Origin of the sequence: Pontibacter deserti (assembly GCF_023630255.1) — a bacterium.
GTDB classification, from domain to species: domain Bacteria; phylum Bacteroidota; class Bacteroidia; order Cytophagales; family Hymenobacteraceae; genus Pontibacter; species Pontibacter deserti.
Map to the genome: position 1 here is coordinate 2,421,755 of NZ_JALPRS010000001.1, position 57,671 is coordinate 2,479,425.

At 43.5% G+C, this 57,671-nt stretch carries 50 protein-coding genes, 1 tRNA gene and 1 pseudogene (2 of these 52 running past the window's edge); 15 read left to right on the forward strand and 37 right to left on the reverse strand.

Translation table 11 applies throughout. The features are described 5' to 3' along the window. The 6 genes from porD to MJ612_RS10670 form a co-directional block, all read right to left on the reverse strand. Positions 1-241, reverse strand: partial view of a type IX secretion system protein PorD gene (porD, locus tag MJ612_RS10650; RefSeq protein ID WP_187033457.1) — the 5' end (the start) only. 665 nt of this gene lie to the left of the window's left edge; 241 of the gene's 906 nt are visible here — the first part of the coding sequence; it begins with the start codon at positions 239-241; the stop codon falls past the left edge of the window. Beyond that, positions 234-896 (reverse strand): bifunctional phosphopantothenoylcysteine decarboxylase/phosphopantothenate--cysteine ligase CoaBC, encoded by a 663-nt coding sequence (coaBC, locus tag MJ612_RS18410; RefSeq protein ID WP_317233045.1) that lies wholly within the window; start codon positions 894-896, stop codon positions 234-236. The genes porD and coaBC overlap by 8 nt, the downstream gene beginning before the upstream one ends. Next, positions 877-1,437, reverse strand: a complete 561-nt coding sequence (locus tag MJ612_RS18415) for a flavoprotein (RefSeq protein ID WP_317233046.1) — start codon at positions 1,435-1,437, stop codon at positions 877-879. The genes coaBC and MJ612_RS18415 overlap by 20 nt, the downstream gene beginning before the upstream one ends. Before the next feature lie 9 nt (positions 1,438-1,446). Continuing rightward, positions 1,447-1,776 (reverse strand): DNA-directed RNA polymerase subunit omega, encoded by a 330-nt coding sequence (locus tag MJ612_RS10660; protein WP_187033458.1) that lies wholly within the window; start codon positions 1,774-1,776, stop codon positions 1,447-1,449. 10 nt (positions 1,777-1,786) lie between these two features. Next, positions 1,787-2,617, reverse strand: coding sequence for an outer membrane protein assembly factor BamD (locus MJ612_RS10665; protein WP_187033459.1), 831 nt, complete (start codon positions 2,615-2,617; stop codon positions 1,787-1,789). A 79-nt stretch (positions 2,618-2,696) separates the two neighbouring features. Beyond that, a complete protein-coding gene (locus tag MJ612_RS10670) occupies positions 2,697-4,442 on the reverse strand; it encodes an OstA-like protein (RefSeq protein WP_187033460.1) in 1,746 nt (581 codons plus the stop codon). Between the two features lie 157 nt (positions 4,443-4,599). Between MJ612_RS10670 and tilS the strand changes: the two genes are divergently transcribed. Together tilS and mdh are read left to right on the forward strand one after the other, a co-directional pair. After that, positions 4,600-5,928, forward strand: coding sequence for a tRNA lysidine(34) synthetase TilS (gene tilS, locus MJ612_RS10675; RefSeq protein ID WP_187033461.1), 1,329 nt, complete (start codon positions 4,600-4,602; stop codon positions 5,926-5,928). Between the two features lie 163 nt (positions 5,929-6,091). Beyond that, positions 6,092-7,033, forward strand: coding sequence for a malate dehydrogenase (mdh, locus tag MJ612_RS10680; protein ID WP_187033462.1), 942 nt, complete (start codon positions 6,092-6,094; stop codon positions 7,031-7,033). Positions 7,034-7,151: 118 nt separating this feature from the next. Here the strand turns inward: mdh and MJ612_RS10685 are convergent, their stop codons facing one another. From MJ612_RS10685 to mutL, 4 genes are all read right to left on the reverse strand, one after another. After that, entirely contained in the window at positions 7,152-7,550 is a 399-nt protein-coding gene (locus MJ612_RS10685) for a hypothetical protein (RefSeq protein WP_187033463.1), read from the reverse strand. 32 nt (positions 7,551-7,582) lie between these two features. Then, positions 7,583-8,485, reverse strand: coding sequence for a rhomboid family protein (locus MJ612_RS10690; protein WP_187033464.1), 903 nt, complete (start codon positions 8,483-8,485; stop codon positions 7,583-7,585). A 97-nt stretch (positions 8,486-8,582) separates the two neighbouring features. Continuing rightward, positions 8,583-9,341: a rhomboid family intramembrane serine protease gene (locus tag MJ612_RS10695; RefSeq protein ID WP_250419120.1), complete on the reverse strand. Its 759-nt coding sequence runs from the start codon at positions 9,339-9,341 to the stop codon at positions 8,583-8,585. A 129-nt stretch (positions 9,342-9,470) separates the two neighbouring features. Next, the gene (mutL, locus tag MJ612_RS10700) at positions 9,471-11,303 is read right to left on the reverse strand and encodes a DNA mismatch repair endonuclease MutL (RefSeq protein WP_187033466.1); all 1,833 of its coding nucleotides are present in this window, start codon (positions 11,301-11,303) and stop codon (positions 9,471-9,473) included. A gap of 412 nt (positions 11,304-11,715) precedes the next feature. On the opposite strand from mutL, the gene MJ612_RS10705 reads away from it, so the two are divergent. Together MJ612_RS10705 and bshA are read left to right on the forward strand one after the other, a co-directional pair. Continuing rightward, on the forward strand, positions 11,716-14,667 hold the full coding sequence (locus tag MJ612_RS10705) for a glycoside hydrolase family 3 N-terminal domain-containing protein (RefSeq protein WP_250419121.1): 2,952 nt from the start codon (positions 11,716-11,718) through the stop codon (positions 14,665-14,667). A 74-nt stretch (positions 14,668-14,741) separates the two neighbouring features. Then, a complete protein-coding gene (gene bshA, locus MJ612_RS10710; protein ID WP_187033467.1) occupies positions 14,742-15,884 on the forward strand; it encodes an N-acetyl-alpha-D-glucosaminyl L-malate synthase BshA in 1,143 nt (380 codons plus the stop codon). Between the two features lie 86 nt (positions 15,885-15,970). Here the strand turns inward: bshA and MJ612_RS10715 are convergent, their stop codons facing one another. Beyond that, complete coding sequence (locus MJ612_RS10715; protein WP_187033468.1) at positions 15,971-16,492, reverse strand: DUF7935 family protein; 522 nt, start codon at positions 16,490-16,492, stop codon at positions 15,971-15,973. Positions 16,493-16,647: 155 nt separating this feature from the next. On the opposite strand from MJ612_RS10715, the gene MJ612_RS10720 reads away from it, so the two are divergent. After that, positions 16,648-16,995, forward strand: coding sequence for a HesB/IscA family protein (locus MJ612_RS10720; protein WP_187033469.1), 348 nt, complete (start codon positions 16,648-16,650; stop codon positions 16,993-16,995). Between the two features lie 76 nt (positions 16,996-17,071). On the opposite strand, the pseudogene MJ612_RS10725 reads toward MJ612_RS10720, so the two are convergent. Then, positions 17,072-18,002, reverse strand: a pseudogene (locus tag MJ612_RS10725) (ChaN family lipoprotein). A gap of 50 nt (positions 18,003-18,052) precedes the next feature. Here MJ612_RS10725 and MJ612_RS10730 point away from each other — a divergent pair. Beyond that, a complete protein-coding gene (locus MJ612_RS10730; protein ID WP_187033470.1) occupies positions 18,053-18,499 on the forward strand; it encodes a DMT family transporter in 447 nt (148 codons plus the stop codon). 59 nt (positions 18,500-18,558) lie between these two features. Here MJ612_RS10730 and MJ612_RS10735 read toward each other — a convergent pair whose 3' ends face one another. From MJ612_RS10735 to MJ612_RS10780, 10 genes are all read right to left on the reverse strand, one after another. After that, the gene (locus MJ612_RS10735; protein ID WP_317233049.1) at positions 18,559-19,956 is read right to left on the reverse strand and encodes an ABC transporter permease; all 1,398 of its coding nucleotides are present in this window, start codon (positions 19,954-19,956) and stop codon (positions 18,559-18,561) included. After that, positions 19,913-20,824, reverse strand: a complete 912-nt coding sequence (locus MJ612_RS10740) for an ABC transporter ATP-binding protein (RefSeq protein ID WP_187033472.1) — start codon at positions 20,822-20,824, stop codon at positions 19,913-19,915. The genes MJ612_RS10735 and MJ612_RS10740 overlap by 44 nt, the downstream gene beginning before the upstream one ends. Positions 20,825-21,019: 195 nt before the next feature. Further along, positions 21,020-22,168, reverse strand: coding sequence for a molecular chaperone DnaJ (dnaJ, locus tag MJ612_RS10745; RefSeq protein ID WP_187033473.1), 1,149 nt, complete (start codon positions 22,166-22,168; stop codon positions 21,020-21,022). A 4-nt stretch (positions 22,169-22,172) separates the two neighbouring features. Continuing rightward, positions 22,173-22,742 (reverse strand): nucleotide exchange factor GrpE, encoded by a 570-nt coding sequence (locus MJ612_RS10750; RefSeq protein WP_187033474.1) that lies wholly within the window; start codon positions 22,740-22,742, stop codon positions 22,173-22,175. 240 nt (positions 22,743-22,982) lie between these two features. Further along, positions 22,983-23,975, reverse strand: coding sequence for a GTPase ObgE (gene obgE, locus MJ612_RS10755; protein WP_187033475.1), 993 nt, complete (start codon positions 23,973-23,975; stop codon positions 22,983-22,985). Positions 23,976-24,010: 35 nt separating this feature from the next. Then, complete coding sequence (locus MJ612_RS10760) at positions 24,011-24,607, reverse strand: adenylate kinase (RefSeq protein ID WP_187033476.1); 597 nt, start codon at positions 24,605-24,607, stop codon at positions 24,011-24,013. A gap of 114 nt (positions 24,608-24,721) precedes the next feature. After that, positions 24,722-25,264 (reverse strand): hypoxanthine phosphoribosyltransferase, encoded by a 543-nt coding sequence (gene hpt, locus MJ612_RS10765; protein WP_187033477.1) that lies wholly within the window; start codon positions 25,262-25,264, stop codon positions 24,722-24,724. A gap of 96 nt (positions 25,265-25,360) precedes the next feature. Further along, complete coding sequence (locus tag MJ612_RS10770; RefSeq protein WP_187033478.1) at positions 25,361-27,607, reverse strand: sodium-translocating pyrophosphatase; 2,247 nt, start codon at positions 27,605-27,607, stop codon at positions 25,361-25,363. 242 nt (positions 27,608-27,849) lie between these two features. Continuing rightward, entirely contained in the window at positions 27,850-28,224 is a 375-nt protein-coding gene (locus MJ612_RS10775; RefSeq protein ID WP_187033479.1) for a hypothetical protein, read from the reverse strand. A gap of 37 nt (positions 28,225-28,261) precedes the next feature. After that, entirely contained in the window at positions 28,262-29,176 is a 915-nt protein-coding gene (locus tag MJ612_RS10780; protein WP_187033480.1) for a M20/M25/M40 family metallo-hydrolase, read from the reverse strand. 109 nt (positions 29,177-29,285) lie between these two features. Here MJ612_RS10780 and MJ612_RS10785 point away from each other — a divergent pair, with 109 nt between their 5' ends. After that, positions 29,286-30,536: a tetratricopeptide repeat protein gene (locus MJ612_RS10785; RefSeq protein WP_187033481.1), complete on the forward strand. Its 1,251-nt coding sequence runs from the start codon at positions 29,286-29,288 to the stop codon at positions 30,534-30,536. Here the strand turns inward: MJ612_RS10785 and MJ612_RS10790 are convergent. The 3 genes from MJ612_RS10790 to MJ612_RS10800 are packed head-to-tail and all read right to left on the reverse strand — an operon-like array spanning position 30,529 to position 33,871. Next, positions 30,529-31,593, reverse strand: coding sequence for a glycosyltransferase family 4 protein (locus MJ612_RS10790; protein WP_187033482.1), 1,065 nt, complete (start codon positions 31,591-31,593; stop codon positions 30,529-30,531). The genes MJ612_RS10785 and MJ612_RS10790 overlap by 8 nt on opposite strands. Beyond that, a complete protein-coding gene (locus tag MJ612_RS10795; protein ID WP_187033483.1) occupies positions 31,590-32,804 on the reverse strand; it encodes a glycosyltransferase in 1,215 nt (404 codons plus the stop codon). Before MJ612_RS10795 ends, MJ612_RS10790 begins: the two co-directional genes overlap by 4 nt. Beyond that, complete coding sequence (locus MJ612_RS10800) at positions 32,801-33,871, reverse strand: glycosyltransferase (RefSeq protein ID WP_187033484.1); 1,071 nt, start codon at positions 33,869-33,871, stop codon at positions 32,801-32,803. The genes MJ612_RS10795 and MJ612_RS10800 overlap by 4 nt, the downstream gene beginning before the upstream one ends. Before the next feature lie 46 nt (positions 33,872-33,917). Here MJ612_RS10800 and MJ612_RS10805 point away from each other — a divergent pair, with 46 nt between their 5' ends. Then, a complete protein-coding gene (locus MJ612_RS10805) occupies positions 33,918-35,150 on the forward strand; it encodes a polysialyltransferase family glycosyltransferase (protein ID WP_187033485.1) in 1,233 nt (410 codons plus the stop codon). A 56-nt stretch (positions 35,151-35,206) separates the two neighbouring features. Here the strand turns inward: MJ612_RS10805 and MJ612_RS10810 are convergent, their stop codons facing one another. The 3 genes from MJ612_RS10810 to asnB all read right to left on the reverse strand — a co-directional run bounded on the left by MJ612_RS10810 (position 35,207) and on the right by asnB (position 39,523). Further along, positions 35,207-36,175: a UDP-glucuronic acid decarboxylase family protein gene (locus tag MJ612_RS10810; RefSeq protein ID WP_187033486.1), complete on the reverse strand. Its 969-nt coding sequence runs from the start codon at positions 36,173-36,175 to the stop codon at positions 35,207-35,209. Between the two features lie 2 nt (positions 36,176-36,177). After that, a complete protein-coding gene (locus tag MJ612_RS10815) occupies positions 36,178-37,524 on the reverse strand; it encodes a UDP-glucose dehydrogenase family protein (protein WP_187033487.1) in 1,347 nt (448 codons plus the stop codon). Positions 37,525-37,609: 85 nt separating this feature from the next. Beyond that, positions 37,610-39,523 (reverse strand): asparagine synthase (glutamine-hydrolyzing), encoded by a 1,914-nt coding sequence (gene asnB, locus MJ612_RS10820; protein WP_187033488.1) that lies wholly within the window; start codon positions 39,521-39,523, stop codon positions 37,610-37,612. A gap of 144 nt (positions 39,524-39,667) precedes the next feature. On the opposite strand from asnB, the gene MJ612_RS10825 reads away from it, so the two are divergent. Next, on the forward strand, positions 39,668-40,558 hold the full coding sequence (locus MJ612_RS10825; protein ID WP_187033489.1) for an alpha/beta fold hydrolase: 891 nt from the start codon (positions 39,668-39,670) through the stop codon (positions 40,556-40,558). 24 nt (positions 40,559-40,582) lie between these two features. Continuing rightward, positions 40,583-40,828: a hypothetical protein gene (locus tag MJ612_RS10830; protein ID WP_187033490.1), complete on the forward strand. Its 246-nt coding sequence runs from the start codon at positions 40,583-40,585 to the stop codon at positions 40,826-40,828. 726 nt (positions 40,829-41,554) lie between these two features. Here the strand turns inward: MJ612_RS10830 and MJ612_RS10835 are convergent. After that, a complete protein-coding gene (locus MJ612_RS10835) occupies positions 41,555-42,961 on the reverse strand; it encodes an FAD-binding oxidoreductase (protein ID WP_187033491.1) in 1,407 nt (468 codons plus the stop codon). Between the two features lie 74 nt (positions 42,962-43,035). On the opposite strand from MJ612_RS10835, the gene MJ612_RS10840 reads away from it, so the two are divergent. Next, entirely contained in the window at positions 43,036-43,662 is a 627-nt protein-coding gene (locus tag MJ612_RS10840) for a C40 family peptidase (RefSeq protein ID WP_250419122.1), read from the forward strand. Between the two features lie 157 nt (positions 43,663-43,819). Then, entirely contained in the window at positions 43,820-46,942 is a 3,123-nt protein-coding gene (locus MJ612_RS10845; protein ID WP_187033492.1) for a TonB-dependent receptor, read from the forward strand. A 70-nt stretch (positions 46,943-47,012) separates the two neighbouring features. On the opposite strand, the gene MJ612_RS10850 is transcribed toward MJ612_RS10845, so the two are convergent. Both MJ612_RS10850 and MJ612_RS10855 read right to left on the reverse strand, forming a co-directional pair. Beyond that, positions 47,013-48,191, reverse strand: coding sequence for a hypothetical protein (locus MJ612_RS10850; RefSeq protein WP_187033493.1), 1,179 nt, complete (start codon positions 48,189-48,191; stop codon positions 47,013-47,015). Between the two features lie 11 nt (positions 48,192-48,202). Then, positions 48,203-50,770 (reverse strand): TonB-dependent receptor, encoded by a 2,568-nt coding sequence (locus tag MJ612_RS10855; protein WP_187033494.1) that lies wholly within the window; start codon positions 50,768-50,770, stop codon positions 48,203-48,205. A 337-nt stretch (positions 50,771-51,107) separates the two neighbouring features. Here MJ612_RS10855 and MJ612_RS10860 point away from each other — a divergent pair. The 3 genes from MJ612_RS10860 to MJ612_RS10870 all read left to right on the forward strand — a co-directional run bounded on the left by MJ612_RS10860 (position 51,108) and on the right by MJ612_RS10870 (position 51,742). Then, positions 51,108-51,184, forward strand: a tRNA-Ala gene (locus tag MJ612_RS10860). 35 nt (positions 51,185-51,219) lie between these two features. Next, positions 51,220-51,471: a GIY-YIG nuclease family protein gene (locus MJ612_RS10865; RefSeq protein ID WP_187033495.1), complete on the forward strand. Its 252-nt coding sequence runs from the start codon at positions 51,220-51,222 to the stop codon at positions 51,469-51,471. A gap of 10 nt (positions 51,472-51,481) precedes the next feature. Beyond that, the gene (locus MJ612_RS10870; protein ID WP_187033496.1) at positions 51,482-51,742 is read left to right on the forward strand and encodes a hypothetical protein; all 261 of its coding nucleotides are present in this window, start codon (positions 51,482-51,484) and stop codon (positions 51,740-51,742) included. 55 nt (positions 51,743-51,797) lie between these two features. Here the strand turns inward: MJ612_RS10870 and cysK are convergent, their stop codons facing one another. The 6 genes from cysK to MJ612_RS10900 all read right to left on the reverse strand — a co-directional run. Beyond that, on the reverse strand, positions 51,798-52,715 hold the full coding sequence (gene cysK / locus MJ612_RS10875; RefSeq protein WP_187033497.1) for a cysteine synthase A: 918 nt from the start codon (positions 52,713-52,715) through the stop codon (positions 51,798-51,800). 13 nt (positions 52,716-52,728) lie between these two features. After that, on the reverse strand, positions 52,729-53,562 hold the full coding sequence (gene epsC, locus MJ612_RS10880; protein WP_187033498.1) for a serine O-acetyltransferase EpsC: 834 nt from the start codon (positions 53,560-53,562) through the stop codon (positions 52,729-52,731). A gap of 108 nt (positions 53,563-53,670) precedes the next feature. Continuing rightward, the gene (locus tag MJ612_RS10885; RefSeq protein WP_187033499.1) at positions 53,671-54,747 is read right to left on the reverse strand and encodes a hypothetical protein; all 1,077 of its coding nucleotides are present in this window, start codon (positions 54,745-54,747) and stop codon (positions 53,671-53,673) included. 295 nt (positions 54,748-55,042) lie between these two features. After that, positions 55,043-55,753, reverse strand: a complete 711-nt coding sequence (locus tag MJ612_RS10890; RefSeq protein ID WP_187033500.1) for a hypothetical protein — start codon at positions 55,751-55,753, stop codon at positions 55,043-55,045. Positions 55,754-56,165: 412 nt separating this feature from the next. Beyond that, positions 56,166-57,218 carry a hypothetical protein gene (locus MJ612_RS10895; protein ID WP_187033501.1) on the reverse strand — a complete coding sequence of 351 codons (1,053 nt, stop codon included), beginning with the start codon at positions 57,216-57,218 and terminating at the stop codon, positions 56,166-56,168. 367 nt (positions 57,219-57,585) lie between these two features. After that, positions 57,586-57,671: the end of a hypothetical protein gene (locus tag MJ612_RS10900; protein WP_187033502.1), read on the reverse strand. 976 nt of this gene lie beyond the right edge of the window; only the last 86 of its 1,062 coding nucleotides appear in the window; its start codon lies off the right edge, out of view; it ends in the stop codon at positions 57,586-57,588.

Sequence of the window (57,671 nt, forward strand, 5' to 3'; positions counted from 1 at the left end):
GCATCTCTGTCAGGTTTATAAGCAGGCGGCATTTAATACGCTCTTCTGCACCATAAGACTGGTTGCTCCAGCGCTGTGTGTTCATCAGCTCTTCTATGCGGGTCTGCATTTCAGTAAACAGCTGTCGGTCCGTAGACTGTATCTGGTCACTGTTTACTACCACGTCACATAGCAATTCCTGAGCTTTCGCTCCAAGCGCAGCTATACTTAGCATTACCAGCAAAAGAAGTTTCTTAGCCATGTAGTCGGTCCCAAACCAGGTTTACAATATCCTGTGCCACCTCAGTCTTCTGTTTCAGTTCAAAAGCAGTTGTTTTATCAGGCTCTATAATAGTTATCTTATTGGTGTCATGCTTAAAACCAGCGCCTTCATCCCGCAGCGAGTTCAGCACGATCATATCCAGGTTCTTTTTCTTTAGCTTTTCGGCAGCGTTAGCACTTTCGTTATCTGTTTCCAGGGCAAAGCCGACTGAAAGCTGCCCCGGCTTTTTCTGTTTACCTAAAGCTGCCGCTATATCAACGTTCTTAACAAGTTCTATTGTGAGTTCGTTGCCCGCTTTCTTAATTTTTTTATCGGCTACTACCTTTGGTTTATAATCGGCAACGGCTGCTGCATACACAAGTATATCAGCTTCATCAGCACGTTCCATCACAGCAGCATACATTTCGTCGGCGGTAGTTACAGGTATAACTGTTATACTTTGACTTTCCGCTTTTTGAGTAGTAGGACCTGAAACCAGGTATACTTTTGCTCCGCGGGCAGCAAAGCAGGCAGCCAGTGCAAATCCCATTTTACCTGTAGAGTGGTTGCCTATAAAACGAACCGGATCTATAGGTTCGTAGGTTGGGCCTGCTGTTAGCAATACGGTTTTGCCTTTAAACGATCTTTCCTTCACGGGCAAAAAAGTTCTGAAGTACCTCTACTATTTCTTCCGGCTCAGCAAGCCTGCCCTGCCCTACCAGCCCACTTGCCAGTTCACCATAACCTGCTTCTATAATGTGGTTGCCATAGCTGCGCAGCTTCGCAAAGTTTGTCTGAACAGATGGGTGCTGGTACATATCCAGGTCCATGGCCGGTGCAACAAACACAGGACAGCGTGCTGATAAGTAAGTTGCAGAAAGCAGGTTATCGCAAAAGCCGTTGGCAAACTTGGCCACTGTGTTGGCACTGGCCGGGGCAACTACCAAGGCATCGGCCCACAAGCCAAGCTCCACGTGGTTGTTCCAAAGGCCGCTTTCATCTTTTACAAAACTGGTAAGTACAGGCCGTTTAGAGAGCGTAGCCAGTGTGAGCGGGGTTATAAACTCAGAAGCAGAAGTGGTCAGGATTACCTGTACTTCTGCTTCTGCTTTTACGAGTTGGCGAACCAGCAGAGCAGCTTTATAAGCAGCTATACTTCCGCAAACTCCCAATATTATCTTTTTATGCCGGAGCATGTGCTGCAATTACAGCGTTTCTTCAGTTGTTCCCTCTTCTTCAGGGTTACGCAGGTATACTTTTCCTTCCAGGAACTCCTCAATAGCTAGGCTGGTTGGCTTTGGCATACGCTCGTAGTATTTAGAGATTTCGATCTGCTCACGGTTCTCGAACACTTCTTCCAGGTTGTCTACAGTTGTAGCAAACTCGGCTAATTTAGAGTTCAATTCCTCTTTCAGCTTCACAGATATCTGGTTAGCTCTTTTAGAGATAACTGCCACAGACATGTATACGTTGCCGGTCTGCTCTGCAAAATCGGCCATGTTGCGTGTTACAATTGATGATGGAACTGATGCCATATGTATATACTTAAGAATTTGCTTGATTTTTTTTCTCTGATTTAATTCGCTCCAGCTCTGCCAGTGCGTTGTCGTAGACCTGACCGGCAGTACGGGTAAATTCGCTTTCCGGATACTGATCTACAAAATTCTGGTAAAACTCTACTACTTCGTAGTAACGATCTTCCTGCTTATCGGCCACACTCTGCTTTGCATACTCATACTGCGACTCTATTTTTAAATAGGCAGCTTCTTCAGCAAACGGCGAAGACGGATATTCTCTCATAAAATTGGTAAGAGCAACAACTGCAGCTTTATAACGGTGTATTTTATAGTATAGCTTTGCGCTATCAAATGCTTTCTGGTCTAGTTTGCGGCTCAGGTTATCAAGAATCTGGTTTGCTTCTGCTACGTATTCGCTCTGCGGATAACGCTGTATAAACTCCTGTACCCCTTCCATGGCTGTAAGCGTGCTTGCCTGGTCCTGCTCATAGTTCGGCGACTCATTGTACAATGATTTCACCTGCATAAACATCGCCTTTTCAGCTTTCTCGCTACGTGGATACGTGGTATAGAAATTACGGAAATAGGTTTCGCTGAGCAGGTAATTACCCAGCTCATAGTTAGCACTTGCCTGGTAAAACAAGGCATCTTCAGCCTGTTCGGTACCTGTAAGCAGTGGTGTAACAGCATCTAATAGCTCGCCTGCACGGTAGTAATCACCTTTCTCGTAATACTTTACGGCAGCTTCATACTTTTTCTGTACATCGTTGCTTTTCAACAGCTTCTGATAATTACTACAGCTTGCAGCTGTCAGTAACAGGGCAAAAAGTACAACGATATGGGAAAATCTCTTTTTCATGAACAGGCAAAATTATACAATATCCATATGATTTACAACTATGAACCAAACCAACTTAAATAAACATAAATGTGCCTGGCTACTGATTTCGCATTAATCCTCCGCGCCGGTTGCTGGTTTGGTTTTTAGCAGGTGTGTCACGTTTCTTTTGCTGCGTTCCTGTCTGCTGTTTTGGTTTGGCTGCTTTTTTAGGAGTAGTTTTTTTAGGAGCCACAGCAGCACGCTTGGCAAATACCTGTGGTTTGCTAGGCCTTAATTCTTCCAGCCAGGTAAAACCTTCCAGTTGTTTGTCTGTAGGTTTAAGTTCGTGTGGCGGTATAAAATTCGCGTCCGGATTCACCAGAAACGAGATCTTGTTCAATTTATTTTCTGCGAACTGCAATACCATGTTACTACAGATGGCTTTGTTCATACCGGTCACGGTTGTATCACCTTCCAGGGCAAAGTATAAACTCTCGCCATTACCATTCACGTTTAGTCGCTTCAGATCGCCATTGGTAAAATATGCAATCATGTTCCGGCCTTTTACCTGGTTATAGTTGCTCAGCGTATCTTCTGAAGACATAAAGGCATTGCTGTACATGTACATGCGGTCGATGGTCTTGTTGCGCAGGTAAACATGTATGGTATCAGATACGAGCTGGTTCTTCTCACTCCAGAGCACAGGTTTCACGTTCATGTGCATTACGGAGTCGGTGCGGTTAAAGCTGAGCGAATCACATTTCCCCTGCAGGTCTGATTTAAATATCTTTACATTATTAAAAGCGAAGAGCATGCTTTTACCTGTTGCCCCTTGCGCTTCTTTCGAAATCAACGAATCTGCTGACAAGTACAGCGTATCATCCTTCATGATACTTTCCATAACAGGGCTGCCCGAAACTTTTGCTATACCACGGTCGCGCCAGTAGCGGCCCAACTGCCCGCGCACTGTTACATCATCTTTCAGCGATCTGAGCGACACATTCTTTCTGGCAACACCATAACCCGTGTTCTGGTCATAGTAAAGTTCATCGCCACCTAATCTATATTCCGGCGTCAGGATGTAGGCATTTTTCCCGAAGTTCGAGATTTTTGAAATTGTATTGTAAGTTCCCTGTTCAGCGTACAGATCACCTTTTTCTCCTTTAATTACCGTTGGCCCGGCAAAGTATACTACCTTACTTTGCGTATTGTAGCGCATGTTCTGGGCGGTAATATTATAATCGGCGGTGGTAACCTTAACATTCTGCTGAAAAGTAAATTCCTTGGTATTGGTATTGTAGGAGCCCTTCCGGCTTTCCAGCCTGTTTTCAGGGTCTACAATAGTTCCGCCTTCGGTATAGGTAGCTGTTTTGGTGTTCAAGTCATAATCCAAGCTGGGCGTGGTCAGATTCATGCGTGGATCCTGCATGGTTACATTCCCGCTCATTCTGGCTGTTCTTTTTATACCATCATAGGTCGCACGGTCGCCTGTTATAGTCAGCGTATCTCCCTGGTTAATCCGCACATTGCCAAATGCCTCCAGAATATCTTTGTTGTCGCCATATTGGTACACAGAATCAGCATAAAGAAAGGTATCGCGTTGTTTAAAGCGTACATTACCAAGCAGTTTATCTATCCGGCGGCCATTAAAAGTCCCGCCTTTCAAACTATCTGCACCAATAAGCTCTACCCTACCCGACTGCTGTTGCCTCGGCTGTTCCTGCTTAGGCCTGGTTTGCTGGGGTACAGGCTGCTGCTTTACCTGCGGCGGGCGACCAGGCTGCCTTCTCAGCTGTTGCTGTCCGAAAACCGCGAGGGAAATCAGGGTAAAGACAATAGAAAACAGTAATTTTGTATACTTCATTCTTTTAATAGATTCAAGACTTAAGACACAAGACATAAGATTACTTCAGAAAGAGGAATTAAACCCCAGTATACTTTGATATAGTCTTGTGTCCTGTGTCTGACATCCTGTGTCTCTTTATACTTCAAAATTAGGAAAAATTTACCAGCCGCTGCTTATGCTACAGAAAGTTTCAGGTTTTATACAATCTCATACGCTTTGCCAGCCAGAGAGTAAAATTTTAGCAGCCGTGAGCGGCGGCATCGATTCGGTGGTGCTTTGCGAAGTGCTGCATAAACTTAAGTATAACTTTGCTATAGCGCACTGTAATTTCGGGTTACGCGCTGAAGACGCAGAGGCAGATCAATTATTCACTAAAAAGCTGGCTAAAAAGTACGATGTGCCTTTTTATACAGAGAACTTTAACACCCGTGCCTTTGCCGAGCAGGAAAAACTTTCGATACAAATGGCTGCACGCACACTGCGTTACCAGTGGTTTGAGCAGGTTCGCCAGCAGGAAGGCTATGGTTATATAGCTACTGCCCACCATAGCAACGACACAACCGAAACCATATTGCTGCACCTGACCAAAGGCACAGGTATAGCCGGCCTGCACGGCATTCCGGCAAAAAACGGAAACATTATCCGACCTATGCTTTCGGTTTCCAAAGACGATATTTTTGAGTTCGTAACGGAGCACAGGCTGATCTGGCGTGAAGATGTGTCGAATGAGACAACCAAGTACCAGCGTAACAAGATACGCCATGAGGTTATACCTGTACTTAAGGAGATTAACCCAAACCTGGAGGAAACCATGCTACACACTGCTGAGCGGGTAAGCCACGCCGAAAGTATAGTTACCGCCTATATCGGGAACCTCCGCAATCAAAGTATTAAAGAAGCTGAAAATGCAACGTATATTTCGCTGAGGCCGCTGCAAAATGCCACGGGCTTACCGGTTGTGCTGCACGAGCTGTTACGTCCGTTCAATTTCAGTTATAGTGTGGTGCTGGAGTTAGTGGATGCACTGGAAGGGATATCAGGAAAGCAGTTTGACTCGCCAACGCACACTTTAGTTAAAGACCGCGACCAATTGGTAATCACCACCCGTAACCTGAGTAGTTTCGGAAGTATAGTTATAAACGAAGGCGATGAGCAGGTTGAGGCGGGGAATGTATACTTTCGTATAAAATACATTGATGCAGATAAGTATAAGCTAAACCCCAAACCACATGTAGCCGCGTTAGATGCTGAGCAGTTAAAATTTCCGCTAAAATTACGTACCTGGCAGGAAGGTGACTGGTTTGTACCGCTAGGCATGAACGGCAAGAAAAAGATCAGTGATTTCCTGATCGATAAAAAAGTACCGGCTAACCTTAAATCTCAAACCCTAGTATTAGTATCCGACCAGTCGATAGCCTGGATCGTGAACCAGCGCCTCGATAACAGGTTTAAGGTAACAGACAAAACACAAAAAGTGGTGGAGATATCTTTAGAGAGACGCTAGATAGTAGATTTTAGACGTTTGATTTTTTTCAGCTAAGATGTTTAACAAACTTTTATAGTCTATTATCTAATATCTAACGCCTATTGTCTGTCATTAATAATAGATTTTTCTAATTTTACCGGAATTAACCGAATTCTCAAACTAACATAAAGTATATCCGATAATGAAAGTAACTGTAGTTGGAGCTGGTAACGTTGGTGCAACTTGCGCTGATGTTTTGGCTTACCGCGAAATCGCGAACGAAGTAGTTTTAGTGGATATTAAAGAAGGTTTTGCTGAGGGCAAAGCGCTTGATATCTGGCAGAAAGCCCCTATCAACCTTTACGATACGCGCACTGTAGGCGTAACGAACGATTACAGCAAAACTGCTGGTTCTGATGTAGTAGTTATCACGTCTGGTTTGCCACGTAAGCCGGGCATGACCCGCGACGACCTTATTTCTACGAATGCAGGCATCGTAACATCAGTAACTGAAAACATTGTAAAGCACTCTCCTGATGCTATCATCATTGTGGTGTCTAACCCACTTGACGTGATGACTTATGCTGCACATATTACTTCTAAGCTGCCGCGCACAAGAGTAATGGGTATGGCTGGTATCCTGGACACTGCGCGTTACAGAGCGTTCCTTGCTGAGGCCCTGAACGTATCTCCAAAAGATATCCAGGCGGTATTGATGGGTGGCCACGGCGACACCATGGTTCCGCTTCCGCGTTACACTACAGTTGGCGGTATCCCCGTAACGGAGCTTATCGATGAAGAAACGCTGAACGCTATAGTTGAGCGCACTAAGAATGGTGGTGGCGAACTGGTGAAACTGATGGGTACTTCTGCCTGGTATGCTCCAGGTTCAGCAGCTGCCCAGATGGTAGAAGCTATCGTACGTGATCAGCGCCGCGTGTTCCCGGTTTGCGTGAAGCTTGAAGGTGAGTATGGTATTGATGGCGTATACCTAGGTGTACCAGTTATACTTGGCAAAAACGGTATCGAGAAGATTATCGAACTGCAACTGAACGAAGACGAGAAGCAACTGCTGGAAACATCTCGCGGTCACGTGAAAGAAGTTATGGACGCGCTTGACAATATCAACGCTGCCAAAGCTTAAGTATAAAATTACTTATTGATAACAAAAAAGCCGCTTCTGAACAGGAGCGGCTTTTTTGTTTTATAGGCTTAGCTAGTATCAGCTTAATTTATAGTTTCGGCCCTACTATAGAAACTAGCTATACTTTGATCTTATTCTTCTTTATAGTTCTGAAATACTTACGGGCAGCTTTGTCATCTTCTTTTAGAGTAATTACAACGACTCCATTACTGCCTCTTTCACCGAAAGCATCCTCAGCCTTTTGTCCTTTCAAAACATTTACATTTACTATCCAATTCGGGTCAATCTCTGAGTAATCATCAATTTTATAGTAGTCCTCCTCATCCTGCACAACAATTAGTGGACCTTTATTTTCACTTTGATGATATGGGCCAGAGTAAGCACCTGTGTTTAGCTGACTCATTATCTTATTATCTTCAGAGTTGCCCTGTGCAATGGCAGAACCTGAAATTAACGCCAGAATCAGTATTAAGCTTGGAAGTATAGATTTCATAGAACAAGTGTATGGTTGAGACATATTTAAAAGGTAACTATAAAATTCTATAAAACCTATTCCTTCTGACTTGCCTGGAACAGCTTCTGTTTTTCTTCTTTAGAAAGGCTTTCGTATCCTGAGCTGGAGATTTTATCAAGTATAAGGTCAATCTCTTTCTGGCTTGGCTTACCTACAGTGGTGGTAGCGCTACCATTGGTTCTGGTAGAATAAGCGCTGGTCCGGTGGGTTACTTTTAATTTTGGTTTACGACTAAACAAGCCACCGAAGAAATTAAATATAGCATGTAAAGGTCGGCCCATGTCGTTGCCTCGCTGTAGTTGTTTTATAAACAACCAGCCAATTAAAGCTCCGCCTAAGTGCGCAATGTTACCACCCGCATTATCGCCAACTGCCCCCGACATAGAGAGCAACACCAGGAACAAAGCAATATACTTGATACGAACCGGCCCGATCAGCAGCAGATTAAATGTATAGTTTGGCAGCAAGGTGGCTGCCGCTACAACTATGGCCAGCACACTCGCCGATGCTCCGATCATAACGGAATTAGCAGCCCGATCTTCGAAGTATGGAATAAAGTTGTAGGTAAGTAAGTATAACAAACCACCGGCAATACCGCCAAGCACATACAAACTCAGCAGTTTTTTATCGCCCAGGTATTCCCGTATCAGTTGCCCGAACCAGTACAGGTTAAGCATGTTAAAAATGATGTGCAGAAAGCCTTGGTGGGTAAAAAAGTAAGTAATAATTGTCCAGGGGCGGGTAATGAACACCATTGGGCTGGAATGCAGCTCAATAAAGCTCATTATTAAATTATATGCACCCGGCCCGGCTGTAAAGGTAAGCAGCAGGCGCAGCACTATCAGCACCACAAACACGATCACGTTTATCAGTATCAGCTGTTTGAGCGTGTTGTTGGGCTGACGGAAGGTATCTTTTATATCTTGAAGTATACTCATGTAAATAGATGCTCTGTAGGAGACTTAAGCGACAAGGGTACCAGATAAACCAGGCATGTACCTCAACAACTATGTTCGTGTCGCAGGAGTTCTATACTTAATACTCGCTGTAATCGTTTCGCCCCCACATTTTTATGAGTATATACGCAAACAGCATTCCGCCGAGGTGTGCAAAGTGTGCTACATTATCGCCTGCCACACGGTTAAAACCAGTATATAGTTCATATGCTCCGTACAACAGCACAAAGTACTTAGCTTTTATAGGTACAGGCAGAAACAGCAGGAAAAGCTCCAGGTTCGGGAACAGCATACCAAAAGCCATCAGGATGCCAAATACCGCTCCCGAAGCACCCAGCATCGGACTGTTAAAAATAGCATCGTATACTTCTCTTACAACAGATTTGCTTTCTTCCACATACTCTGTCCTGTCTGGGTTACGCTTCATGGCAATTGCCAGCTGGCGACCAGAACTCTCCTTCAGGTGCTCATCCATGTAGTTATTAAAGGCTACAGGGCTTGGGTTCTCAATATAAGCGACTGTATCGTGGCGCAGTTCGCTCAGTTCATACGCACGCACACCAGAATAAAGTATACTTGCTCCCAGGCCTGTAATCAGGTAAAAAGCCAGAAAACGTTGTGAACCCCAGAACCGCTCCAGCATTGGCCCGAAAATGAACAAGCTGAACATATTACTAAATAGGTGCCCCCAGCTGCCATGTAAGAACATATGCGTTATAAACTGCACAGGGTTAAAGTAATCGGAGGCAAAGTGGTAGAGCGCAAACTGACGGGCATCAAACAAGCTACCCTGAAGTATAAAAACTACCACGTTGATGATCAAGAGGTTCCTGACCATAGGGGTTATATTGAACATGTTTTACGTTGTTTTGAAGTATAAATTCTGCTTACGTAAACAGCCCGAAATCTATACTTTAGTTGCTGCCGTTTGATTAAAAAGAGCAATCAGCAGGTCTACAATCAGAAATTAATTTTTCTGGAACAGCTCATGCAACTGGTTAAGCTCCATGATTACAAGCGTCTTCTGTCCGGCTGGCGTATAGTTTGGCACCTGGCAGGCAAAGAGCTTATCTACTAACGAGTTCATCTCCAGTTCCGACATGCGGGTTTGTAACCTGCCTGCTAATCTTTTGGCCATGGCACGCGCGAGGTTCTCTCTTCTATCTAACTTCAGGGTGGCCAGATTGTTTTTATATTGCTCTACCAGTTCCTCCAGAAGTTCCTTTTCATTGGCAGCCTGTACATCGGCAGGTATGGCATTAAGTATAATAGTGTTACCCCCGAAATCTTCGAACTGAAAACCCAGCTCCAGGAACTCTGCCTTTAATTCTTTTACCAGCGCAGCATCAGCCGGAGATAATTCTATCGTTTGCGGGAACAGCAATGCCTGAGAGATGACAGCTTTCTTCTGCAGCGATGTCACATACTTCTCATACAAGATCCGTTCCTGTGCCGCCTGCTGGTCTATGACCATAATACCAGATTTTACTTGTACCAACAGGTATTTCTGGTGCACCTGCAGCGTTTTATTGGATGTAGCCGGACTAGCATCTGCAGCGAAAGCATCATCAAGCAGGTTTATACTTGCCGCTGATGAAATGCGCTCTTCACCTGTTGGTTGGTTATGCATTGGCTCGTATAGTTGCTCCCACCCTGCCGAGCTTACCCGTTTAGGTGCCGACGCTGGTGCCGAAAAACCTGAAGAAAATGTGGTACGCTCCTGCTCAAAAGCATTCTCGTTGTTCTGTATGCGTATTGGCTGCAACGGCGCAAAGTTCACATCCCCATCAAAGTCCAGCGATGGAGCAATGTTGTGCGCACCCAACGATTTACGAACAGCCGAATGCACAATGGCGTACACCGTTTTCTCGTCGTCGAACTTTATCTCAGTCTTGGTCGGGTGTACGTTTATATCAATCTTATCCGGCTCAATATCAATAAAGAGCACATAGAACGGGTAACTCTCTTTTGGCAGCAAACCTTCGAAAGCCGTCATGACGGCATGGTTCAGGTAGCCACTTTTTATAAAGCGGTTATTCACGAAAAAGAACTGTTCGCCACGGGTTTTCTTGGCAAATTCAGGCTTGCCAATGTAACCACGTACGCTCAGGAATGGGGTTTCTTCGTCGCAGAGCGCCATCTGCTCTTTATAGTTGTTCCCGAAAATACCGATAATACGCTGGCTCAGCTTAGCCGATGGCAGGTTGAAAACTTCTACTTCGTTATGGTACAGCGAGAACGCGATCTCCGGGTAAGCTAATGCTACTCTTTGAAATTCATCGAGTATATGGCGCATCTCCACAGCATTGGTCTTCAGGAAATTACGTCGCGCCGGCACATTATAGAACAGGTTCTTAACGGCTATACTTGTACCTGATGGTGTAACAACCGGCTCCTGGGTAACAACAGCTGAACCCTCCACTAAAAGACGCGTTCCGGCATCGGCACCATGTGGTTTGGTTTTAAGCTCTACCTGCGCTACTGCACCAATAGATGCCATTGCCTCACCCCGGAAGCCCATTGTACGTATACGGAACAGGTCCTCTGTGTTTTTGATTTTGGATGTAGCGTGGCGTTCAAAACACATACGGGCATCGGTTTCGCTCATGCCAATGCCGTTATCTACCACCTGTATTAATTGTTTGCCTGCCTCCTTCACGATCAGTTGCACACTGGTTGCCTTTGCATCAATGGCGTTTTCCAGCAATTCCTTCACTACAGAAGCAGGTCTTTGCACTACCTCACCGGCAGCGATCTGGTTTGCTAAGTAGTCTGGCAGTAAATTTATAATATCGGGCATCCGGTATTTGCTAATAAAATCAAACGATTTGGCAAAAATCTGACCTGCTCAGAAAAGCGGCCGGATTTTTAAGTTTTACTAATTTGTAAAAACAGAACTTATTCTGAAGAAAATTTATTACTAATTTACAGACCGATTAAAAAAAGCCTCAGAATTCTAGAAGAGAATGATGGCTTATAACCTTAAATTTGCAAAATTAGCGTGTACGGATTAAGGGTCACAGGTCGTTATCAAAGAAAGGCACCTACATACACTATACTTTAAGTATAGCCACTCACTCAGTTCCTTTGAGTTTACAGGTTGCCTTCTGAGATTGTTCAGACTCGCTGAATATACCCATAGTACCTATAACCGCCTTTTGCAAAAATAGGCTTAATTTCGACTTGTTCCAATTATATAATACCTGTACAGGATGTTGAAGAGTTTCAGTTTAGGATTGCTTATACTTATCTTTCTCGGGATGGGCCCACTGATGTCGTTAAAGCCGTCAGAAGAAATTGTGGTGGGTATCAAAGAGAGAAACTGGGTAGATAGCGTCTTTAATTCTTTATCTCCTGACCAGCGTATCGGGCAGCTGTTTATGGTTGCTGCGTACTCTAACAAAGACGAGAAACACTTCCGTGAAATTGATACTCTGGTAACACGTTATGGCATTGGCGGATTGATGTTTATGCAGGGTGGCCCTGAACGCCAGGCCCGCCTGAACAACCGTTTCCAGGCCGAAGCAAAGGTACCTATGCTGATTGCCATGGATGCTGAGTGGGGCTTAAGCATGCGCCTGGACAGTAGCACACACTTTGCCCGCCAAATGACGCTTGGCGCCATGAATGACGAAAAGTATGTGTACATGATGGGCCGTGAGATAGCCCTGAAAATGAAACGCCTTGGTGTGAACGTCAGTTTCTCGCCGGTAATGGACGTGAACGTAAACCCTGCCAACCCGGTAATTGGCAACCGCTCATTCGGCGAATCGAAAGAAGAAGTGACCAAGCGCGGCATTGCTTACATTAAAGGCTTACAGGATCACGGTGTAATGGCAGTAGCCAAGCACTTCCCGGGTCACGGCGACACCGATACAGATTCTCACCTGGCGCTGCCTGTTATCAAACACGACCTGAAGCGCCTGACAGAAGTAGAGCTTTACCCTTTTAAAAAATCATTTGAAGCCGGTGTGATGGGCGTGATGGTGGCGCACCTTTACATCCCTGGCATCGATAGCACTAAAAATCAGGCAACTACCCTTTCTAAACCACTCGTAACCGGTCTTTTAAAAGACAAAATGAAGTATAAAGGGCTGGTATTTACGGATGCCCTGAACATGAAAGGCGTTGCCAGCTACTATAAACCAGGCGAAGTAGACCTGAAAGCACTGATGGCTGGTAACGATGTGCTGCTTTTCCCGGAAGATGTGCCTACGGCTGTAAGCAAAATAAAAGGAGCTATTGCAGCAGGCCAGATAGATACGGTAGAACTTAATCAGCGCGTGCGCAAGATATTACATGCTAAGTATTGGGTGGGCCTGAACAACTATAAACCGGTGCAACTCGCTAACCTGAAGCAGGATATGGCACGCCCGTTGGCCAGCGTAGTGCAGGAGCAGCTTTACGAACAGGCCATAACAGTAGTAGAGAACAAGAACAACCTGTTGCCTTTCCGTAACCTGGATACCTTAAGTATAGCCTCGGTAGCTGTAGGTGTGGCACCGGACAATAAGTTTCAGGAAATATTGGGTAACTATGCCCCTGTAGCTAAATTTTCTATCTCAGATCGTTTTGCACCTGACTCAGCATTCACCAACATTATTCCACAATTGGCAGGTCATGACGTGGTACTGGTAAGTATACATAACATGAACAGCACGCCTGCCAGAGACTTCGGTATCGGGTTAGGTACACGCGCATTTATCCAGTACCTGCAGTATCGCACCGATAAAAAAGTAGTGGTAGCTGTAATGGGTAATGCTTATAGTTTAAAGTTCTTTGAAGCAGCTCAGTGGCTTACTGTTGGTTACGAAGATAACCCGGTGTCACAATCACTTATGGCTCAGGCGCTGTTTGGTGCTCGTGCTGCTAAAGGTAAACTTCCGGTTTCAGCTTCCGCTAAGTATAAGTCTGGTACTGGTATAGAAACACCTTCATTGGGCCGATTGAAGTATGGTGTGCCGGAAAGCGTGGGAATGGATTCTAAAGTACTGGCTCAGATTGATAATATCGCTCTGGAAGCCATTGCTTATGCTGCTACACCAGGTGCACAGGTGTTGGTAGTAAAAGATGGTACTGTAGTATTTAATAAGTCTTATGGCCATTACACTTACGAAAAAGAAAGACCTGTAACAAGCAATACTGTTTACGACGTAGCTTCCATCACCAAAGTAGCTGCTACATTACAGGCTGTTATGTTCCTGAAAGACCAGGGTAAGATTAACCTGGATGAGAAGATCTCTGCTTACTTACCGGAACTGAAAGGCACGAACAAAGAAGGGCTTATACTTCGGGATATCCTGACGCACCAGGCTGGCTTACAGGCTACGTTACCGCACTGGCAGAAAACGCTGGATGAACGTACTTTGGCACAAACCTATTATGCCAGCACGCAAACTGATGTGTTCCCGAATGAAGTAACGCCAGGTATCTACTCTATCAAATCGATGGAGGATTCGCTATGGACCTGGACGGTGCACTCTAAGTTGCTGACTAAAAAGAAAGAGGCAAAGAGCTACGAGTATAAGTATAGCGACCTTGGCTTCTACATCATGAAGCGTATGGCTGAACACATGCTGAACCAGCCAATAGATGAATTCCTGGAGCAGAACATTTACGCGCCGCTGGGCATGAGTACATTAACTTATAACCCATTGCTGAAACATCCACGCGAAATAATAGCTCCTACTGAAGACGACAATTACTTCCGTAAAACGCTGATCTGGGGAACGGTGCACGATCAGGGAGCTGCCATGCTGGGTGGTGTAGGTGGACATGCCGGCTTGTTCTCTAATGCAAATGATCTGGCTAAACTTATGCAGATGAACTTACAGAACGGTGAGTATGGCGGGCATAAGTTCTTTAACACGCACGTAGTTTCTGAGTTCGCTAAAAAGCAATTCAAAAACAGCCGCCGAGGCCTGGGCTGGGATAAGCCTGCCCCTGATGGAAATGGCCCGACCTCTAACCTGGCTTCTCTATCTACTTATGGCCATACTGGTTTTACAGGTACAGCCGCCTGGGTCGATCCGGAAAATAATCTGATTTACATCTTCTTGTCTAACAGGGTATTCCCGGATGCAGGAAACACCAAATTGGTAAAGTATAACATCCGGACACGTATTCATGATGTAATCTATAAAGCGATTGTTCCTAAAACATAAATATTATCTGTAATTTGGCAAGTGCAGCAACAAAAGTTGGCTGCACTTGTTGTTTACAGCATATCAAAGCAACTATGAAGATCGGCATTGTCTGTTATCCTACCTTTGGCGGTAGTGGTGTAGTAGCCACTGAACTTGGCAAGGCACTGGCTCTTAAAGGCCACCAGGTACATTTTATCACCTATAGTCAGCCAGCACGCCTCGATTTTTTTAACGAGAACCTGTTTTACCACGAAGTATATATTCCTTCATACCCCCTGTTCCAGTATCCGCCTTACGAGCTGGCATTATCCAGTAAGATGGTAGATATTGTGCAGTTTGAGAAGCTGGATGTACTACACGTACATTATGCTATTCCGCATGCATCGGCGGCTTATATGGCAAAGCAGATACTTAAAACAAAAGGTATCAATATTCCCGTTATCACTACTCTGCACGGTACTGATATTACACTGGTTGGTAAAGATGCCTCTTTTGAACCGGTAGTAACATTTAGCATTAACCAGTCTGATGGCGTAACGGCTGTATCTGAAAGTCTGCGTACCGAAACGTATGAGTTCTTCCCGATTGAACGTGACATTGAAGTAATCCCGAATTTTATAAACCTGGAGAAATTCCGCCGCCAGAAAAAAGAGCACTTCAGAACTGCGATCAGCCCACATAACGAAAAGCTGCTGGTGCATACATCCAACTTCCGTTCTGTAAAGCGTGTGGAAGACGTAATCCAGATATTCAGCAAAGTACATCAGCAGATACCGAGCAAGTTGCTATTAGTAGGCGATGGCCCTGAGCGTCCGAAAATGGAGAAGCTTTGTCGCGACTTGGGTATTTACCACGATGTACGCTTTTTAGGCAAACTGGAAGCTGTAGAAGAAGTTCTTTCTATTGCCGATCTGTTCCTGATGCCATCTGAAAAAGAAAGCTTTGGCTTGGCAGCCCTGGAAGCAATGGCCTGCGAAGTGCCGGTTATTTCAACGAATGCTGGTGGTATACCGGAGCTGAACATTAACGGTGTAACTGGTTTTGTAAGCCCGGTTGGTGACGTAGAAAGCATGTTCCAGAATGCCCTTTATGTGCTTGATGATGAACGACTGCCAACCTTTAAAGCAAACGCCTTAGCCCGCGCCCACGAATTTGATGTGGAGAGAATTGTGCCACTTTACGAAGCCTTTTATCAGAAAATAATTGCCGCACAACTGGCCGAAGTAAATAGTTAAGACAACAGCATAAATAAGAAATCCCGGTACAAGCAACTTATACTTACACCGGGATTTCTTATTTGAAGACTTTATTCTGGCTTTTACTAGAATACCTGCGCAATCTCTTGTTTCACAAAAGTAATAGCACGGGCGGTTGGGTCATTTTCTGAGGCAAGTATAGATTCCAGTATTTTTTTGGCAAGATCAGTACCTTTCGATTTATCTGTCATCTCCTGGTAATTCCTGTTAATCAGGTTAACAACTTCTTCGCGGGCATGTTTTACCTGCTGCCAGGCCTGCTCACTCATGTACACCTGCTGCGACATATTATGGCTAAACTCATTCCGTATCTCGCTTAGCAACATACGATGATAATCTGAAGCCGTGTGGCCTGAGCCGCTAACGCGCAACAACAGGTTACTGGGAGTAATACGCTCGAGTAGCAGCACAATGCGCTCATAGGCCTGCAAACGAATAGGTATAACTACTTCTCCGTTCTTTTGCTTCAGCTCCAGCAGACGGAGTTTATAGTCACGTTCGGTCTGCGTTTTTACCAGCTGATACATGGCAATGGCAACTATAAGCCCCGGTATCGTAATCTTCAAAATATCTATGATCAGTTCCATGTTGTAAGTTTTGAACTCTAAATATCGTAAAAAATTAATTTAGTAATCTTGAAATCATTTAGGGCACATTACTGTTTGTATAGTAACGAAGTACAGTGGTACGTATTTATATTCAGAAATACGTAACTTTGCTATCTATTAGAAACAAAACAACTATGGCAACAGAAGCAAAAATAGCCCCTATAACTATAACAGACAGAGCTTTAGCAGAAGTTAAAAATATTCTTGTGGAGAAGAACGTGCCGGCAGAATACGGTTTGCGCATTGGCGTGCAGGGCGGTGGCTGTTCAGGTATGTCTTACCTTCTTGGCTTTGATAAGCCGAAAGAGTCTGATGAGGTATTCCAACTGGAAGGTGTAACCCTGATCATGGATAAGAAGCATGGTATGTATGTGATGGGTATGGAAGTAGATTTCCAGGATGGCCTGAACGCACGTGGCTTTACTTTTAACAACCCTCAGGCTAAGAGCACCTGCGGTTGCGGAAGCTCATTCTCTGCTTAAGTAGTTACCTTTTTTCTCTTTATATAGTAAAAGCCCGGCTCACCCGCCGGGCTTTTATATTTTTATACTTGCCAGATTAATAGGTTTTGGTCATGGAGGAAGGTACTACAAGTATAAAATCAGCTTTATTCTTTTGTTCCTCTGTAAGCTTTTCTATATCCTCCTGCGTCACGGTAGTTATAGTTACGATTTTAAGGTTCGGTTGCTTCTGTTTCAGGTACCAGCCAATGCCTTCGTAATTATCGGAGTGGTAAGCGCCATTCAGGTGCAGTAGTTTGTTGCCTTTTGCCGTTTGTCCAAGTATAATGTGGGCCATGGTAGCATCTTTCAGCGCCTGTGCCTGTACAATATTTTCAGCTTTGGTATTACCATGCGTGCTGCCACCAAACATACTCATCATGTTTTTATATCCTGGCAGGTTCATATCAACAGTAACAGGTAATGGGGCTATCAGTTTTTTAGCTTCCGGCGTAAGATTATCCAATGCTTTTAAACTACCAGAGGCCACCATGGCAGCATAGCGACGCGGTACATTGGTAGCTACAAAGGGCACACCCGCTTCTTTGGCAAATTTCACTATGGGTTTGTAGTCTGTTTTATAGTTGGGCCATGGCCGTGCTTCCTGTTCAAAATTATTCTCTGCTACCTTTCCGTTCAAATATTCGTCCAGCACCAACTGCACATCCGTTTTAAACATTTCGGCCCCTATACTTAACTTTTGCTGATGGGCCTTGTGCAGGCTTAGCCACTTCCAGCTGCAGCCAGTGCGCAATCGGGTCATTGTGCTGTTCACCGAAGAGTACTACATCTGCCTTCTTCAGCTCACCCAGCATTTTGCCATAGGTCACATCTTTACCATCTTTTGTGAAGAGCTTATAAGCAGGTTTGTCCTGGGCGGAAACAGTAATTGTAACCATAAGCAATAAAAGTATAAGCAGATTTGAGTAGCGCATTTCAGGTATAGGTGGGTTTACATCAGTTAAGTTACAAATTCTTAAGTAATACATAGCTGTAATGCCACCTTATGGCGTAACCTGTTTATAGTTTACTGACCCCGATGAAAGAGCTATACTTTATACTAGTTATACTTGCCGGCCTGGCCATTGCCATACAAACAGGAGTTAATGCACAACTTAATGTATTGCTTAAAAATCCGGTTTTTACGTCGCTGGTGTCGTTTATGGTTGGCACTTTCGGCTTGTTGCTTTTTATACTTTTTACTGACCGCAATGCGCTGGTGCAACAGTACCCAAACCTGCAGACACATTGGTGGAAGTATACAGGCGGGTTGTTAGGCGCTTTTTATATTTCGGTTATTGTTATAGTTGCGCCGCGGCTTGGTGCAGCCACTACCATAGGCTTTGCTGTTGCCAGCCAGTTAATCTTTGCTGTTATTTTCGACCATTACGGTTGGCTCGGCTTCCCGCTGAAAGAAGTATCGCTTGCCCGTATTTTAGGTGTGATCTTATTGATCGCCGGTGTTTACCTGATCCGGAAGTTCTAACTATAAACAAAAAGAGCCGGAACTTTGCAGCACCGGCTCTTTATACTTTCAGCTATAGTTTATACTCTGTAAAATAACCACTTCGAAAGCTCTTTATAGTTGATCTTTTTGCCGTACATCAGTATACCTACACGATAAATACGTGCCGCTAGCCAGGTAGTAAAGATGAACCCAAGTATAAGTAAGCCCATCGATAGTAACAGTTCCCAGGCTGGTACGCCGAATGGTACACGCACCATCATCACAATCGGCGAGGTAAACGGAATGATCGACATCCAGAAGGCTACTGCTCCATCCGGGTTCTTCAGCACCACCGAATACGACATGATAAACGAAATAACCAGCGGAATGGTGATCGGCATCATGAACTGCTGGGTATCAGTCTCGTTATCAACGGCGGCACCTATTGCCCCGAAAATTGAGCCGTAAAGCAGGTAACCACCTAAAAAGTAGAACACAAAACAGCCAAAAATGAGCAGCAATGGCAGGTTGGCAAAGCTTTTTGTCACATCCTGAATTGTATTGGCAAATTCATCGCTTTTAGCGGCTGCTTCTTCCGGTGTTTCTTCATCCTGGTTAGCTATACTTTCGCCTTCAGCTGCTACTTTACCTGCCTGGTACTGCTCCATTGGTGTTGGGGCAGCATCAATGCCAAAAGCAGCCGAAACAGCTGTTATCGCCACAAACGAAAGTATGATCCAGAGCAGGAACTGCGTAAGGGCAACAGCAGCGATACCCATAATTTTACCCATCATCAACTGGAATGGCTTCACCGATGAGATGATCACTTCTACAATACGGTTTGTTTTCTCTTCGATAACGCCGCGCATGATCTGCACTCCATATAAGAAGATAAAGAAGTATATGATAACCGCTGCCACTACACCTGCTGCTGAAGTAATAATAGCATTGTTATCTTTTTCACCTTCCTGGCTTAGGTTTATAGTGTTCAGCTTTACATTAGCTTCTATCTTATCAAGAGTCTCTCTGTCTAGGCCGGATGCTATAAAACGCTGGTTCTCGATCTCTTTTTCCAGAGCTTCTTCTAACCGGATCTGGGTTTGCAGGCTGGTGTTTTTCTTGCCGTAAACCGTTATACCTTTAGGGTCATTGATCGAAATCTTCGGGATATAAAGCAGGGCTGTATTATCGGTTTCTTGGTAAACGGTCTTGGCTTGCTCCAGGCTACCTGCCAGGTGCACAAACTTCAGGTCCTTTTTATTTTCTAGTTTGCCTTCAAACAGGCCGCTCTCATCTAAAACCATTACGGTCTCTTCCTCCCCCGACATGGCTATCAGCAGGCCAGGCAGAATCATGAACGTAGCCAGCAACAGTGGCGTCAGCAGCGTCATGATAATAAAACTCTTTTTGCGGACACGTGTCAGGTATTCGCGTTGTATGATCAACCAGATCTTATGCATGGTGTGTTTCTGTAACTTTACGGATGAAAATATCATTTATACTTGGCACCAGTTCCACAAACGAGTGTATCTCTACCCTTTCAATGAGGTAACGCAGCAGGTCGTTTGGTCTAGCTCCATTAACCAGTTTTACGTTCGCCCTGAAAACGCCATGGTTCTCATGCTGTTCCAGTACTTCAAAATCCGGTGAGGTAATAAGCAGATGCCCGTTTCCTATTATCTGGAACGTATCTGTTTTATAAGCATCCCTGATCTCTTTAACCGAACCATCCAGCACTTTCTTAGATCGGTTTATCAAGGCAATGTTATCGCAAAGCTCTTCTACAGATTCCATGCGGTGCGTAGAGAAAATGATAGTTGCTCCGTTATCGCGCAGGCGCAGGATCTCATCTTTTATCAGGTTAGCATTGATCGGATCGAAACCAGAGAAAGGCTCATCCAGGATAATAAGCGACGGTTCGTGCAATACTGTAGCTACAAACTGCACTTTCTGCTGCATCCCTTTCGACAGATCTTCGATGTTCTTGCCCAGCCATTCGCGAATCTCAAAGCGGTCTACCCAGGTTTTGATACGTGCTGTTGCTTCTGCTTTAGATAACCCCTTAAGCTGTGCCAGGTATAGCAGTTGCTCGCCAACCTTCATTTTTTTGTAAAGCCCGCGCTCCTCCGGCAGGTAGCCCATGTCTTTTATGTGGTCAGGCTTCAGGCGCTCCCCTCTGAAGTATATTTCACCTTCATCGGCACCGGTTATCTGGGTTATAATACGTATGAGGGATGTTTTACCGGCACCATTCGGGCCCAGCAAGCCAAAAATGCAACCTGCAGGTATGTCAAAGCTTACATTATTAAGGGCGGTATGGTTGGCATAGCGCTTTGTAACGCCATCAATCTTTAAAATACTCAAAGCTGAAAAACCATTAGTTATAATCAAAAATAGCTTTATTGCCTCAGAACGGCAACTTTATATGCGCTTAATACTATATTAATTCGACCAAACTTACATTTGAGAGGATAAAGCAGTTATAGTTACGGATATATAACAAAAGAGCCGGTACTTTAGTGAAGTACCGGCTCTTTTATACTTTATACTTATACTTTCTTATTGAAAGTAGTCTTTTACCTTCTCAAAGAAGCCTTTATCATTCTTGCCCGGATGTGGTGCAAAGTTATCTGAATCGCGCAGGCGTTCTAACGTAGCACGCTCCTCACTGCTCAGGTGCTTCGGTGTCCAGACATTGATATGAATCAGCTGATCGCCTTTGCCATAACCGTTTATGTCTTTTATACCTTTGCCACGCAGCCTGAAGATCTCACCGCTCTGTGTGCCAGGCTTAATAGTGATCTTAACTTTACCACCTATAGTTGGTACTTCAATATCGGCACCCAGGGCAGCATCCATAAAGCTGATGTACTGGTCGAAGATCACGTTATTGCCATCGCGTTTCAGGGTTGGGTGCGCTTCTTCTTCAATCTGAATCAGTAAGTCACCTGGTACACCGCCGCGCTCCGGCACGTTACCTTTACCGCTCATAGACAGCTGCATGCCATCCATTACACCGGCAGGTACATTTATAGTTATTACTTCTTCTTGCAACTCTCTGCCGCTACCGTGGCAAACTTCACAGTTCTTGGTTACAATGCGGCCTTCGCCGTTACAGGTAGGGCAGGTAGCTGTGCTCACCATCTGGCCCAGCATGGTATTTACCACCTTGCGCACCTGGCCAGAACCTTGGCACTGACCGCAGGTTTGCATATCGGTACCATTTTTTGCACCGTTACCACCACAGGTACTGCAGGCTACATAGCGTTTAACTTTTATCTTTTTCTCAACGCCGTTGGCTACTTCTTCCAGGTTCAGCTTCAGTTTTATGCGCAGGTTACTGCCCTTACGCTGACGACGGCCACCGCCTGAACGGCCACCTCCGCCACCAAAAAAGCTCTCGAACGGGCTGCCGCCACCAAAAATATCCCCAAATTGAGAGAAGATATCATCCATGTTCATGCCGCCGCCACCGAAGCCGCCATTCATGCCCTGATGACCGAACTGGTCATAGCGCTGACGTTTCTGCTGGTCGCTAAGTACTTCGTAAGCCTCCGCAGCTTCCTTAAACTTGTCTTCAGCGGTGTGGTCATCCGGGTTTTTATCCGGGTGATATTTGATGGCTAGTTTACGGTAAGCTTTCTTTATCTCCTCCTGCGAAGCATTCTTACTTACCTCCAGCACCTCATAATAATCTCTCTTGGCCATTTGCTTACGCTCCTATTATAACTTTTGCGAAACGGATAACCTTATCATTTAAAGTATAACCCTTCTCGATCACATCAACGATCTTACCTTTCAGCTCATCAGACGGAGCAGGTATTTGTGTAACCGCCTCGTGCATATCAGCATCAAAGTCAGCACCAGCTTTAATGTCCATCGGCTTCAAGCCTTTCTGATGTGTTACATGCTTCAGTTTATGGAATACCAGTTCCAGCCCCTGCAACATAGCGTCTACATCTTTGGTTGCTTCCATCGACTGACGCGCACGCTCCATGTCATCCAGCACTGGCAGCAATTCGCCCATCAGGTCCTGGTTAGCTGTTTTTAAAAGATCCTGGCGTTCTTTGGCAGTTCTGCGTCTGAAGTTCTCAAACTCCGCCATCAAACGGATGTATTTATCTTTCATTTCTGCCAATTCTGCAGCAGGCCCTTCTTCCTGCTCTGTTGCAGTTTCTTCTGTTTCGTCTACCTGGTTCAGGTTTTCTTCCGTTTCAGCACTGGCAGTGTTCTCTTGCAATTCCTCGTGCTCCTGTTCTTTTTTAATATCTTTATCTGACATAATGCCTTAAAAAAGTTAGATGTATAGGTCTACTTTGTCTTTTCAATTGTCTTGCCAAAGGCGTGCTTGTGCCATTCTGGCACAGGTTAATTTGATTGAGTGAATGACTGAATAGCTATTTTGTATTCAATTACTCAGGCATTCCATTATTCAAAATTAAAGCCGAAGCCTTTTCAAAAAAAATCGGTAGATAGCATAGAAGCTTCTACCGACCTGATTATTTAAAGTATAAGTTCTGGCTTAGCTGTTCAGCGCGTTCCAGATCATGTCTTTTAATTGGGTAATGTTCTTGCCTGTTACACTGGAGATGAAAACCGTTGGTAATCCTTCCGGTAACGTTTTGCGCATCTCATTCTCAAGTTCCTCATCCAGCATATCAGATTTAGTGATAGCCAGCAGGCGCTTTTTATCCAGTAATTCAGGGTTAAACGTTCTTAACTCGTTCAACAGGATTTCATACTCTTTTGCAATGTCGGCACTCTCACAGGAAACCATAAATAGTAAGATGGAGTTCCGTTCGATGTGGCGCAGGAAACGTAGCCCAAGCCCTTTTCCTTCTGATGCCCCTTCAATAATGCCCGGTATGTCAGCCATTACAAAAGACCTGTAATCGCGGTAAGCAACTACGCCCAGGTTAGGCTCCAGCGTTGTAAAAGCATAGTTTGCAATTTTAGGTTTAGCCGCCGACACTACAGAAAGCAACGTAGACTTACCTGCATTCGGGAAACCAACCAGACCAACATCTGCTAAAAGCTTGAGCTCAAGTATAACCCACTCTTCTATGCCAGGCTCACCGGGCTGCGCATAACGAGGCGTTTGGTTTGTAGGAGATTTGAAATGTGCATTACCTAAACCACCGCGACCACCAGGAGTAAGTATAATTTCCTGCCCGTCTTCAGTAATTTCGCACATTATTTCGCCAGTTTCGGCACTTCTGGCAACAGTACCTAGTGGCACTTCCAGTATCTGGTCTTCACCTTGCGCACCGGTAGAGTGGCTGGGCCCTCCGTTATGGCCGTTTTCAGCGATAATGTGCTTTCGGTACTGCAAGTGCAGAAGTGTCCAGAGTTGAGAGTTGCCTTTAAGTATAATATGGCCACCACGGCCGCCATCGCCACCATCAGGCCCACCTTTTGCCGTTTTCTTATCGCGGTGCAGGTGTGCAGATCCGCCGCCTCCGTGTCCGGAGCGTGAGCAGATTTTAACGTAATCTATAAAATTGGATGATGCCAAATCAGGTATTGGTGTAGGCTAAAGCCCGGTAAAAATTACTTATCTTCTTTTTTTTCTGCTTTCAAAGAGTCAATCTGCTCACAGATAGCGCTGAAAATCTCTTCAATCTCGCCGATGCCATCTACAGCAAAGAACTTACCCTGCCCGGCATAATAATCTGCTACAGGTGTAGTTTTGGTATTATACTCTTCCACACGCTTGCGGATCAATTCCTCATTCTGGTCATCCGGGCGACCAGACGTTTTGCCACGAAGGAGCAAACGTTTGGTAAGCTCTTCATCATCTACCTTCAGCGCGATCATGCACGAAATCTCAGTACCATAATCTAAAAGCAGTTTGTCCAATCCTTGTGCCTGTGGCACAGTGCGAGGAAAACCATCGAAGATGAAACCACCAGCAGCTTTGTTCTCCTGTACTTTATTAGAGATCATACCGATCACAACTTCATCAGGAACCAGAACGCCGTTATCCATTAAAGATTTGGCTTTGAGACCCAACTCCGTGCCAGCTGCAATTTCAGAGCGCAGCAGATCACCTGTAGAAAGATGGATCAGGTTATATTTATCGATCAGCTTCTGACTTTGTGTGCCTTTTCCAGCACCTGGAGGACCAAACAAAACGATGTTAAGCATATCTTACGTTATAATAAAAGGCAAAAATAGGTATAAATTTCCTGATGTGTTTATTTTTTTGAGCAACAGGCAACTACAGCCTGCTGCAAGTATAGTCTGATAGGTATAGTGCCTTTACGACACTATTTTATAAATATCACGCAGGTTACGCCCCAGGCCATTATAATCCAGGCCATACCCCACCACAAAATCGTTAGGTATAGACTTAGCTACGTACTTTACATCGAGCTTATGCTGCAAGCAATCCGGTTTTAATAATAGCGAAGCCACTTCTACTGATGCAGGTCCTTTTGCGCGTAATTGATTGATAAGGTTATGCACAGTATGGCCAGTATCAACAATATCTTCCAGCACTACTACATGGCGTCCCTTCACATCTTCTGTCAGTCCCAGTACTTCCTTTACATTTCCGGTGCTTTCCATATCTCTGTAAGATGACAAGCGGATAAAAGAAATCTCACAAGGTATTGATATGCGCTTCATCAGATCTGATGCAAACATGAAAGAACCATTCAGCACAGCCAGGAAAAGTGGGTTTTTGCCTTTATACTCCTCGCTGATCTGCTCGGCCAGCATTGTAATACGGGCTATTATTTCTTCTTCGTATAGGTAAGTGCTAAAGTCACAATCATGAAGCGTAATAGTACGGGGATTCATAGTATGGGTGTTGGTGAGTTGTACAAAGGTAGCATAATTAAAAAAGAAGCCCAACGTAAACGCCGGGCTTCTTTATACTTATAAGTTAAGTTGGGGTTACTTTGCAGCAACACCGGCTATAGTTACTGTTTTTTCAGGATTTACAACCTGACCAGTTGCAGGAGTCTCCTGCTGTATTTCCATGTTTAATTTAGGTTCTTCCGGTATAGCTGGTTTCTGCTCCAGGGCAATGTGTGGGGCAATTACCAGTGATACGATAGACATCAGCTTGATCAGGATGTTCATTGACGGACCAGAAGTATCTTTGAACGGATCACCTACAGTATCTCCGGTTACAGATGCTTTGTGCGGATCAGAGCCTTTATATTCCATTACGCCATTGATCATTACGCCTTTCTCGAAGGACTTTTTCGCGTTATCCCAGGCACCACCGGCGTTAGACTGGAACATGGCCATCAGTACACCAGATACAGTTACACCTGCCAGCAAACCACCCAGGATCTCAGCAGAAGGAGTATCCTCGAACACGCCATACAAACCAAAACCAACTATAAGCGGAACTATAAGGGCGATAGCACCCGGCAACATCATCTCTTTAATGGCAGCCTGTGTAGAGATAGCCACACATTTTTCGTACTCTGGCTTGCCTGTACCTTCCATAATACCCGGAATTTCGCGGAACTGGCGGCGTACTTCGTGCACCATGGCCATAGCTGCTCTACCTACCGCCGCAATTGCCAGCGCCGAGAAGATGAACGGGATCATGGCACCAATAAACAGACCAGCCAGTACAGGCGCTTTGTAAAGGTCAATAGAGTCGATGCCTGCAATGCCAACGAAAGCTGCAAAAAGCGCAAGCGATGTAAGGGCAGCAGATGCAATGGCAAAGCCTTTACCGGTTGCAGCCGTAGTGTTACCTACCGCATCCAGAATATCAGTTCTGCCACGTACTTCTTTCGGCAATTCGCTCATTTCGGCAATACCACCGGCGTTATCGGCAATCGGGCCAAAGGCATCAATAGCCAGCTGCATAGCGGTTGTAGCCATCATACCGGCGGCTGCAATAGCCACACCGTATAAACCAGCTGCGGCATAAGATAGAACTATACCGGCCGCTAACACTATAATAGGCAACACAGTAGAGTGCATACCCACTGCCAAACCAGCGATAATGTTTGTAGCATGACCAGTTGAAGATTGCTGCACGATAGAGTTAACAGGCTTTTTACCCATGGCTGTATAATACTCCGTGATGATACTCATAAGTGTACCAACCACCAGACCAACTATAACTGCCAGAAACACATCGTTTGCAGAGAAATCGAAGTTACGCAGGTTCATCTGCTCCGGCAGCATCCAGTGGATTACAAAGTAAGAACCGATAGCTGTAAGTATAACCGAGATCCAGTTACCACGGTTTAGCGCAGCCTGTACATCGCCACCTTCACTTACACGGATGAACAGCATACCGATCAGGGAGAAAACTATACCCAGACCTGCTATCAGCATTGGAAGTATAACCGGCGATAAACCACCGAAATTATCATTTGCAATTACTTCGCGGCCAAGCACCATCGTGGCAAGTATAGTTGCAACGTAAGAACCAAAAAGGTCGGCACCCATACCAGCTACGTCGCCTACGTTATCGCCTACGTTATCGGCAATGGTGGCAGGGTTACGCGGGTCATCTTCCGGAATACCAGCCTCTACTTTACCTACAAGGTCAGCACCCACATCGGCAGCTTTGGTATAAATACCACCACCCACACGGGCAAACAAGGCTATACTTTCAGCACCCAGCGAAAAACCAGTCAGTACTTCCAGTGCACGCTCCATCTCGATACCGTTTACATCAGCACCGGTGCTGTGCACAAAAACATAGTACAGAACTATAAACAGCGAGCCAAGACCAAGCACAGCCAGACCAGCCACGCCCATACCCATTACCGAGCCACCTGCAAACGATACATTAAGCGCACGAGAAAGGCTGGTACGAGCTGCTTCGGCAGTACGCACATTTGCTTTAGTGGCAATGCGCATACCTATAAAACCGGCCGTAGCCGAGAATACAGCACCAATAATAAAGGCTATCACGATGGACCAGTGCGATTTTTCGCCGGTGGCACCCAGATAGCCTAAAAATATACTTGCTATTACTACAAAATAAAACAGCACTTTGTACTCTGCTTTTAAGAAAGCCATAGCCCCATCTGCAATGTGGCGCGCAATCTCTGTCATGCGTTCGTTACCTGCAGGCTGCTTCGTTACCCATGCCGACCGTATAAAAGTATACAGTAAGGCCGCCAGTCCAAGAGCAGGAATCGCGTAAAGAATATTTTCCATTTAAAAGGGTTAAGAGTGTTTAAGGTTAAAGAATATTTGAATATAGCTATTAAAGAAATGAGTTTGGCTTGAAAATTCCAAATATTTTTACCTGAAAGCGTGTTTGCAGCGCTGCAGCTATACTTCTAATTCTGAACAGGTTGAAGCTATACTTTCCTCAAACAGGCTTAGCTATCCTTTAAAAGCATAAAAGCGCGGCTTTGAGGCTGCGCTTTCTGTTCGTTAACCATAGAACTATAGTTTTATTTTTGGATTTTAGTGCCCGGGTATCCGTACCTCTTCCACTCTCCCTTCTCATATAGTTCTGCTGCTTTCTTAGCATTCCTTAGCTCTACAACCTTTGATGGATTTATTTTTAACTTTTTAACTACATCAGAAAGCTCTGCTAACACTTCATCTTCAGCTTCATTATTGTAGAACTCTATATGTTCAATAGGATATTCATCTTCTCCATCTAACAAGGAGACAAAAATATATTGCCTATTTTTCAGTAAAGTAACTCCAAAGCTGTGTCCAGCTTCTTTCTTAATTAAAAATTGGTAGAACTCTTCATAAACATTGACTGGAATTGATAAATCACTTGAAAATTTATCAATATTTAACTGTGTAATATCCATCACTCAAACTTCTCTAACTTCCAGACTCTCTAACTTCCTATAGTTTCTCCATCAACACCTGGTATAGTTTTACCATGCTTACTATATCGTTTTTATTTACGATCTCATCCGGAGTGTGCACATTGTCTTCGGGGGCACCAACAAAGCACCAGTCCCAGGGGTAAGCAGCTTTTTGCAGTTCTTTGGCATCGCTGCCGCCGGCTCCTTCTACCTCCAGTTGGTAAGTCACTCCAGCCTCTTTGGCAATGCTGATGATCTTCTGCACATAAGAACGACGTGGGATCAGGCTGTCGCGCATAGAGATAACAACACCTTTGCCCGGTTGTACGCCTTCTGTAACCCAGGTAATATCTGCAATAAGCGCCTGTCGCACGTGGTAATGCTCATAAATATACTTGGCCAGGTAAGCTACAGAGCCTCCGCCATGTTCTTCCCAGCAGCTAAATGCTATAATGCCGTTCTCCAAGGTTTCAGCCAGTTTCAGAGCTGCCCATACACCCAGTCGGTTATCCATATAGCAACTTTGTACGGTTTCATCTGTCTCCCTGAAATCACATTTAAATACCAACTCTGTGCCTCGCTCTATCTCCCGATGATAGTCGTAAGATAACTCGCCTTCTTCTTCGTCATACTTAAGTGTGCAGGTAATGTCTCCCTGGCTGTCGGCACCTGTTAAAGTATAGCCTGTTTTGGTAGCAGGCCCGCCAATGGGCACTAACTGGTGGCCGTAGCGCACGGTAAAGCCAATCGAATCCATGTGGGCAAAAACAGCTGCGCGGGGCTCCCCGAAAACGAGTAAAATACAATCCTGAAAATCTTCGTTATTTACTATAACAGGTTGTACCTTCCACTGAACTTTATATGTTTCGATATAGTTTAGCAGGAAGTCAGTCATATTTTTTTCGTTGCCTGACGGAGCATGTATCTGGCAAAGTTGTTTCAGGAGTTGCATGTTCGTAGATTTGGGTTTGAACTCAAAAATAGTATAAAAGTTGTACATTCATTTCCTATCCTTACCGGTAGTAAGTGGCGCAATTAAAAATAGAATTTTACTATTTCACATGAAGAAGTTTTTATACATCACCATTGCTTTATTTTTACCTGTGCTGGCTACGGCTCAGCACCAGGAATCTAATGGTGATACGACTGCTATGCGCCAGGTTACCATTGAAACGGTTGATGTGATACCTGCTGCCGTGAAGGTAAAAGGCATGCTGCTGCTTAACAAAGAAATACAGTACGAACTGGAAGGCGCTGTAGACAACATGTACAACTTTAAGTATGAGCGTGCTGAGAAACAGTTTAAATCGTTGCGTCGCCGTTACCCGGAGCACCCGTTGCCATACTTCCTGATGGGCCTTAGCCAGTGGTGGAAAATTGTGCCTACCAACATACAGACGCACAAATACGATAAATTGTTCTTTGCTTACATGGATACCACCATACAAAAAGCAGAGGAATTATACGATAAAAACGAAAATAACACTGAAGCCGCTTTCTTTCTGGCAGCAGCCAATGGTTTTGCGGGCCGACTACACTCTGAGCGCAGCAACTGGCGTAAAGCTACCGTGCACAGTAAACGTGCTTTAGAGTATATGGAGATTGCCAAGGCTGGTAATGGCCTGAGCCCTGAGTTCCTTTTTGGTGAAGCTCTTTTCAACTATTACTCTATCTGGATTCACGAGAATTATAAAATGCTGCGCCCGGTGCTGATGTTCTTCCCGGATGGAGATAAAAGACTTGGCTTAAAGCAACTTCGCCATGTTGCCAACAACGGTTTTTATACCGGCACCGAAGCCAAGTTCTTCCTGATGAAGATTTACGCCAACGAAGAAGGCAACCTGGAAGAATCTATGAAAATAGTACAGTCCCTTGCTACTAAGTACCCGGACAATGCTTATTTCCAGCGATTCTATGCCCGTATACTTTTTGTACAGGGTCATTTCTCCATGGCAGAACGTATCTCGCTGGATATCCTGCACAAGCTGGATCAGAAAATGCCGGGCTATGAGGCAGTAAGCGGCCGTTATGCATCCTATATACTGGGTTACATCAATCAAAACAAATACCGCGATCTGGAGAAAGCCAAACAATATTACCTGGAGTCCATCATGTATGCCGAGATGACCGACGAGCGTGATTCCGGATATTTTATCAACTCTTATCTGAATCTGGCACGTATCAGCAACCAGTTAAAAAATAAATCTCAGGCAAAGCGGTATTATACCATTGTGCTTAACTCTTCTGAGAAAAAATCGGCTCCTTTTAAAGAGGCTCGTACTTTCCTGAAAGCTAATAAAAAAGTTAAGTAAACAGCTCGAGAAAGTTGTTGGTATGTGCCTGTACTGAGTATTGTTGCTGCATCCACTTACGTCCGGCTTTGCCCAATTTAGCTCTTACCACAGCATTTTGTAATAACTGTTCCAGCTTTTCATACCACTCCTGTTCGGTGCTGCAAGTATAACCTGTTATACTATCTGGTATCGCGGTTGTATTTGCTCCAACCGCTGAGGCGACAACAGGAATACCTAATGCCATATATTGTAGGGCTTTAAAAGCACATTTACCCTTTGCCCATTCTGTATCGGGTAATGGCATTACACCAATATGTAGCTGCAACAGGTCTTCAATTTCAGATTCATTGTTCCAGGGTATAAATCTCAGGAACTTCAGATTTAAATCAGGTTTACGGTCAGCGATAACTATAAACTCAAAAGTGTACTTCTGTTCCAGTTCCTGCAGCACAGGTTCGATTAGTTTTAAATAGGGCAATGTAGAGTGCGAACCGATCCAGCCAATTGTTACCCGTTCCGTTTGCTGATCTTTTAACTTATTATACTTTGTAACTGTATCTAAAACGGTTGGCAAGTATACAGCTGCTGCGTTATACTTCAGCGCATAGTCCTTCAGGTAATCATTACCACAACTTACTTTATAGCTCCAACTAATAAGCAGCTTGGTTTTGTGGTGCCATTTATACTTTGCTGCAGCGCTATTATCATCTGTAGTATTTGGCAGCCAGATAGCATCATCAAAATCAAAGATGATCTTTTTGCGGAAGGCTTTAGCAGCCAGCCATTCAAACCAGGGTGGCCCTACCGGAGTGGCTTCACGGTGAGTAAAAATGTAATCATACGCTGGCAGCTTGGTTAGCAAGAGCAACCTCCTGAACATACCTTTAGCCAGACCAGTTATTTTTTTTAGGGTATGCCCCTGCCTGTAAAGGATATCCCACGTTCCAGCATCCCAGAACGGAGCTACTTTATAGTTTATACGTTGCTCTTGCAGCACAGGCAACCACTGCTCCACCCTATACCTTTGCGAAGCCGCTTTACCCACCGGATAAGGAACTACAAACAATACTTTCATAGCCCTTTTTGCTGCAACTGGTTAAAAAAGTACTCATAAGCCGCCCTGACTTTATCAGGTGACCTATACTTTACTGCAAGTTTTGGTATTTCATGACGGTGTGCCTGGTCCTGAAGTATAGTTTGTATCTTCTGAAGTGCCTGCTTTATACTTTCTTGCTGCTGCAGGTTAAACAATGCCCCACCACCTTCTTTTGTAATAATGTCACTATCGTCGCCGATGCCTTCCGTCAGCAGCACAGGTAACCCATTTGCCCAGTACTCCCCTATTTTAACCGGCGACAGAAACCTTTTGGAAGGCGCAGGTTTATAAGTGGCAAAGGCAAAATCAGCTGCAGAAAGATAAGCCGGCACTGCTGCATGTTGCAGAGACGTTACCTGTACCTTACTCAGGTCTAAGTTATACTTCTGCAATTGCTGCAAAATTTCGTGCTCCGGCTGCGGCGATAAAATTAGCAGCCTAAAATCCGGAATCTCCTCGAAGCATGTTCTGTAAATTTCAAAGGCTTCGTTGTTGTAATACAGGCCGCCATACTTACCAGCATAAACACCCACTAGTGTGTTCTCCCAACCTAACTGCTTTCGCACCTTGGCTCTCATTTGTGCATCAAACTCAAAAAGAACAGTATCAACTGAACAAGGTACTGCCACAACATTAGCAGCGGGTATTCCTTCCTGTAAAAGGATTTTTTTAAAGCCCTCAGTAACCGGCATTAGTCCAGCTGCGCGCTTCTTCTGCAGGTTTTCCCAATACTTCTGCATGTTATACTTAAGCCTGAACCTGCTCCACACACCTGATTCCAGCATATAATCGGCGTGCGGTTCAAAAAGCGTAACAAAGTAAGGGATGTCTGAATTTCTTAAAGCTTTATCTGCTACAGACCCGGCCGGAGCACCATGCGCCACAACTACATCAATCTCTTCATCTACTACAACCTGCCGCAGCGTTTTATAGCCTTGCCTGTAATCCGATATCTGGTTTAAAACCCTGCTTTTATGCTGTGATGATAAGATTGGCAGCCATTTTACTTTAGGATTACAAAGTATAGACTTCACGGAAGCATCAACGGGAGTATATACTTCATCCTCAAGCGTGAGAAAAATAATCTTAGTGATTTCCTGAAAGCTTGCCAATGCTTGTAGATGGGGCAATACCGTCGAAACAGTAAGTCCGTCTTCTAATTTCCAGCGACAAAGGAAAGCGATATTCACGACAGGTAGTATTTATACAGTGCTTCTAATTTAGTTAAGTAGATGTCCTTTTGAAAAGCCTGCGTTCTTGCCTTTCCCGCTACTGAAAGCTTCTCTCTTAAACTAAGGTTATCTCTTAACTCTTTTACCTTTGCAGCACAATCTTCCGGTTTACCTAGATCAAAGAAAAGAGCATTACCACCTGTAACTTCCCTATTAGGTGCAATATCAGAGAGCACACATGGTAAACCTACCGCCATAGCTTCTATTATTGCTAAGCTCAGCCCTTCGTAAACAGAGGAAAGTATAAACCCATCATATTGGTTTAAGACCTCATGCACATTATTACAGCCCCCTTTCAGGCTAACTTTATTCAGGTTCTTTTCTTTTATAAAAGCCTTAAGCTCAGAAAATAAGGGGCCATCGCCAATAATATCAAGGTATATTTCTTCATGCCTTAAATGCTCAAAGGTCTGTAATAAGTAGTCATAGTTCTTTGCTGCTCTTAAACTACCTACCGCCACTAATTTAAAAGCCCTCGAATCACTTATACCTGATTTACTATTTACCGGAAGATTAAATTCGTCTTTTATAAAGTTATGTAGTATGGAATACCTCGAACCAACGTTTATAAATTGCTTATAATCCTCAGCAACTGCTTCTGACACAAAAATCATATGCTGGCTCTGCTTATAGGTGAGCCGCTCCAGGTATAAGCTTAAACGATTCGGCAGAAATGCATCCTGGCTGAGCAAACTATGCACCGTAGTAATCAATTGAACTCCGGCCGGTTTTGCCAATCGCGCAACTATAGCCGGCCAATAATGGTGTGCATGTATAAGTTCTACCTGTTCTTCTTTAACTATCTTTCTTAACCTGAAAGCGCAGCTGAGCAGATTATACTTACCTTTATAACCCAGGCAATATACTTTAGCTGCTTTTACCTGAGGCAGCAAAGTCTCCGGCGGCCGCATGTAAACTACTACATGCCTATACTCTTCCGTAAAGCCTTTAAGTGACTCTGTAAACAGTACTTCCGCCCCACCTACCACCAGCGATTCTATAATATGTAGTACTGTAGCTTTCAAGTTATCTTTGCTAATGGTAAATTACCTCTCCGTAATTTAATGTAAGGTGGATAAGCCAAAAATACTATTTATCGGCGACTATTGCAGAACTGATTACCTGCGCATGCTGGATAAATCAGTAAACGTCTGTGAATTTTGGTTTTTATACTATGCATCGCCTGACGAAGAGCAAAATAAGGCATATCTGCCATACGGGAGGGCTATTTACTGGTCAGATTACGGAAGCGCTCAGGATTTATTAAAGGCTTTAACGCCTGCGAAAGTGCTTTTCCTGTACCTTGATACCTACCATGCAGTGGTGCTGAATTTAGCTTGTAAAGAAGCTGGCATACCTACTTACCACCTGGAGCATGGCATGCGTGCAGATTATGGCATTGCTTATAAGGCATCTAACACTCCTGAAGTATACCAAAAGTCATTCGCAAAACTCCGGAACCTCAGAAACATTTTATATAATTTGGGAGACCGCGTAAAGGCCCGATTATTTATTAAAAACAGTATTCAGAAACTTACTGGGGAGAATGCTGCTTTTGCAAAGGAATTTATAGCTGTAAGAGGCAAAAACAATTACTTAGAAACATTCCGGCTTTTGCCATCCCCGAAGCGTATTGCAGCTAATTACATTTCATTCAGTCCCAAAGTATACCAGGTTCACCAGCAACACGATCATCTTGCTCCTGATCAGAAAGTATATTTTATAGGTGTGCCTTATTTTGATGCACTGGCTGCAGTCACGCCAACTACACCTCAACAAGCAATACTTTTTATTGATCAGCCTCTAGCGGAGAAAAAACTTCTGCAATGGACTCCTGCTTATAAAAGAACGTTTGTAGAGCAACTGACAGGTATAACTTCAGGGTACAACTATAAACTATATGTAAAACCTCACCCTGAGCAGGATCTCACTTTCTGGCAGCATACCACTAATGTTGAACTGATTGATGATGCCCAATTACAGAAAATTTGTGGAAGCATTCCCATTGTGATGGGCTTCTATTCTACTTACCTGATGCCTTTTGCCGCATTTGAGCACACCACTCTGATCACATTAGAAAATCATCCGGCAGGTAAATTGAATCTATCAAAGCCATTTACAGATGCAGGCGTAGCTCATTCGGTTTATACTTTAGATGATCTGCCATGGGCTCTGGAAAACATTGCAACACTACATCAGCACCAACTGCCAAATAAAAAGCAATTTGAAGAAGACTGGCTATACAAATTTGATGGCAAAGCTGGTGAACGTTTGAGAGCTATACTTACAGGCCACAGCCTATAAAACAAAAGCGTCTGCAGGTATAAATCTGGAGACGCTTTTGTTTTAATTTACTTGTTTTAAGCATTTGTTACTGTTTCGGCAGGAGTTTGGATTTTCTCTTTAAAGTATTCCAGTGTTCTCCTTAAACCTTCTGCGCGGTCTACTTTAGGTTCCCAACCTAATATTTCCTTTGCACGGGTAATATCTGGCTGGCGTTTCTGCGGATCATCTTTTGGTAGCGGCTGATATTCTACTTTCAGTTCCACCCCTGTCAGGTTACAGATTTCCTCAGCAAACTCTTTTATAGTTATTTCTGATGGGTTACCTACGTTTACTGGCATTGGGTAATCACTTAGCAGCAGGCGGTAAATACCTTCTACTAGGTCATCTACATAACAGAACGAACGGGTCTGCGAACCATTACCGAAAATGCTTAATGGCTCGCCACGCAGTGCCTGGCTCAGGAAAGCTGGCAATACACGACCATCATCCAGACGCATTCTTGGACCATACGTGTTAAAGATACGCACGATACGTGTCTCTAAACCATGGTGCATATGGTACGCCATGGTCATTGCTTCCTGGAAGCGCTTGGCTTCGTCGTAGCAGCCACGTGGGCCAACCGGGTTTACATTACCCCAATAATCTTCATTTTGCGGGTGTACCAGCGGGTCACCATATACTTCAGATGTAGAAGCAATAAGCATACGTGCGCCTTTTGCTTTAGCCAGACCAAGCAGGTTGTGCGTACCCAACGAGCCTACTTTCAAGGTCTGGATCGGAATCTTCAGGTAATCGATCGGGCTGGCCGGTGATGCAAAATGCAGGATGTAGTCGAGTTTACCTGGTACATGCACAAATTTAGATACATCATGGTGGTAAAACTCAAAATCCTTTAGTTTAAACAGGTGCTCTATGTTGTCCAGGTTACCTGTGATCAGGTTATCCATGGCAATGACATGATACCCTTCTTTTATAAATCTATCGCAAAGGTGAGAGCCCAGAAAACCGGCCCCGCCTGTGATGAGTACTCGTTTCTTAGCCATACTTATACAGTTGTCTTTAATTCTGTTACCGGCTGTTTTACGCCAATGCCATAGTAGGTGAAGCCTTTTTCTGTCAGGTCTTTGGCATCGTAAATATTTCTACCGTCAAATACTACTTTATCCTTCATCAGCTTGCTGGCCACGGTAAAGTTTGGCGAACGAAACTCCGGCCACTCAGTTACCAGCAGCAGCGCATCAGCATCAATCAGGGTTTCATATTCATCTTTGCCGTACTGGATGGTGTCGCCCAAGGTATGTCTGGCTTCTTCCATGGCAACCGGGTCGTAGGCTTTTACCTGCGCACCCTGCTCCAGCAGTTTCTTGATGATCACCAGCGATGGGGCCTCACGCATGTCATCTGTTTTTGGCTTGAACGACAGACCCCAGATAGCAAAGGTCTTACCAGCAAGGTTACCATTAAAGTGCGCACTGATCTTGTTGAACAGCACTGACTTCTGGTTTTCGTTTACTTCTTCTACTGACTTCAGCACACGCATCTCGTAGCCATTCTCGCCTGCTGTACGGATAAGTGCTTTCACATCTTTCGGGAAGCAGCTTCCACCATAACCAATACCCGGGTAAATGAATTTGTTACCGATGCGGGCATCCGAACCAATACCTCGGCGCACCATGTTCACATCCGCTCCCATGATCTCGCAAAGGTTGGCAATGTCGTTCATGAAGCTGATCTTGGTTGCCAGCATGGCGTTGGCTGCATACTTGGTCATCTCCGCAGATGGAATGTCCATAAAGATCAACGGGTGGCCGTTCATCAAAAATGGCTTGTAAAGTTTGGTCATCACTTCTTCGGCTTTCTCAGAAGCAACACCTACTACAATTCTGTCTGGTTTCAGGAAGTCTTCAATGGCCGCACCTTCTTTCAGGAACTCCGGATTGGAAGCCACATCGAACGGAATCTCCACGCCACGAGCGGCTAACTCATCTTCAATGGCCTGGCGCACTTTGTTGGCTGTACCAACCGGCACGGTGCTCTTGGTCACCACTACCATATAGTCATTCATGTTCTGGCCAATAGCGCGGGCTACTGCCAGTACATATTTAAGGTCAGCTGAGCCGTCTTCGCCCGGAGGCGTGCCAACAGCAATAAATGCGGCATCGCAGCCCTGGATGCTGGTGGCCAGGTCAGTGGAAAAAGAAAGGCGCTCTTTCTGCGTGTTGCGCAGCACCATTTCTTCCAGTCCCGGCTCATAGATCGGCAGCACGCCCTTCTTTAAGTTCTCTATTTTATTGGTATCGATATCGATACAGGTAACATCTATACCTACTTCCGAAAAACATGTGCCTGTTACCAGACCCACGTAACCCGTGCCAACTACAGCTATTCTCATAAGTCTATAATTATTTCAAATGCAAATTTATACTTTTATATAGTAGGTTATACTTTTAATGGAAGTATAACCACTAACTTTTCATCTAACTATCTGGAAGAAAAGAATTTTCCCACCAATACTGAAAGACCAATAGCATCCATACTTGTGTTTGTAAAGCACCGCCCGCACTTCCTTTAAACGACTGCCGAAGCTTTCTTATTTGCGCTACATCAAATAGCTGCTGCGCTTCCACTAACTCGTCAGACAGATATTGATCAACCAAACCTGCACCTTCTGTTTGCAGAAAAGAGAGTAAAGGTATCTCAAATCCTTTTTTAGGCCTTTTATATAACTCGGCGGGCAGCATGTGCCGGAAAGTATCCTGTAATATTCTTTTCTGATACGATTTATCTATTTTGGAAGCCACAGGCAATGAAAAAGCAAATTTCACTACCCTGTGATCTAAAAACGGGCTCCTGATCTCCAGGCTATTTGCCATACCCATCAGGTCTGTTTTAGGCAACATATCATTTGCCAGCACCAGTTGCCAATCGGCACACAGTACGCTGTTCAGGTCGTAATGGTTTCTGGTTAAGCATTCTAAAAGCCGACTTTTTCGGGCTACGTATAAACGGTTAACTGCTTTATTCTTATGCTCTGGTTTAAGCAAAGCCAAAGCCTGTTGCTCTTGTTGCCAGGTGGCCCATAGCCAGTAACGATCCGGAGCTGATAGCTTAGCCCCTGCTGCAAAGCGGTGTAACTGTCTTACTTTATTCGATATAAAAGAGTTTCTCGATTTAGGCAAATTCTCCCATAAAAAGCCCAGAGCGGTTACCAGTTCAGTTGTTGCCCCTTTTGTTTGAGCCTGCAGTTCCGCACGGTGCTTGTTATAACCAGCAAATAATTCATCAGCTCCGTCTCCGGATAAAACTACTTTTAACTGCCTACTTACCTGCTTACTTAAACTATAAACTGCCAGTGCTGAAGAGTCTGCAAATGGTTCGCTCAGCCCATCCAGCATACCAAAAATATTGGTATACAGATCATGATTTGTAAGTCGTACTTCGGTGTGGTTGGTGTTATACTTCCGGGCAACTAAGCGGGCATAACTTGTTTCATCAAAAAATGGCTGCTCCGGAAAGCCGACCGAGAATGTCTGCAAACTAGGTACCTGCTCAGATGCCAGTGCCACAACAATAGAGGAATCGATACCACCACTTAGAAAAGCTCCTACAGGCACATCAGAAACCAGCCTTTCGGTTACTGCCTGCTCCAGTAGTTGCCTTAATTTAACTTGCTGCTGTTTATAAGTTAAGGTATTAGACGCTGCTTTTTCGCCGTCGAAGGGTAGTTTATACCAGTTGCTGTCGTGTACTTTATTGTTTTTAACCAGAAGAAAGTGCCCCGGCAGTAGCTTTTTAACATTTTTAAGTATAGTTGCAGGAGCCGGAATGTAAGTTAGCTGCAGGTACTGAAAGAGTGAAGTATAATCCAGTTCTCGAGGCACACCCAGCGCCATTAAAGCCTTTAACTCTGACCCAAACAGGAATTTATCTGCATCTTTATAGTATAGCAACGGCTTTTCGCCAAACCTGTCGCGCGCAATAAAGAGGCTTTGTTCAGCAGCATCATAAATGGCAAAAGCAAAAAAACCATGTAACCGCTTTAAACACTCCTGCCCTTCTCTTATGTATAATTGTAGAATTACTTCGGTATCAGAATCAGTAGTAAACTGCTGCCCTTTAGCTATCAACTTTGCCTGAAGTGATTTATAATTAAAGATCTCGCCATTATAAACAATGGTATACCTGCCAGTGGTGTCGGTTAACGGTTGGTTAGCAGTTGCTGAGGGGGCAATAACAGTCAGGCGCTGATGAGCCAGGGCCACTTTATCCCGCACAAAAGTACCGGAAGCGTCAGGTCCGCGATGCTGAATGGCAGCTGCTGCCGCTTTTAACCGGTTAAATGCTGTTAAACCAGCTTCCGTGAAGGCAAAAACTCCTGTTATTCCACACATACTTCCTGTAAAGTTAGCTTTTTTATACTTCAGGCAGCTGCTATCATAGCACCGGATTAGCAAAAAGTAAGCTCGTTTACTTAAAATTAACAACCCACCTTCCTAATACAAGTATAGCTTTAAGGAGAACACCCTGTTTATAGTATGAAACCAGACTGGCTAGATACCAACGAGTATCCTTTCGAATCTAAATACTTACAACTAGACTGCGGCAAAATGCATTACATAGACGAAGGCGAGGGCCCTGTTATTGTAATGGTACATGGTACGCCAGCCTGGTCGTTTATTTACCGTAACCTGATCAAGATCCTGCGCCCGCATTACCGCTGTGTAGCGATGGATATGATTGGGTTCGGACTTTCAGATAAACCTGAAGATTTCAGTTATAAACCGAGAGCACATGCAGCTAACTTCGAAAAGCTGATGGAGCACTTACAGCTAAAAAATATAACCTTAGTGGTTCATGATTTCGGCGCTCCCATTGGCCTGGCCTATGCTCTTGACCATCCTCAGAATATACGAAACATAGTTATGCTTAACACCTGGACCTGGTCCTTGTCAAAGCACAACACGTTTTCAAAAGCAAGTAAATATCTGGTTGGGCCATTGGGTAAATTCTTACATTCTAAAATGAACCTCTCGACTGGCGCATTGGTAAACGAGCTTTTTAGCGATGCCCATAATTTACCACAACCCATACAAGATCAGTATGTGAATGCCTTGGGCTCACCTGAACAACAGGTGCGCTCACTTGCCTGTGCCCGCGAATTAGTGGGTGTCAGCAAATGGTATGAAGAGTTATGGCAGAAACGTAAAAGTATACAGGATATCCCAACGCTTATACTTTGGGGTGAGCGTGATAAACTTGTAAAAATTGAAGCCCTGCAAAAATGGAAGCGCTTTTTCCATGAATGCTATGTAATACATTTTGAGGAAAGTGGACACTTTTTACAGGAAGAAAACGCTGAAGAATTAGCTGGCTATGTGAGTAATTTTATAAAGGAAGAACAAAAGAAACGTGAGCCGGCATTTTAAACTCAAGCCAAAACAACATTAAATATGAAAACGAATAAACCTCTTAAAGAAGCAATACTTAGAGCACCCGAATCAACAGAAGAAAACAATCAATCGCAGCAGGAGCAACTATATCATATGGGTGACATTTCACGCCCAGGAGGCGAAGCAAACAAACCGCATACCCCACAGGACCTTGTAGATGAAAGAGCACGCAATTGTATGGAGTCGTTGCACAACCTGCGGGAGTTGGAGTATGATGTGGAGAAAATAAAGAAGAGTAAACTGTAAGGTTTATAGTTTCAACCATAGTTTCTTTATTGCCATTTCACGCCTTTGCCAGAGCTAAATCCAAAATAATGGTTTCGTAGCATGCGGAGCGCCTATAATTGAATTGTAATCCCGAGCGTGGTCGAGGGATCTTATATGCCCTATAGTCCAGGTTTACAGTTCTCTAACCTTAGCTATCCTTTCATAGTTTCTTCCTATCCTGGGAGCTTTATTTGCCTACCGTTCTATAGTTAGCTTGACTCTCTCGGGACGAGCGGCCCCGTCTTCGGGCATCGCGCTGCTGATTTGAAGCTACCCTCGCTGTGCTCGAGTTGCCTGCGGCACCGCAATAAATCAAAGGCGCTCCACCCAAAGACTGTGTTCTTTCGATAGCTATAGTTCTTGTTAGGTAGAGGTGTTATAGTTATATATCTTTCTCGTGGTGGTAGGTTCGTAGGGACAGGTCGCGACCTGTCCGCTCACAGGCTGTAACAATGAAACTATAGCTTCAACTATAGCAGTTACAGAACTGTCCCCTTGAGGACAAGTGAGAACGGGAGTTCGAAACTTGCGACCGCAGGTCACAGGGGTGCTGAAACAGTAACTATGAAACTATAACAGCAACTATAGCAGTAACATCCCCTTTTGACAAGAGGGGAAGGAATGGTTGGATTACTATAACTATAGCAATTGCAAAACTCTTTCCTCTGACACACGAGAAGATTAGAAAGCGGTAAACTATAGAATTTATACAAAAATCTTCCCTGGATTTAGGATACCATTCGGGTCGAAGAGCTGTTTTATACCTTTCATCAGGCGTAGTTGTATCTCGTTCAAAGCAATACCAATATATGGCCTTTGCACCAGGCCAATGCCGTGTTCTCCTGAAATTGTTCCTCCCAATTGCACCACCAGCCTGAAAATCTCTTTTATACCTTCGGGTAATTTGTGTTGCCAGTCCTCATCGCTCATATCGCCTTTTATGATGTTTACATGCAAGTTTCCATCACCAGCGTGGCCGTAACAAACTGATTTAAAGTTATACCTGGCTCCTATTTCTTTTACACCATGTAACAGTTTCGGTAATTCAGCCCGTGGCACTACAGTATCTTCCTCTTTATAAACCGAATTCGCTTTAACTGCATGGGCCACATTTCGCCGCAGGCGCCACAAGTCTTCTTTCTGCTTTTCTGTATCCGCTACCAATATCTCGTCTATATCGAATTGTTCCAGTACCAGGTATACCTGTTCTGCTTCTTTAAACAACTGATCCATGTCGTTTCCATCCAGCTCTATCAGCAAGTGTGCCTGTATATCTGCCGGCAAGTTCACATCAATGCCCAGGTAGCGACCTGACCACTCAATAGCATCACGCTCCATAAACTCAAGCGCCGACGGAACTATACCCGCCATAAACAATTTAGAGACAGCTTCACAAGCCTGCTCCTCGTCACGAAAAGGCACCAGCATTACAATATTCTGTGGCGGAAATGGTATAAGCTTAAACACAATTTTAGTAATAACGCCGAGAGTCCCTTCGCTCCCGATCATCAACTGTGTAAGATTATAGCCTGTAGCGTTTTTAAGCACGTTGGCACCAGTCCAGGTTATTTCACCGGATGGCAACACTACTTCCACATTCAGTACATAATCTTTAGTTACGCCATACTTTACAGCTCGTGGCCCACCACTACTCTCACTAAGGTTACCGCCTAAAAAGCAGCTGCCTCTACTCGATGGATCAGGTGGATAGTATAAACCCTTAGCAATAACAGCCTCCTGGAATACCTGGGTAATAACACCCGGCTCTACAGTTGCCTGCAGGTTACGTTCATCTATAGTTACAATTTTATTTAGCCGCTCTGTAGAAAGTATAACTCCCTGATGTACAGCTAGTGCACCGCCACTTAGGCCAGTACCAGCTCCACGAGGCGTAACCGGGATCAGATTTTTATTGCAATACTGCATAATAAGGCTGATCTCAGCAGCGTTCGCAGGTTTAAGAACAACTTCAGGAGCGTAACGAAGATCTTCTGTTTCATCGTGGGTATAGCGGAGCATGTCATCAGCAGATGCTGGTAAAATTACATTTGCATCTCCAACTATAGCAGCGAAGGCAGCAACGGCTTCCGGAGTAACAGTGTTAAATTTCATTTTTAAAAAGCATGGGCATTGGCTATATTAGCAGACCCTATTATTTTATTTACTCACCTTCCTAAAGTAACGTTTTGAAAACAGCTTTTACAACTTCCCTCTTATTTATCTTTTTTATTATCCTGATGGCTTCCTGCCAGTCATCACAGCCGGTATTCAGTAAACGTGGCGACACCTACAAATCAGCGCGTGAGATTGCAGAAGAAAAACGCCAGGCCCGTAAAGCCCGGAAGCTGGCTCGCAAGAGCGGTAAAGCCGACCCTACCTTAGCTTCTAAAGACCGTACAAGCCGCACACGCATGCGTGCCAGCGGAGACATAGAGAAAGTAATTAAAACTGCCCGCTCTTTTACCGGTGTACCATATCGTTGGGGCGGCACTACCCGTGTAGGCATGGATTGCTCTGGTCTTTTGTGTACTTCTTTCCAAAGCATAGATGTTAAGCTGCCCCGTACATCAGAGGAGCAAAGCCGTTTTGGTAAAGAAGTTAAAATTAAAAATCTGCAGGAAGGTGATCTTGTCTTCTTCGGGGCCAACAAGTATAGCAACCAGATTACGCACGTAGGCATGGTTACTGAAGTTATAGACGACACTAATATTCGGTTCATTCATGCTTCCACAACCTTAGGGGTTATTGAGAATAATCTCTTTTCGGAGCATTATCAGAAGATATTTATTAAAGCGATAAGGCCTGCAATTTAAAGTTCTGAATTCTTCATCTATTAAATTATCCAATTATAAAAATACAAGTATACTTGGTTATAATACAAAATTATACTATAAATTGATATTGATTTAATTCATTCTACGTACTTATAAGTAGTCGTAACATATTGCACACTAACTACTTGCAAGTACTATGAAACATTTTTACATACTCCTGTTCTTTTGCGTTGGTTTACTGTTACAAGTACAATTGGCATGGGGACAGGGCGCTACTACAGCTGCTATAAATGGTACAATAAAAGATCAGAGCGGCACTCCACTACCTGGCGCTACAATCATTGCTGTACACAACCCCACTAACACACAATATGTAGCCACTACCAATGCCGAAGGATATTACAATATCCAGAACATGCGTGTAGGTGGCCCTTATACTGTCCGTACGTCGTATGTTGGTTATCAGGAGCAACGCTCAGAAAATATAACTCTTACCCTTGGTCAATCTTCGCGGATTGATTTTACCCTCTCAGAGAGCAGCCGCGAGCTTGGTGAAGTGGAGATTATAGGGGAACAAAACGAAATCCTAAACCAGGACCGCACAGGTGCAGCTACTAACGTATCAAGAGAACAAATAGAGCGGCTTCCTACATTAAACCGAAGTCTTCAGGACTTTACCCGTCTTACTCCACAGGCCTCAGGTAACTCTATAGCAGGTACTAACAACCGCTATAACAACATTACCATAGATGGTGCGGTTAACAACGACGTGTTTGGCCTTTCTTCCAGTGGTACACCGGGTGGCTCTGCAGGAACACAACCTATCTCGCTGGACGCCATCCAGGAAATACAGGTGGTGGTAGCCCCTTATGATGTAAAGCAAGGCAACTTTACGGGTGGTGGTATAAATGCTGTTACCCGCTCCGGTACTAACAAATTTTCAGGATCTGTTTATGGTTTTGGGCGTAACGAAGAGATTATTGGTAAAGCTGTTGAAGGCCCTCGCGTAAAGGCCGATGAATTTAAAAACTACCAATATGGCGCACGTATAGGCGGGCCTATACTTCAGGATAAACTGTTCTTCTTCTTTAACTATGATGCTACCAGGGTCACAGAGCCTGTTCGTTTTGCACCTGGCTCTGCTGAATCGCAGATCGATCTTGAAACAGCAGAGGAATTGGCAGGATTTGTACAGGAAACTTATGGCTACGATGTCGGCTCTTTCGGAACTATAGACCGTGATACAGAAAGTAACAAGTTCTTCGGAAGGCTCGACTGGAACATAACCAATAACCATCAGTTAACCTTACGCCATAATTTTGTAGATGCTTTTGACGATAACATCTCCAGAACACGTAGCTTTATCCGGTTCGGTAATAATGCTTACCGGTTTAACAGCAAGACCAACAGCTCTGTACTTGAACTTAACAGCCGGATCTCCAACGAGATGTCTAATAACCTGATTGTTGGTTACTCACGCATCCGGGAAGAAAGGGATGTAGCCGGAGAGCTTTTCCCACAGGTAACTATAGATGACCCGCTTGGTGTGTTTGAATTTGGTTCTCAGCGTTCATCTACTGCCAACGAACTTGACCAGGACATTGTTGAGTTTACGGACAACTTCTCATACTTACTCAACAAACATAACTTTACCATCGGTACGCACAACGAGTTTTTCAACTTCCGGAACCTGTTTATTAACAACTTAAATGGTCGCTGGGATTTCAGAAGCCTTTCTGATTTCTATAATGATAACCCTAACCGTGTTCGTGCCAGTTATTCACTCACCGAAGATGAACGTCCGGCAGCAGAATTTGATGCTATGCAACTAGGTGTTTACCTGCAGGATGAATATACTGCATCAGAAAGACTAAAACTTACTTTAGGCCTTCGTTTAGATGTACCAATATTCCCTGACGAACCGGAAGAAAATACAAAACTGGAGAGTGACTTCGCAGACATCTATCCAGGTTTGGAAACAGACCGAACTCCATCCGGAGAGTTTTTATGGGCACCACGCTTTGGCTTCAACTTCACCCCTACTGTTGATCGTACTTTCCAGATACGGGGTGGTACAGGTATTTTTACAGGACGTGTCCCTTTTGTGTGGCTGTCGAACCAGTTTGTAAACACAGGAACTATACTGGCAACTATAGACCAGCGTAATCCTGAAACGTTCATTTCTGACCCTGAAGATCAGCAGAGTGCCGGCCCTCCAGCCGCAAGAGTAGAAGTAAACGTCATCAGCAATGATTTTGAAATTCCGCAGGTATGGCGTAGCAACCTGGCTTTTGATTATACTTTGCCTTATGAAGTTATTGCCACTGTAGAAGGTATCTATTCAAAGACTTTGAATGATGTCGTGTATAGTGACCTGAACCTTGTAGCACCAACAGAAACCCTACCTGGTCAGCCTGAACGCTTTGTGTACCCAGCTGCCCGCCGGATAAATAACGATTATACCAACGTTCTGCTTCTTGATAATACTGACGAAGGCTACAGGTATAACCTTACCGGGCAGCTTCGCAAAGATTTCGATAATGGGTTACAAACTTCGTTAGCTTATACATATGGCAAGTCAAAAGACGTGAACAGCGGCACAAACTCTACTGCACTTTCTAACTATGAATTCAACCAGATTGTAAACAACCCAGGCAATCCAGAACTCTCCTACTCACGTTACGACATACGGCACAGGATAATTGCAACCGGAGGATATACCTTTAAATTCGGTGAAAACTTTGCTACAGGTGTATCCTTGTTCTACCAGGGCCAGTCCGGGTTACCTTTCACATACTTATATAATGGTGATATTAACAACGATGGCAACTTCGGTAACGACCTGATTTATATTCCCCGGGATGCCAATGACATCAACCTGATACCGATAGTAGATGACGATACAGATGAAGTATTATTTACCGTTGAAGAACAGCGTGAGGCTTTAGAAGCTTTTCTGGCAGACGATGATTACCTGGATGACAACAGAGGTGGGTATGCTGAACGCAATAGAGCCAGAATGCCATGGACGCATCAGGTTGATTTCCGCCTGCTGCAGGACTTTTATATTAATGCCGGCGACAACCGCCATACTATACAGGTCACGTTTGATATCTTCAATATAGGTAACCTGCTTAACCAAGACTGGGGCCGACAGTACTTTGTAAACAACAGTGCAAACGAGATAATCCGTTACGAAGGCAGAAGCGATGACGGCAATCCAGAATTCACTTTCAACCCGCGCAACCGCGCGTACAACATCTCACAGTTTGAATCCAGATGGCAGGGACAGTTAGGCCTGAGGTATATCTTTAACTAAAGTGGTGTTATAAAAAAGAAAAGCCCCGCAGGTAATTTACCTGCGGGGCTTTTCTTTAAAAACATACTAATTAGTCTACATATAGGGCAAACTTACCATTTGCTCCTTTAATGAAAACCATTGTACGAGTTATATTACCGCCTTTGTAAGCAGCAAAAGATACTTCATACTTCTGCTCAACTTCAGCATTTGGGAAAAGCACATCCAGACGAGCCGCGATAGCTGCTGCGATTTGCTCATCGCTCCAATAGTTAGTTGAATTAGGATTTGACTGATAGAAATTACCAAAATCTCTTAAATTCTTCCTGTTTAATTCAGTGCCAAATCCATTTGCATCATCACCAATCCAAGCATAATCTGCAGTTACGAATGCATAAGGAATAGAAAGATCCGGCTCCCAAACATTAGCTTTCTTCTTGAACTTCAGAGAAGCTTTTTCAACAGCAGTTGCTGCTTCAACCCATTTTGATCCGTCATATACCATTATTCTCAACCTCTGTACAGTAGCAGAGCCAGTATAATATGTAAAGCTTACATACTCTACAATACCTTTTCTTACAATTAGGTTATTATTAGTATAGTAGTTAGTCAGGAACTGGTTGAAGTAGTTAGTAAGAAGAGCATCGCTGTTTGAATCGAAGTTTCTAAACTGACCGTTTCCAGTCGCAGTATACTCTGCATCAGATACATGGTAAATATTCTTCCAAGCTCCATTTAAGTAGAAGAAAGAATCTTTCTGAGTAGTAACAGTACCATTTGCATCAGACATTTTATATGTTAATGCAACCAGTTGTCTTTCTTGAGGTGTTGGATACTTTGTCGCCAAATAAGTAGCAATATCACTTTCAGCTGTAAAGTTACTTGTAAGTTTACCCATTGCTGTATATTCTGCATTTGATACGGTAACTCTAGCAGCAATAGATGTTGTATTATTATACTGAGGATAAGACAACACATTATAAGTAACATTTACCGAAGCGCCGTTACCAAGGTGTGGATAGTTCTTGTCCAGAATAGCAGGTATTAACGCTGCAGCTTCATCCTCATTAACGAAGTATAAGTTTTTTGCAACGTGAGGCACAGTTGCATCCTTTGAATATACTTCATAATCAGCCTTCTTAAGTTCAGTTGATACAGTAACTTTATCTGAAGTCTTTGCTTTATCTAGTTCTTCGTATACATCCTCCATTGGGTCACAAGCTGTGAACACCAACATTAAAGAGGAAAGAAGATATACTAACTTTTTCATCTAAGTATTTATTAGAAGTTAATTTTTAATGTAGTTGTCCAGGTTCTGCCTGTACCAAAAAATACTGTTGCGTTAGATGCATTGCTAACATCTGGTCCATCTTTTACAACATCAAATGTAGCCTGAGCATCTGAAATATACTCAGTGTTCAGTACGTTGTTCACGTTACCGATTAGAGATGCATTTAAACCTGCTACTTTAAATTTGAATACAGCGTTCAGGTCTAGTAACTGGTAAGTTGGCACTTCCCATACTGATAGACCTTCTTCACCTAGAGTTGTTGGGTCGAAATCTGCAAAGAAATCACCGTAGTAGTTGTAATCAACACCAACTTTCAGTTCTTCAAGTACATTGATATCAAGGCCTAAAGCACCTGTAGTTTGAGCAGCATCACCAACTTTAACATCTTTCATGTACATAGCATTGATTGTCTCTATCTCGTTTCTGTCTTCGTCATAAAGTGTAACAGGACCAAGATTGCTCTGCCATGTCCAGTCGCCTACTGATACCATACCTCTCAGGCTTACTTTAGAAATAGGACGGTATTCGAAATCAAGTTCTACACCTTGGTGTAATGCATCTACACCAAGTAAGTTAGCAAAGTATGTCTGGCCATCAACCGTTCTAGACTTAGTGAATGATCTGTCCATCCAAGAAGTTCTGTAAAGGTTAATGTTAGCGTTAAGTTTTGTTGTTCTGTAACCGTAACCTAACTCGTAGCTTAGAATTTTTTCGTTCTTAGCATCAGGGTTAACATCGTTTTTGTTGTTCAGGAAAACAGCATTGAAGAAAGGAGCTTTCTCGAAGTAACCTACGTTTGCGAACACGTTATGTGCTTCAGTCAGGTTATAGTTAGCACCACCTTTTACCTGGTATCCGAAGAAGTTCTGGAAATCAGTTTCACGTGCTTCGTCAGTGTTAAGGTAGTTGAAGTAGTCAATTCTCTTGTAAGAAGTGTTAGAAGCAGCAAGAGAAACAAAAGAAGAAAGTGGACCTGACTTGTATTCACCTTGTAAGAAACCACCTTCCCAAAGTACAGTACCCTGGTCATGATAGTTATACTTGTCACCTACTTTATATCTTCTGTTAGGGTTGTTTTTATCTCTTGCATCAAGCACATAGTCAGCACCTAACAAGTTAGTAACTTCTTTAAAGTGAGTGCCTTTGTAATAACGAAGGTCAACACCACCTAATAGGTCAAATTTTTCGTTCAGTGACTTCTGGTATGTGCTTAGTACACCATACCACTTGTGGTCATTTCTTGAAGCATTCAGGAAGCCCAGTGCACGGCCATCTTCTGAATTCAGGTTAGATTGGTAAACACCATCTAAATCATAAGGAGTTAAAGAACCTTTACCACCAATTCTGAAATCGTTCAGGTTACCTGTGTAGGCACCACCACCACCAGTACCGATAGACACATAAGCAGCAGTTGATAAGAATGAAGTCTCATCAATAGTCCAGTAATGGTTTAGAGAGAATTGTGGTTTGTGGTAGAAGTTATCTTCTACGTTTACAACTTGTCCATTCAGGTAACCCCAGTCTGCGTTATACTTTAGTCCAGCATCTGCATTTCTGAAATTTTCAATTGACTGTCTGTTCTGACGCTGGCCGTGACGTTGTGGAGCACCAAAACCAGTTAAAGAAAGCGTGTGCTTGTCATTAATCAACTTAGAAACGTTGAAGAAATAGTTATAAGCTTCGAACTGAAGACCTTCAGCCCAACCATTACCCTCTGTTTTAGAAGCTGAAACTGAAACTGCCCAGTTATTTTCTAATAAACCAGTTGAGTAATAAAGTCCCATTTTGTTATAGCCATCGTTACCGATACCATAAGTAATGTTACCACCTTTGATTGCGTCTGTGCTTCTTGAAATAATGTTGATAGTACCACCAATTGAAGGTACAGCTACTTTAGAAGCACCAAGACCTCTTTGTACCTGCATAGATTTTGTAGCATCTGTTAAACCAGCCCAGTTAGACCAGTAAACTCTACCGTTTTCCATGTCGTTTACAGGCACACCGTTAACCATTACAGCAACGTTCTGGCTCTGGAAACCACGAAGGTTGATACGAGAATCACCGAAACCACCACCTGCTTTAGTAGCATAAACACCTGGCGTTGATTTTAATAACTCAGGAAATTCCTGGTTACCTACTTTTTCAACTATCACCTCACTAGTGATTGTAGAAATAGCAACTGGCGTTTCTCTGTCAATTGCGTAGCTGTTTGCAGTTACAAGAATTTCACCAAGTGAAGACTCGCTTGGTTGAAGTGAGATTGTACCTAAATTTTTTGTACCGTTTAGGCCTGCGATGGAAATCTCTTTCTGAGTAAATCCAACGAAGTTGATAAGGATTGCAGTTGCATTGGCATCGTCTACTTTTAAAGTAAATGTACCATCTGCAGTTGCAGGAACAGCAATGCTGGTTCCTTTAAGGATTACTGTTGCTCCTGGAAGAGGATCTTTTGTAGTACCGTCTACAATTTTACCTTTTACAGTTCCCTGAGCAAAAGCACTTACCACAGTAGTAAAACTAATTACTAATGTAATAAGGAAAAGTAAACACTTTTTCATGTAACTAATTTTGGTTGATTGGGTTGAAAGATTATTGGATTATTAAACCGACATTTAACTTTCCGGGCGCAAAGATAGCGGAACATTTTCGAACTTTACAAGGCCTTAATTATTTCTTAATGTTCCTAAGTATTATTTATTTAGCTCTATAAATTTATAGCGGAGATTTCACATATATCTGTTGTTTAAAAATAAATATACTTGCGCCATTTTTTTGCTTTCTGAAAAATTAATCTATTTTTGTGGCACATTTAAGGGGGATTAGCTCAGCTGGCTAGAGCGTCCCGAATGCTTTCGGGAAGGTCAGCGGCACGATTTCGTAAGTTCTAAATTTTAAGGGGGATTAGCTCAGCTGGCTAGAGCGCTTGCATGGCATGCAAGAGGTCATCGGTTCGACTCCGATATTCTCCACCAAAAGCAACCATCAAAGTGGTTGCTTTTTTCTTTTTATGGCATTTTATACTTATATACTTTATTCCGAAACAATAGACCGATATTATGTGGGTAGTTGTCAGGATTTAGATGTTCGTCTCACACAACATAATACTGGCAGAAGCAAATCAACTAAAGCAGGATCCCCTTGGCAATTAAAGTATAAGGACACTTTTGCAACGCGTGCAGAAGCTCAATCACGGGAAAACGAGATCAAGAAGAAGAAAAGCCGCAAGTACATCGAATGGCTAATTAGCTCAGCTGGCTAGAGCGTCCCGAATGCTTTCGGGAAGGTCATCGGTTCGACTCCGATATTCTCCACCAAAAGGCAACTATAACCTAGTTGCCTTTATTATTTCTCCGTGTTTCTATCGTAGCAAAAACGCTTTTGCAGCCAATAATGATTTTCAGCAGGACGAGGAGATCATTTCATCATTTAAGTCAGTCTTTGCAGCTTTGCAGAAATTCATTTCAGACGGACAGCTACAAAAAGTAAAACAATCTTTGAACCAGGAAATACAGGAATTACTTGAAGTATAAATCAAGCAGGTAGGTATAAAATAAAAAGCCGTGGTTGTTACCACGGCTTTTTATTTTATACAAAGAGACCTTCCACAGACAAGTACCGCTCTCCGGTATCGTAACAAAAAGTAAGCACGCGGGCTCCCTCCGGAATCTCTTCCTGTAGCTTTTGTGAAACTGCTGCCAGCGAAGCTCCTGACGACACACCAATAAAAATACCTTCTTCCCGGGCTGCACGTCTTGCATAATCAAATGCATCAGTAGCTTCTACCTTTATCACTCCATCAAGTAGGGTTGTATCCATAATGGCAGGTATGAACCCCGCTCCTACACCCTGTATTGGGTGCGGTCCTGGTTGCCCCCCACTAAGCACAGCCGACGCAGCCGGCTCTACGGCATATACTTTTAAATCAGGATTCCGGCCTTTTAGTACACGTGCCACTCCGGTTATATGGCCTCCCGTACCTACACCGGTTATCAGGTAGTCAAAACCCTCCGGAAAGTCTTTTAAAATTTCCTGAGCGGTAGTTTCTATATGTATCTGGGTATTGGCTTCATTCTCGAACTGCATCGGCATCCAGGAACTTTCATGCTCTGTAAGTATTTCTTTTGCACGTTCTATAGCTCCTTTCATCCCCTTCTCGCGCGGAGTCAGTTCAAGTCTTGCTCCATAGGCTGTCATAAGCCGTCGCCGCTCTACCGACATTGATTCCGGCATAACTAATATCAATTCATACCCTTTAACGGCTGCTACCATAGCCAAACCCACTCCGGTATTACCTGAAGTTGGCTCTACTATCATGCTCCCTTCTTTTAATAAACCTTTTTGCTCAGCATCTTCTATCATCGAGAGTGCAATGCGGTCTTTTATACTTCCGCCGGGGTTGCTGCGCTCCAGTTTCATCCATACTTCTGCTTTATCGCCAAATAGTTTATTTATCCGCACATGCGGTGTCTGGCCTATAGTTTCTAAAATGGTATTTGCCTTCATATTTCAGTTTAAGTTATATAGAGAAATTAAGCACATCTTCCGGCTCAGGGGCTTTACGTACTTTTATTTGCGGGTGATGATATACACGTGAATAAGGGGGAATACTTTCGGTAAGCCATACATTACCACCGATAATGCTACGTGTACCTATTACTGTATTTCCACCAAGTATGGTTGCGCCGGCATAGATAATTACATGGTCTTCTATAGTTGGGTGCCGCTTTATATTAGCCATACTTTTCTCTACGCTGATAGCGCCTAGCGTAACTCCTTGGTATACTTTCACACTATTACCAATAATTGTAGTTTCGCCAATTACCACACCCGTGCCATGGTCAATGCAGAAATGCTCCCCTATACTTGCCCCCGGATGAATATCTATACCAGTGCGGGCGTGAGCGAATTCGGAAATTACTCTTGGAAGCAACGGAATACGAAGCCTGTACATTTCATGCGCTAATCTATAAAGCGCCACCGCTTTAAAACCTGGATAGGTACGAATCACTTCTTCTATACTTTGTGCTGCCGGATCACCTTTGGCAATGGCATCTGCATCTTCCAGGAGCATTGCGTGGATGCGTGGCAGTGCATTCATAACTGAGGTCGCCAGAAATTCAGGAGGTTCAGAAAGGGTAGAAACCATGCCATCCAGTATTTGCTTCAGGCTATGCTGCAGATAATGGGTATGCTCTTTAAAATCTTCTAAAGAAGTATAACGCTTTTCGGATAAAGGGGGAAAAAGCAGTTGAATAACGGCTTCTGCAAAATGACAGGTAGCAGATGCAGGCACCAGGTGCCGGGTATGTGTGTGTTCCTGATATAAATGTGCTAGAAATTCATCATTCATAAACTATGTACGGTAATACAGGGAAGATTGTATAAACAACCAACAAAAAAGGGAGCCCTTTGTTTGAGCCCCCTTTTTAGCTTTAGTTTGAACAGCTTATAGTTTATATTAGTCACAATGTCCCGGGCCAACCACACCATTGTTGTAGTCATCCAGTAGTTCAGCCCACTCTAACAGTTCACTTCTTGCAGGATTGGTTTCGCCTTTAAAGTAAGCCGTCGCAGCATTCCATGCTTCCAGCACATCCTGAGGTATAGAAGCACCTGCAGCCACGTTCAGTTCAGCAGCGATATACTGATGCGCCAGAATATAATAGGCATCGCCACCTTTAGGGTTCGTGTTTAATACAGCCAGGTAATCTTTGCCACTGTTAAAGAAAGTTTTGTTCAGATAATCGTCCCAGGTAGCATCGTATTGTTTTTTGCCCGGATCAGCATGATTCTTCCAGTAACCCTGTGTGCGAGTACAGCCAGTTTCTTCCTGCTCCTGTTCGGCAGGTACGCAGAACATAATATCATCTATAGCACCTGAGCCTACCTGACCCTCTGTACCTGCTAATACTACTTTAAGCATTGTTACACCTTCTGTGTTACCTAAACTAACAGTTTGTTTACTGTTGTTGCCAAGAGGCTGTAGTTTCACTTTGTATAGTTCTTCACCACTCACGCTATATAGGTAAATCCAAGAGTTATCTTCATATGTATCAATATCCAGAACTTTTATAGACTGGAGTGTTACTCCTGCCGGAAATGTCAGCTTCATTTCACCACCCCAGCGGTTGTCGTTTGGACCATCATCTTCAACATTTGGATCATCTACCGGGCTAACTCCTATTTCCTGAATTATCAGCGTTTTACCCCAGTCTTGTGTATAAAGATCATCATCGTCACCAGTCGGCATACCTGTATCAAAGATCATAGCTCTGTTTTCTGCCTCCAGAATACCTTCTGCATTTCTTGCCATGTTATGAACCATAACCGGCCCCATCCCACTGCTGGAGTAAACCTGAGTTATTGTTTCACCCATTGGGGCAGCATCAAAATTAATAACATCGCAGGTACCAGCCACTAAGTTTTGTGTACCAGCTGCAGGGGTAATATTATCTAATTCGTTGTCGGATTCGCAACCTACAAAGGCTGCTGTTGCCAGGCTAAGGAAGCCAAGTTTTAATAAAGTTTGTTTCATAAAAGTTATAAGTTGAGTTAATGTTTATTTACCTGCATCAATAACAATTAAATGCCTATAATGCAATTCTATACATCATACTCATATTTTTTACTGTAGTTATAACTATAGCTGTATTTCATAGATTAATCATACATAAACCTTTAAACATAAGATAAAGGCCTATTTTGAACAAAAATTTATTTTAGCAACATTAGACACTTCTCAAACCATCACAAAAAACAAAACCCCTGATATAAATAAATTTATATCAGGGGTTTCTTAACCGACAGATTTACTATAGCTGTATTTTACCTTATCTATAGCAAACAGAGCCTGGGCAGAATTGAATTACATCTATTGCACCTGAACCACCTTTACCATTAGTCGATTTAAAAGTAACCCGTAATTTTGCAACGTTTGCTACCCCCTGACCTGCTAAGATCATAGGCTGGAAAGTATAAGCTCCTGTTACCGGTAACTCTGTTACATAAATTACCGAGCCAGATGCATCTAATAGTTCTAAAGTTGAACCTCTCTCATTTTCTTCTATATCCGCAATGTAAAGACCACGCATAACTACGCTTCCAAAACTAGAAAAGTCCATTTCAATAACACCACCTTTATCATTTATAGTAGTATTAGCACCCTGAGACTGACCAACGGTAAGTATATTTCCTAATTGAAAAGGCCCTCTGTTTACTGCAGTATAACCATTGTTTTTTTTATCTGGCTTTGTAGTATCATAAACCAAAGCAGCATTACCAGCAACTGGCTGACCATTTTGAAATCGTGTAGCAGTAATTTTAACCGGAAGTGTTGTATAACTATCTTTCATTACTTTCACTTCATTCAGGTAACCTGTAGTCTCAGAGAAATTTATGATAGTTGTACCTGGTACAGTACCGAATTTTTTAGTAGACATTGCTGTCATTGGTTTTACTTCTGCTTCAATTTCCTGATCGCAGGATGTAGAAAGGAATGTGATGCAAACTAGGGCAAGGGTTTTGTAGAGGATTGTTTTCATGTCGCAACTATTTGTAAAGGGTTAAAATTGATTGTAGTTGCCTGGAGGACTTCAACGCAGGTTGAAATACATTTCAAGAATTGTATATTTTAATGTCCCTTTGGCAAAAAACATTTCACTCTTCTACGGACATGTTTTAAAAAAGATGAACTGACAATTAAAATTTACAGCTTTTTTTCACTTCATTAAAACATGATCATTATTTCATAATTGCACAAAACAGTTAAACAACCCTCCTCAGAGCTTTTAAACAAACATTTTATAGTGTGGTAAAGTGTATATGCTTTTTAGCCTATGTTATAAAAAAATTTTGTAGCTGCGGTTAAAAGACCTGAAAGGATTAAAGTATAGTTTCAGGCATACAGATAAGTATAACAAAAAAGGGAGCTTTCGCTCCCTTTCGATCAAGGTTTTAATCCTTACACATTCCCGGACCTACTTCTCCTTCGTTATAAGCATCCAGTAAACCTGCCCATACCAGCAGTTGTGCAACACTTGGTTCTGTTTCTCCTTTAAAAAATGCTGTCGCACCTGCCATGGCCTCATCTACTTCTAATGTAGTTGACGCACCACTTTTTATATTTAGTGTTGCCGTTATGTATGTCTGGGCCAGCATAAAATAAGCGTTTCCTTTTGCAGGAGTTTTTTGTAGCATTTCCAGGTAATTGGAGCCACTACTATAAAATGCTGTTTGTCTGTAAGCGTTCCAGGCGCTGTTATACTCTTCTGTTGCCGGATCAGCGTGTTCAATCCAGTAGCTTCGTAAACGTGTGCATCCGTACTTTTCTTCTTCCTCTTCTCCATCGGTTGGTGCGCAAAATTCAATATTATCTATTGCTGCAGAGCCCACTATGCCTTCTCCATCCAACAAAACTTTTACAGTAACCACACCTGCCGTATTTCCCAGATCGATAGTTTGCTTGCTGTTGTCGCCCAGCGGCACCATTTGTCTTTTGTACACTTCTTTACCTGTGCCGTCATACAAAAAGACCCAGGAATTATTTTCATTGTCGCCTTCCCGATTATCTATATCAAGCACACGCAAGGATTTTATGGTTACCGGTTCCGGAAAAGTAAGCATTATTTCTCCGCCCCACTGGTTATCATTAGGTTCTCCTTCTATACCAAGTTCCTGTATGATCAGCACTTTACCCCAGTCTGCTGTTAAATCGTCATCGTCACCTGTCCAGTTCTCAGAATCAAAAATCATAGCACGGTTATCTGCTACCAGGTTGCCATCGCTGTTCATTGCCTTGCCATAAACTCTTATGGGTCCATAGCCATCTTCTGTATGTATTTGATCTATGTAGTTTCCGGCATCTACAGTTTCAAAGGTAAGGTTGTCACATTCTAGAGCTGTTCCATTTTCGTTATTCCCATCTTTGCTGAAGATGTTATCTTCTTTATCACAACTATAGATCAGAAAGGTAAGAGCACTTAATACTAAGAGTTTAAATTGTTTCATAGTCTTACAGGCTTTAATTCATAATCGCTTTATAAATGCAGCTGTTTGCCAATATAAGCACACCAGTACATCTTAATCTGTAAGATTAAAACTAGTTTACTACCTCACAGATAAACTACTTTACGAAAACGAATACTTGGAAGCTATCCCTTTAAATTAAAATAATGCAATAAGCCATTATTTGCTATTACAGGCAGGTGTTTTGCTCTTTAATGCTCCTGTTATTAGTCATTAAACTATAGTTGAAAAGTTGACGCAAATTTTATCATAAGCATTAGTTATACTTCGCAAAATAAAACAGTCCGGGGTGACATGCTTCATATCAGCCCGGACTGTTTTATACTTTAAGATAGATTCCTATTATTGTTTAATCATCGCAATGTCCAGGACCAGTTAAACCATTGTTATAATCATCCAGGATTTCAGCCCACATCAGTATCTGCTCTCTTGTAG

What these genes read in the sequence shown, in the direction of transcription:
- MJ612_RS10835 (WP_187033491.1), bottom strand. Translation starts at nt 42,961, where the DNA reads ATGAAATTTAACACTGTTACTCCGGAAGCCGTTGCTGCCTTCGCTGCT.
- MJ612_RS10760 (WP_187033476.1), bottom strand. Translation starts at nt 24,607, where the DNA reads ATGCTTAACATCGTTTTGTTTGGTCCTCCAGGTGCTGGAAAAGGCACA.
- MJ612_RS10785 (WP_187033481.1), top strand. Translation starts at nt 29,286, where the DNA reads ATGAAGAAGTTTTTATACATCACCATTGCTTTATTTTTACCTGTGCTG.
- MJ612_RS10870 (WP_187033496.1), top strand. Translation starts at nt 51,482, where the DNA reads ATGCTTTCGGGAAGGTCATCGGTTCGACTCCGATATTCTCCACCAAAA.
- MJ612_RS10665 (WP_187033459.1), bottom strand. Translation starts at nt 2,617, where the DNA reads ATGAAAAAGAGATTTTCCCATATCGTTGTACTTTTTGCCCTGTTACTG.
- mutL (WP_187033466.1), bottom strand. Translation starts at nt 11,303, where the DNA reads ATGCCCGATATTATAAATTTACTGCCAGACTACTTAGCAAACCAGATC.
- MJ612_RS10830 (WP_187033490.1), top strand. Translation starts at nt 40,583, where the DNA reads ATGAAAACGAATAAACCTCTTAAAGAAGCAATACTTAGAGCACCCGAA.
- MJ612_RS10850 (WP_187033493.1), bottom strand. Translation starts at nt 48,191, where the DNA reads ATGAAAAAGTTAGTATATCTTCTTTCCTCTTTAATGTTGGTGTTCACA.
- MJ612_RS10730 (WP_187033470.1), top strand. Translation starts at nt 18,053, where the DNA reads ATGAAAGAGCTATACTTTATACTAGTTATACTTGCCGGCCTGGCCATT.
- tilS (WP_187033461.1), top strand. Translation starts at nt 4,600, where the DNA reads ATGCTACAGAAAGTTTCAGGTTTTATACAATCTCATACGCTTTGCCAG.
- MJ612_RS10735 (WP_317233049.1), bottom strand. Translation starts at nt 19,956, where the DNA reads ATGATATTTTCATCCGTAAAGTTACAGAAACACACCATGCATAAGATC.
- MJ612_RS10815 (WP_187033487.1), bottom strand. Translation starts at nt 37,524, where the DNA reads ATGAGAATAGCTGTAGTTGGCACGGGTTACGTGGGTCTGGTAACAGGC.
- MJ612_RS10810 (WP_187033486.1), bottom strand. Translation starts at nt 36,175, where the DNA reads ATGGCTAAGAAACGAGTACTCATCACAGGCGGGGCCGGTTTTCTGGGC.
- bshA (WP_187033467.1), top strand. Translation starts at nt 14,742, where the DNA reads ATGAAGATCGGCATTGTCTGTTATCCTACCTTTGGCGGTAGTGGTGTA.
- asnB (WP_187033488.1), bottom strand. Translation starts at nt 39,523, where the DNA reads ATGTGTGGAATAACAGGAGTTTTTGCCTTCACGGAAGCTGGTTTAACA.
- MJ612_RS10690 (WP_187033464.1), bottom strand. Translation starts at nt 8,485, where the DNA reads ATGAGTATACTTCAAGATATAAAAGATACCTTCCGTCAGCCCAACAAC.
- epsC (WP_187033498.1), bottom strand. Translation starts at nt 53,562, where the DNA reads ATGAATGATGAATTTCTAGCACATTTATATCAGGAACACACACATACC.
- MJ612_RS10780 (WP_187033480.1), bottom strand. Translation starts at nt 29,176, where the DNA reads ATGCAACTCCTGAAACAACTTTGCCAGATACATGCTCCGTCAGGCAAC.
- dnaJ (WP_187033473.1), bottom strand. Translation starts at nt 22,168, where the DNA reads ATGGCCAAGAGAGATTATTATGAGGTGCTGGAGGTAAGTAAGAATGCT.
- MJ612_RS10705 (WP_250419121.1), top strand. Translation starts at nt 11,716, where the DNA reads ATGTTGAAGAGTTTCAGTTTAGGATTGCTTATACTTATCTTTCTCGGG.
- MJ612_RS10770 (WP_187033478.1), bottom strand. Translation starts at nt 27,607, where the DNA reads ATGGAAAATATTCTTTACGCGATTCCTGCTCTTGGACTGGCGGCCTTA.
- MJ612_RS10720 (WP_187033469.1), top strand. Translation starts at nt 16,648, where the DNA reads ATGGCAACAGAAGCAAAAATAGCCCCTATAACTATAACAGACAGAGCT.
- mdh (WP_187033462.1), top strand. Translation starts at nt 6,092, where the DNA reads ATGAAAGTAACTGTAGTTGGAGCTGGTAACGTTGGTGCAACTTGCGCT.
- MJ612_RS10670 (WP_187033460.1), bottom strand. Translation starts at nt 4,442, where the DNA reads ATGAAGTATACAAAATTACTGTTTTCTATTGTCTTTACCCTGATTTCC.
- MJ612_RS10685 (WP_187033463.1), bottom strand. Translation starts at nt 7,550, where the DNA reads ATGTCTCAACCATACACTTGTTCTATGAAATCTATACTTCCAAGCTTA.
- MJ612_RS10750 (WP_187033474.1), bottom strand. Translation starts at nt 22,742, where the DNA reads ATGTCAGATAAAGATATTAAAAAAGAACAGGAGCACGAGGAATTGCAA.
- MJ612_RS10660 (WP_187033458.1), bottom strand. Translation starts at nt 1,776, where the DNA reads ATGGCATCAGTTCCATCATCAATTGTAACACGCAACATGGCCGATTTT.
- MJ612_RS10845 (WP_187033492.1), top strand. Translation starts at nt 43,820, where the DNA reads ATGAAACATTTTTACATACTCCTGTTCTTTTGCGTTGGTTTACTGTTA.
- MJ612_RS10895 (WP_187033501.1), bottom strand. Translation starts at nt 57,218, where the DNA reads ATGAAACAATTTAAACTCTTAGTATTAAGTGCTCTTACCTTTCTGATC.
- MJ612_RS10695 (WP_250419120.1), bottom strand. Translation starts at nt 9,341, where the DNA reads ATGGTCAGGAACCTCTTGATCATCAACGTGGTAGTTTTTATACTTCAG.
- MJ612_RS10890 (WP_187033500.1), bottom strand. Translation starts at nt 55,753, where the DNA reads ATGAAAACAATCCTCTACAAAACCCTTGCCCTAGTTTGCATCACATTC.
- hpt (WP_187033477.1), bottom strand. Translation starts at nt 25,264, where the DNA reads ATGAATCCCCGTACTATTACGCTTCATGATTGTGACTTTAGCACTTAC.
- MJ612_RS10865 (WP_187033495.1), top strand. Translation starts at nt 51,220, where the DNA reads ATGGCATTTTATACTTATATACTTTATTCCGAAACAATAGACCGATAT.
- MJ612_RS10790 (WP_187033482.1), bottom strand. Translation starts at nt 31,593, where the DNA reads ATGAAAGTATTGTTTGTAGTTCCTTATCCGGTGGGTAAAGCGGCTTCG.
- MJ612_RS10715 (WP_187033468.1), bottom strand. Translation starts at nt 16,492, where the DNA reads ATGGAACTGATCATAGATATTTTGAAGATTACGATACCGGGGCTTATA.
- cysK (WP_187033497.1), bottom strand. Translation starts at nt 52,715, where the DNA reads ATGAAGGCAAATACCATTTTAGAAACTATAGGCCAGACACCGCATGTG.
- MJ612_RS10855 (WP_187033494.1), bottom strand. Translation starts at nt 50,770, where the DNA reads ATGAAAAAGTGTTTACTTTTCCTTATTACATTAGTAATTAGTTTTACT.
- MJ612_RS10775 (WP_187033479.1), bottom strand. Translation starts at nt 28,224, where the DNA reads ATGGATATTACACAGTTAAATATTGATAAATTTTCAAGTGATTTATCA.
- MJ612_RS10825 (WP_187033489.1), top strand. Translation starts at nt 39,668, where the DNA reads ATGAAACCAGACTGGCTAGATACCAACGAGTATCCTTTCGAATCTAAA.
- MJ612_RS10885 (WP_187033499.1), bottom strand. Translation starts at nt 54,747, where the DNA reads ATGAAACAAACTTTATTAAAACTTGGCTTCCTTAGCCTGGCAACAGCA.
- MJ612_RS18415 (WP_317233046.1), bottom strand. Translation starts at nt 1,437, where the DNA reads ATGCTCCGGCATAAAAAGATAATATTGGGAGTTTGCGGAAGTATAGCT.